The organism is Mycobacterium sp. ENV421 (genome assembly GCF_002887815.1).
Taxonomy (GTDB): domain Bacteria; phylum Actinomycetota; class Actinomycetes; order Mycobacteriales; family Mycobacteriaceae; genus Mycobacterium.
In genome coordinates this window covers 1-56,215 of record NZ_PDHO01000026.1, presented here as the reverse complement: position 1 = coordinate 56,215, position 56,215 = coordinate 1, and the positions used below count along the sequence as shown (strand labels likewise).

Genomic DNA, 56,215 nt, shown 5'->3' with positions numbered 1-56,215 from the left:
CACGGCAATGGTGTGCGGGTCGACCATCAGCTCGTTGAGCATCTTCTGGTAGATGAAATCGGTGTCGGTGTCCTCGAAATCGGGCGCAGACAGCCCTGCCGCCAGCACATCCATATCGCTGATGTCGAGGTGCTCGTCGCGCGTCTCCTCGGCGCGGGCACGAGCCGCGAAGAACCCTGAGGTGTCCGACGCGTGCGCGTTCTCGACAGCCGACTGCTCCGCCCCCGCGAACCACAGCGACGGCTCGGGCTCGGGCTCGGGCTCCGGCTGAGGCTTGGTCTGGGGCTGGGGCGGCGGCGCTCCGGTGATGCCGCTGGTGCCCGGGGATCGTCGCGGCAACCCACTCGGATCGACCGCGTCCGGCTCGGCCGTAGCCGGGGCCGGCGCTTCGTGAATGTCTTGCCCGGCAGGCTTTTCGGAGGGAGCGTCATACCGCTGCTCGTCGGTGCCGACCGGCTCGCCGTGCTCCAGGAGTTTGGCCGGGATGTAGAGCTCGGCAGTCGTTCCCGACGACGGCTCCCCCTCGACGGCGTTGCGCAGCCGCACCTGCATGCCGTGCATGTGCGCCAGCCGCCCGACCACGAACAACCCCATGTGCCGGGTGTTGTCCGGGCTGACCTCGCCACCGGCGTGCAGGCGCATGTTGGCGATCCGCAGGTCGCTGTCCGTCATGCCGATGCCGTCGTCGTGCACCTCGATCACGACCCCGGCATTGTCTGCGTGCACCGCGGTGACCCGCACCGGCGAGATCGGCGGCGAATACCGCAGCGCGTTGTCGATCAGCTCGGCGAGCATGTGCACCGCGTCGGCGGAGACGCGCCCGATCAGGGCCGAGTCGGACACCTCGCCGATCTCCACCCGCTTGTAGTCCTCGACCTCGGAGACCGCGCCGTTGACCGCGCTGGCCAACGGCAACGACTCGCGGTGGTCGCGCGACACCTGCGCGCCGGCGAGCACCAGCAGGTTGGAGCCGATGCGACGCATCCTGGTCGCCAGATGGTCGAGCCGGAAGAGGTTGTCGAGCCGTTCGGGGTCTTTCTCGTTGCGTTCCAGCTGGTCGATGAGCGAGAGCTGCTGATCGACGAGCGTTCGGTTGCGCCGCGACATCGTTTCGAACATCTCGTTGATGACCAGCCGCAGCCGCGCCTCGTCGCCGGCCAGCAGCAGCGCCTGGGTGTGCAACTCGTCGACCGCGTGGGCGACCTGGCCGATCTCCTCGGTGGTGTAGACCGGCAGCGGCTCGGGTTCGCGTTCGTCGCCGGCCCGGACCCGGGCGATGCCCTGCTCCAGATCGGTGTGCGCGACGCGCAGGGCGCCGTCGCGCAGGATGCGCAGCGGTCGGACCAGGGACCGGGCGACCAGGAACACCACGACCAGCGCGACGATGAAGGCAGCCAGCGCCAGCAATCCGTCGCGGATGACGGCGTGACGGCGGTCGGCGGCCAGCCGCTGCACCGAGGTGGTGACCTCGTCGGTGGTGCTCGCGACGACCTTCTCCGCGATGGCGTCGGTGGCCTGCAACGATTGGCGCAGGTCGGCGTTACCCGCCAGCGTGGCGTCCGGGCTGGACATGATGCCCATCCGGCGAACCATCTCGTTCTGCAGCGTCTTGGCCTCGGGCGAGCCGACGCCGAGGACCTGGCTCATGCCGAACAACGTCGACGGCTCGGTGCCGGCCAGCGTGATCATCGACGTGCGCAGTTCCGGCTCGGGTAGGTCGCCGCCCTGCTCGACGAGCAGCTCCTGCATCAGCATCTGGCCGCGGGCGCCGATCGCGCGACTCAATCCCTGGGTCTGGACGCGCAGTTTCTCGTCGTCGAGGCGCACCGAGCCGTTGATGGCGTCTTCAGCGGTCAACAGGATCGGCGCGTAGGTGGTGATGCGGTCGCGCAGCCCAATCGTGTTCGCCGACACCGCCGCCACCAGTTCCTGGCCACCGGTGAGCAGGTTGGTCACCCCGGTACGGACGTCGGGCGCGACGTCGGTGGAATTGAGCTTGTTCTGCAGGGTGGCTTTGCTCTTGTCGAATGTGTTAGCCGCTGACTGGGTGTCCCCGTTCGACGAATAGGCCAGCAGCACTCCCTGCAGGGCGCCGACATAGCCCTCGATCACCGGAATCATCTGGGCGCGATCGGCGGCGACCTGCAGCTCCCGCGCCGACTCGACGCCGTCCCAGATGCGGGCTCCGGCGAAGGCGAGCGCGAGCGCGAGTGGAACAGCCACGATCGCAAACACTTTGCCGCGCACCGGCCAGTTGCGTAGCGACCACCGCGACGGCCGCTTCGGCGGCACGGCTGTCGGCTGTTGAATCTGATTCATCCGGAGACTTCCTGGTCATCGCTGCCCGTGTTGACCACAACGGAGCTGCGCATAACCCCTGGCAATTCGTCGAGTATGACAGCGATTGCCCAGCACTTCCAGAGTCGTTACTGAACAGAGAGATACCGGTGACGCCCACCCATTACGCCTATGGGGGTGTCGAGCAAATTGCGCTGCGGCACAACTGAGATCATGAACTCAGACGAATTACCTACGCTGGTTTGAGCAGCGCGACGAGAAAGTCGGAGTCATCGGAAAAGGGCCGCACATCCCAGGTGGACAGCAGCAGATCGGGCGCGAGCCCGGCGTGAGCGGCGTCGTCGAGGAACTGGCTGTACTCATAGTCGCGCCCCGCGCCGAAACCGATCACCGCGCGGCCATCGGCTTTGAGGTGGGCGCGCAGCCGGCTCAGCACCTGCACGCGGGTGCTGGGCGCGACGAACGTCATGACGTTGCCTGCCGAGACGATGATGTCGAACGGTTCGGTGATACCGCGCGCAGGCAGGTCGAGTTCGGCGAGATCGCCGACCAGCCAGCGCGGGCCGGGATGGTCCTCTTCGGCCGCCTCGATCAGCGCCGGGTCGACGTCGACGCCGACAACGTCATGACCGACCGACGCCAGATATCCGCCCACCCGGCCGGGACCGCAGCCGGCGTCGAGGATGTGGGAGCCGCGGGCAGCCATCGCATCCACGAAGCGGGCCTCGCCGACCAGGTCGTCACCGGCGCGGGCCATCGCACGGAACCGCTCGATGTACCACCGCGAATGCCCGGGATCGGCCGCGACTTTCTGCATCCAGATACTGGTCTCGACCATGCCGCCATTATCCCCGTGTCCGGAGGGTGGCTGTGTTCAGGCTGATGTTCTACTCACCGCGGATCGCACCGAACACCGGTAACGCCATCCGCATGGTTGCCGCGACCGGATGCGAATTGCATCTGGTGGAGCCGTTGGGCTTCGACCTGTCCGAACCGAAGCTGCGCCGGGCCGGATTGGACTACCACGACCTGGCGTCGGTGACGGTGCACGCCAGCCTGGATCAGGCGTGGGCGGCGGTGGCCGGCGCGCGGGTATTCGCGTTCACAGCGCACGCCACCCGGTCGTCGTTCGATATCGCCTACCAGCCGGGCGACGTGATGCTCTTCGGCCCGGAACCGACCGGTCTGGACGCCGCCACGCTGGCCGACCCGCACATCACCGAGCAGGTGCGGATCCCGATGCTGTCCGGGCGGCGGTCACTGAATCTGTCCAACGCTGCCGCGGTGGTGGCCTATGAGGCGTGGCGGCAGCACGGCTTCGAAGGTGGGGTTTAGACCCGCCGGGTCACCAGGTGTCCCAATGGGTGAGCTGCTCGGCGGGCAGCCGCTTGGCGGGCTTGAAGTCGGTGCCCTTGGTGTAGGCGATCGGCCACAGGCCGCCCTGGGTGTAGCGATCGAACGGGATGCCGAGCAGCTCGGCGGCCTGCTTTTCGCCGTCCCCGATCAGGTGCAGCGTCGTGTACGCCGAGCCCAGCCCGCGGGACCGCAGGGCCAGCATGAAACTCCAGACGGCCGGAATGAGGGAACCCCAGTAGGACGCCTGCATGCCGGCGGGGGCGCCGTCGGGGCGGCCCTCCAGGCACGGGATCAGGAACACCGGAGCCTTCTCGAGGTTCTCGTTGAGGTATTTGGCCGAGCTGAGCACCGAGTCCATCTGCGCATCGCGCATATCGCCGCGAACCGGGGCGGGCATGTCGAGGTAGGGCGTGCCGGTGGCCCGGTAGATATCGGCCAGCGCCTTCTTCTTGGCGGGATCCTCGACGAACAGGAATTGCCAGCCTTGGGCATTGGAACCCGTCGGCGCCTGCAGGGCCAGATCCAGACACTCCATCAGCACCTCGCGCGGCACGGGCTTGTCGAAGTCGAGCCGCTTGCGCACCGATCGGGTGGAAGTGAGGAGTTCATCAACGGTCAGATCGAGTGTCATGAGGCGAGACTACATTCGGCGATATGGCAACTGAACTGGATCAAGAGGTGCGCGATCGGCTTGTCGGCGACAACTTCGGCTGGTTGACAACAGTCGCCAAATCCGGCCAGCCGGTGCCCAAGCTGGTGTGGTTCTTCTTCGACGGCACCGACGTCATCATCTACACCGCACCCGGCTCGGCCAAGGTACGTCACATCGGGTCGCATCCGCGGGTCAGCCTGAATCTGGACTCCAGCGGCGACGGCGGCGGCATCATCGTCGTCGGCGGTCCCGCCACCGTCGACAGCGAGGACGCCGACCCGCGTGACGACCCGGCGTTCTGGGCGAAATACGGTGCACTGTCCGATCAAGCCGGGTTGACCGACTCGATGGGCGGGTACAACCTGCGGCTGCGGATCAGCATCGACAAGGTGTGGACGACGCCGACGGAGTAGCGCTCGACTGTGCGTGCTCATACGGCAATCGCGGCGTGTCGCGGATGAAATCGCACACTGGAGGTTTCGACTACCTGAAATCCCGGGAGCGCGAACTCACTTTCAACGTGATGCGGCCCATCCGCTCAGCCATCACGGTCACCGCGCCGGTGGCGTTCTGCACCTGCCCGCGGATCAGCAGCGCCGATGCGGTCTGGGCAAGCTTGCGATGCCGATTCCACACCCCCGGCGTGCACAGCACATTGACCATGCCGGTCTCGTCCTCGATGTTCATGAACGTCACGCCCTGGGCGGTGGCCGGCCGTTGCCGGTGTGTCACCGCACCGGCGATCAGCACCCGGCTGCCGTCCGGCACGTCCAACAGCCGGTCGGCAGTGACCACACCTATCGCGTCGAGGTCCTCGCGCAGGAACTGGGTGGGATAGCTGTCCGGTGAGATGCCGGTGGCCCACACATCGGAGGCGGCCAACTCCACCTCGGTCATACCGGGCAACGCCGGCACGTGTGATGACGAGCCGACGCCGGGCAGCCGGTCTGGCCGCTGAGACGCCGCCGCCCCGGCCGCCCACAGCCCCTCCCGCCGGGTGATCGCGAAACAGCCCAGCGCGCCGGCGGTGGCCAGCGCCTCGGTTTGTGGAACCGAAAGCTGCACCCGCCCAGTAAGATCCACCAGTGATGCGTAGGACCCACCGGCGTCACGCTCCTCGACGATCCGCTCAGCCAGCTCGTCACCGATATGCCGCACGGCGCCCAATCCCAGCCGCACCTCCATCCCGGAATTCTCCAGTGTGGGATGCGCCAAGCTGGCATTGACATCGGGCCCGTGCACCGTCACCCCGTGCCTGCGGGCGTCGGCGACCAGCGACTGCGGCGAATAGAAACCCATCGGCTGGGCGCGCAGCAGGGCGGCACAGAACGCCGCCGGGTGGTGCAGCTTGAACCACGAGGAGTAGTACACCAGCGAGGCGAAGCTCAGCGAATGGCTCTCCGGGAAACCGAAATTGGCGAAGGCTTCCAGCTTGTCGTAGATCCGGTCGGCAACCTCGCCGGTGATGCCGTGGCGCTGCGCCATCCCGGCATAAAACCGGTCCCGCAGCCGTCGCATCTTCTCGGTGGAACGTTTGGAACCCATGGCCCGGCGCAGTTGGTCGGCCTCGGCGGCCGAAAATCCGGCGCAATCCACCGCCAGCTGCATGAGCTGCTCCTGGAACAGCGGCACCCCCAACGTCTTTCGCAGCGCAGGTTCCATCGACGGGTGGTCGTAGGTGACCTCCTCGAGACCGTTGCGCCGTTTGATGTAGGGGTGCACCGAGCCGCCCTGGATGGGCCCTGGACGGATCAGTGCCACCTCCACCACCAGGTCGTAGAACACCCGCGGCTTCAACCGCGGAAGGGTGGCCATCTGGGCGCGCGACTCCACCTGGAACACCCCGACGGAATCCGCCTTCTGCAGCATCTCGTACACCGCGGGTTCGGACAGATCCAGGCGAGCCAGGTCGACCTCGATGCCTTTGTGTTCGGCCACCAGATCGATGCAGTAGTGCAGCGCCGAGAGCATGCCGAGGCCCAGCATGTCGAACTTCACCAATCCGATTGCCGCGCAGTCATCTTTGTCCCACTGCAGCACGCTGCGGTTCGCCATGCGTGCCCACTCCACCGGGCAGACGTCGGCGATCGGGCGGTCGCAGATCACCATACCGCCGGAGTGGATGCCCATGTGCCGGGGCAGGTTCTTGATCTGGACCGCCAGGTCGACCACCGGCTCGGGGATGCCCTCGAGGTCGGCCGAGTCGGCCTCGGAGTGCCAGTGACTGATCTGCTTACTCCAGGCATCCTGCTGCCCCTGCGAAAAGCCGAGAGCACGGGCCATATCGCGCACCGCACTCTTGCCCCGGTAGGTGATGACGTTGGCGACCTGCGCGGCATAGTCGCGGCCGTAGCGGTCGTAGACGTACTGGATGGCCTTCTCCCGAAGATCCGATTCGATGTCGATATCGATGTCGGGTGGACCGTCACGGGCCGGGGACAGGAAGCGCTCGAAGAGCAGCTCGTTGGCGATCGGGTCGACGGCGGTGACGCCCAGCGCGTAACACACCGCGGAGTTGGCTGCCGATCCCCTGCCCTGACAAAGGATTTTGTTCTCCCGGCAGAATCGGGTGATGTCGTGGACCACCAGGAAGTACCCCGGGAACTTCAAGGCGGCAATGACCTCGAGTTCGCGCTCGAGCTGGGCGTAGGCCTCCGGCGCACCGGCGCGCGGTCCATAGCGCCGGGCGGCGCCGACCATCACCAGCTCGCGCAACCAGCTGTCCTCGGTGTGCCCGTCGGGAACATCAAACGGTGGCAGCTGCGGGGCGATCAGCGCCAGCCCGAAAGCGCACTGCTCGCCGAGATCTGCTGCAGCGCTGACGGCTTCGGGGTACTGGGAAAATAGCCGAGCCATCTCGTCGCCGGACCGCAGGTGCGCACCGCCCACCGGGGCCAGCCAGCCGGCGGCCTCATCCAGCGACTGGCGTGCCCGAATCGCCCCCATCGCCATGGCGAGCCTGCCGCGGCTCGGTTCGGCGAAGTGCGCCCCGGTGGTGGCGACGACCCCCACCCCGAACCGGGGAGCCAGCGCGGCCAGCACGGCATTGCGCTCGTCGTCGAACGGATCACCGTGATGACTGAGTTCGATACTGACCCGGTCGCTGCCGAAGCGGTCCACCAGGTCGGCCAGCGCTGCGGCCGCCGCCTCCGGGCCACCTTGTGAAAGCGCCTGCCGGACATGACCTTTGCGACAACCGGTGAGAATGTGCCAATGTCCGCCTGCCGCCTCGGTGAGCGAGTCGTAGTCGTAGCGCGGTTTGCCCTTCTCGCCACCGGCCAGGTGCGCGGCAGACAACTGACGAGACAGCCGACGGTAGCCTTCCGGCCCGCGGGCCAGCACCAGCAGATGCGGACCCGGCGGGTCGGGCACCTCGGTGCGGGCGGTATTGCCCAGCGACAGTTCGGCACCGAAGACGGTGCGCATGTCGAGTTCCTTCGCGGCCTCGGCGAATCGCACCACGCCATAGAGACCGTCGTGGTCGGTCAGCGCGATGGCCCGCAGATCCAGGCGCGCAGCCTCCTCCACGAGTTCCTCGGGGGTGCTGGCCCCGTCGAGAAAGCTGTAGGCCGAATGCGCATGCAACTCGGCGTAGGGCACCGTCGAGCGCAGCGGGCGGTCACCGATCGGTTCGTAGGGTTCCCGTCGACGTGACCACGCCGGACTGTCTCCACCGTCGGCGTGCGGTTCACCCAGGGACAGGCCGGGGCGGCGGGGCTTGCCGTTGAGCACCCGCTCCATCTCGCCCCAACTCGGCGGCCCGTTGAACCAACGCACCCGCCCAGCCTAATCGAACATGTGTTCTAAGTCCGAACTGCCGGGGAAAACTAGACGAAGATGGTTGTCGAACCAAAGAGATGAGGGGCATGACGACGCAGGCACACGACCATGAGCTGGAGTCGGAGCGCGATTACCTGGCCGATCTCTATGACCGGCTCGACGCCAGGCGCAGATGGGTCAAGGCCCAGTACCGCGCCGCACTCTCCGGCCCGATCGACATCCAGGACGGCGGCACCCTGGTTGCCCGCGATGCCGAGGTGCGGACCCTGGCGCAATCCGCGGCGCGGTTGGACATCGCCGACCAGGGGCTGTGTTTCGGACGACTGGACGCCATTACGGGCGAGCGTCTCTACGTCGGCCGAATCGGCATCTTCGACGAGGACAACGAGCTACTCCTGCTCGACTGGCGGGCGCCGGCCGCCCGCGCGTTCTACATCGCCACCGCCGCCAACCCCGAGGGCATGCGTCGGCGTCGCCAGTTCCACTCTCTCGGGCGGCGGCTGGTCGACTTCACCGACGAGGTCTTCGGCCGCCCCGACCCGAACGCCGGTGACGACAGCCCGTACAGCAGTGACGCGGCACTGCTCGCGGCCGTCAACGCGCCCCGCGGCCCGGGCATGCGCGACATCGTGGCGACCATCCAGGCCGAGCAGGACGAGATCATCCGGCTCGACCACCCGGGCGTGCTGGTGATCGAGGGCGGCCCCGGCACCGGCAAGACCGTGGTGGCTCTGCATCGGGTGGCGTACCTGCTCTACACCCAGCGGGCGCGGATCGAACGCCACGGGGTACTCGTCGTCGGGCCCAACCAGGCGTTCATGAACCACATCGGGCGCGTGCTGCCGTCGCTGGGCGAGTCGGAAGTGGTGTTCGCCACCGTCGGCGATCTCCTGCCCGGTTTGCACGTCACCGCCGAGGACACCCCGGATGTCGCCCGCATCAAGGGTTCTCGCGCGATGCTGGATGTCCTCGCGGCGGCGATCGCCGACCGCCAACGTGTGCCCGAGCAGCCGTTGGAGATCCCGCTGGGCGATGTCACGATGCAGATCGCCGCCGACACCGCGCAATGGGCCATCGACGAGGCGCGCGCAAGCCGACTGCCGCACAACGCGGCTCGTGCGGTGTTCCGCGACATCGTCACCTACGTACTGACCGAGCGCGGGATCGCCCGGATCGGTCGTGGTTGGCTGACCCGCGACAATCGCGACGCCTGGGAGAAGGTGCGCGCGGATCTGCTCGCCGACCTCGAAGACAACGAGCGGTTCCTGTCGGCCCTCGATCAACTCTGGCCGGTCCTCGAGCCGCATGAGCTGCTGGCCGAGCTGTATACCTCGCCGGAGCGGCTACGCGCCGCCGGCGCCGACCCGGCGCTACTGCGGGAAGTCGGTGACGCCTGGACAACCTCGGATGTGCCGCTGCTCGACGAATTGGTCGATCTGCTGGGCCGCGACAAGGCGGCCGACGATGCCGCCGCACAGGCGCTCAAGGAAGAAACCGACTACGCCAGAGGCGTTTTGGAGAACATGGTCGCCCACGAGGATCTGATGGACGACGAGGACCATCTGCTCGCGCAGGACCTCATCGACGCCGCTGGCCTGGCCGAACGCTTCACCGAGCGCGACTACCGGGATCTCGCCGAACGCGCGTCCGCCGACCGGGACTGGACCTACCGGCACGTGGTGGTCGATGAGGCCCAGGAGCTCTCCGAGATGGACTGGCGGGTGCTGATGCGGCGCTGCCCGAGTCGGTCGTTCACGGTCGTCGGCGATCTCGCGCAGCGCCGCTCGATGGCCGGTGCGACGTCGTGGGCGGACATGCTGGAGCCGTACGTGCCCGGCCGGTGGGTGTACCGGTCGCTGTCGGTGAACTACCGCACCCCCGCCGAGATCATGACCGTCGCCGCCGCGGTATTGGCCGACTTCGCGCCGGACGTCCGGCCCCCGGAATCAGTACGCGCATGCGGTGTGCGCCCCTGGTCCCGGCAGGTCACCGCGGAGCAGATGCCGCGCGCCATCGACGAATTCGTGGCGGCGGAGGCCGATCACGACGGGACCAGCATCGTGATCGGACCGCCGGGCATGCCGGGTGTGGTCGCGCCGTCGGAAACCAAGGGCCTCGAGTTCGACGCGGTGCTGGTCGTCGAGCCGGAACTCATCCTCGCCGACGGTCCGCGCGGTGCGGCCGAGCTCTACGTCGCGCTCACCCGTGCCACCCAGCGGTTGGGTGTGCTGCATCAGCACCCGCTGCCGCCGGCGCTGGCCGGGCTTGTCGAACACAACCGATGACTTTCGGGGGTGGGGCGAGTCCATCCTTGTGACGGAACCCGACACAAAGGAGTCCCCATGTCCGCCCTGCCTCCGGTGGTCGATCAGCAGACCTGGCGCGCCGCACTCGACGAACTTCGCGCGCGCGAGAAGGCCGCCACCCGTGAACTCGACGCGATCGCAGCGCAACGCCGGCGGCTGCCCATGGTCGAGATGCCGAACTATGTCCTGACCGGACCCGACGGACCCGTCGCGCTGGCCGAGGTGTTCGACGGACGTTCGCAATTGATCGTCTACAACCACATGTGGAACGACGGCGCGGACTGGCAGTGCCCGGGCTGCACCGGTTTCACCTCCCAGTTCACCCGGCTGGAATTCCTGGACAACTACGACGCCCGCTTCGTGATCGTCACCAACGGACCGATCGACGAAGCCCTGGCCTACAAGGCCAAGGTCGGCAACAGAATGGATTGGTACTCGTCGGCGGGCAGCACGTTCGGCGCCGACGTCGACGCAGCCCCCGGTGGGGGCTTCGGGGTCAACGTCTTCCTGCGCGACGGCGAGACCGTCTACCGCACCTGGCACACCAACGGTCGCGGCACCGAGCAACTCAGCCACTCGTTCGCCCTCATCGACCTGCTGCCGTGGGGTCGGCAGGAAGAGTGGCAGGACTCCCCGGCCGGCTGGCCGCAGCGCCCGACATACTCCGGTTGGGCCGGCTCCGAGGACATCGCGCGCGCGTACGGCGAAAGTCCTACGCTGCACAGGTGACCAGCCCGCAGCTTCATCCGTCCGAGCCGCATCACGACGCCTTCGGCAGTCGACTGAACTGGTTGCGCGCCGGGGTCCTCGGCGCCAACGACGGCATCGTCTCGACCGCCGGCATCGTGGTCGGCGTCGCCGCGGCAACCGTCGAGCGGGGCCCGATCTTCACCGCAGGCATCGCGGCCCTGGCAGCCGGCGCACTGTCGATGGCGGTCGGTGAATACGTGTCGGTCAGCACGCAGCGCGATTCCGAGAAAGCGATGCTGTCCAAGGAACGCAACGAACTGGACACCGAGCCCGCCGCCGAGCTCGACGAGCTGGCCGCGCTCTACGAAGCCAAGGGCCTGTCCCCCGCCACCGCGCGCACGGTGGCCGAGGAGCTCACCGATCACGACGCGTTCGCCGCCCACGTCGACATCGAACTGCGTATCGATCCCGATGAACTGACCAACCCGTGGCAGGCCGCGTTCTCCTCGGCAGTGTCGTTCACGGTCGGCGCGGTGTTGCCGCTGCTGGCAATCCTGTTGCCACCGGCGTCGATTCGCGTGCCGATCACCTTCGTCGCCGTGCTGATCGCGCTGGGTGTCACCGGCTGGGTCAGCGCGCGCCTCGGCGGCGCCAATCCGCGGCGGGCGATCTACCGGGTGGTCATCGGAGGTGCGCTGGCGATGGCCGTCACGTTCGGCATCGGCCACCTCGTCGGCGGCGCGGTCGGCTGACCGTCGGCGCGACGGCCGCCGCGATCAGTCGCGGTATTCGGCTGAGCCGTCGTCGAGTACGACTCGCGTGTTGGAACCGTCCAGCCCGCCGGCCTCGGTGCGATACACCGCCCGGCCCGCTTCGGTGCGCCAGATCGAGGTCGTCAGCGTCTCTCCCGGGAAGACCGGCGAGGTGAATCGTGCGCTGACCGCGGTCAGCTTCGCCGCGTCGTTGCCTGCGAGTTCGGCCAGCAGCGCCCGGCCGGCGAACCCATACGTGCACAGCCCGTGCAGGATCGGCCTGTCGAAGCCGGCCATCTCACGGGCGAACCAGGGGTCGCTGTGCAGCGGATTGCGGTCGCCGGAAAGCCGGTAGATCAACGCCTGGTCGCCGCGGGTCGGCATCGCGATGCGCGCGTCCGGTTCGCGGTCGGGGAATTCGGGGGCCTGTGGACGTTGCCCGGGCTGGCCGCCGAACCCGCCCTCACCGCGGATGACCGCGGTCGACAAGGTCTCGGCGATCAGCTCGCCGGTGGCCGGATCAGTGCCCTTGCCCCGCATCACGATGATGGCGTTCTTGCCCTCGCCCTTGTCCTGGATGTCGGCCACCTCGGAGACCACCGAGAGCTGACCGGAGGCGGGCAGCGGGGCGTGCAAGCGGATCTCCTGCGAGCCGTGCAGCAGCATGCCCCAGTTGAACGACCCGACCTTGGTGGCAGCTCCGAACGCCGGGCAGCAGATGACCGCGAACGTCGGCAAGACCTGCTGGGTGATGTCGTGGCTGTTGTCGGTGGTGAAGGCCAGATCATCGGTACCCGCACCGACGCCGAGCGCATAAAGCATCGTGTCGCGATCGGTCCACTGGTAGGGCTGAGGGTCGGTGACCGCTCCGATTGCCGTGGGGTCGATGGCCATTGCCGCACTCCTGAGGTCGTGGATGGAGAAACTCCATAGTCGCACTGGCCAGAATCGCGCCCACCACAGCGTTCGACAAGGCACGCTAGGAGCATGCATCTTCCGCGCGCCCGGACCCTCGTCTCGCTGATCGCTGCATTCCTGGCGGCCGTCCTCCTCGCCAGCTGCAGTTCCGATACCCCGCACGATCGCACGATCACCCTGACGTTCATCCGGCACGCCGAGTCGGAAGCCAACGCGGCCGGGGTGATCGACACGTCCGTGCCAGGACCGTCGCTGACAGAAGCCGGCGAGCAGCAGGCGACCGCAACGGCCAACCGGCTGAAGAGCAATGGGTACGACGGTGTCTACGCCTCGGACATGGTGCGCACCCAGCAGACCGCGGCGCCGATGGCCAAGGCCCTGGGCAAGCAGGTCACCGTGCTGCCGGGCCTCAACGAAATCTCGGCCGGCTGGTTCGACGGCCGCAGCGTGAAGAACGCCGCCGCGACGTACATGGTCGCCCCGGCCGACTGGCTGCGCGGGGATACCGACTTCAGCATCCCCGGTTCGGTCAGCGGCGCCGAGTTCAACGGCAAGTTCACCGGGGCGGTGCAGCGCATCTACGAGAGCGGCAACAACAAGCCCGTCGCGTTTTCCAGCGCCGCCTCAATCATGTTGTGGACGTTAATGAATGCGCGTAACGCCAAGGACAGCCTGGCGACCGATCATCCGCTGCCCAACACCGGCCGGGTGGTGGTGACCGGCAATCCGGTGATCGGCTGGAGGCTGGTGGACTGGGACGGGATCACCTCGTTCTGAGATGACGCAGATGAGCTTCGGCATGCCGCTGCGCGTGCGGTACGTCGAATGCGACATGCAGGGCCGGGTTTTCAACGGCCACTATCTGACCTGGTTCGACATGGCCATCAACGAGGCCGTCCGCGACATCTTCGGCGACTACCAGGTTCTGCTCGACGGGGGCATCGACTTCGTGGTGGCCGCGGCAGAGTTGCAGTTCCGCCAGCCTGCGCGGTTCGACGACGACCTGGTGGTCGGCGTCGGCTTCGAACCCGTCGGCCGGACCTCGCTGAGCAGCCGCTTCGCCATCCGCCGCGGTGAGGAGCTGATCGCCGAGGCGACGATGATCCACGTCTGCGTCGACGCGGTGACGTTCGAGAAGCGGCCGTGGCCGGACTGGTTCCGGGAGCGGATGTCCTCAGCCTGTTGACCGCGGCGTGATCGGCGATCAATGATGGCCCATGCGCTATGTCGTTACCGGCGGTACCGGGTTCATCGGACGTCGGGTCGTAGCCCGGCTGCTCGACAGTCACGATGACGCACAGGTGTGGACGTCGACCGACGACCGGCCGGAGCGAGCCGACCATGTCATCAACTGCCGGATTGCCGAGACTGAGTCGGCCGTGGCGGTCGCCCGCGAACTCGGCGCGACGCTGCATCAACTGTCCTCGGTCGCGGTGGCCGGCGACTTCCGGGGCGAGTTCACCGAGGACGATTTCGACGTCGGCCAGCAGCTGCCCACCCGCCGTCACAGGGCGGCATTCGAGGCGGAGCAGCGGGTACGGTCCTCGAATACACCATTCCGCATCTACCGAGCGGGGGTGGTCGTCGGCGACTCACGCACCGGCGAAACCGACCGGATCAGCGGGCCGTATCACCTCTTCGGGCCGCTGGCTCGACTGGCCGCACTGCCGTCGTTCACGCCGATACTTCTGCCGGACCTCGGTCGGATCAACGTCGTCCCGGTCGACTATGTCGCCGCCGCGATGGTGGAACTCATCCATGCCGAGGGCCGCGACGGGCAGACGTTCCACCTGACCGCCGCCGAGTCGGTGAGCCTGCGCCAGATCTACCGGAGCGTGGCCCGCGGCGCCGGACTGCCGCCATTGCGCGGCAGCCTGCCCCGCCAGGTGGCCCAGCCGCTGCTCGCCGCGCGCGGACGGGCGAAAGTGTTGCGGGACATGGCGGCAACGCAACTCGGCGTGCCGCCCGAGGCCATCGACACTCTGCAGACCACCGCCGTGTTCGGTTCGGACGCCACACGAAAGGCATTGCTCCCCAGCGGGATCGAACCGCCGGCGTTCTCCGCCTACGCCCCGGTGTTGTGGCGGTACTGGGCCCAGCGCCTCGACCCCGAGCGCACCGGCTCCGACTCCGGGACACCGCTGGCCGGCAGACACGTGATCATCACCGGCGCGTCCAGTGGCATCGGCCGCGCCTCTGCCGTGGCGGTGGCGGCCCGCGGTGCCACCGTGTTCGCGTTGGCGCGCAACGGTGAAGCGCTGCACGAGTTGGTCGACGAGATCACCGCCGACGGCGGGCGGGCTTTCGCCTTCAGCTGCGATGTCACCGACACTGAATCGGTCAACACGACGATCGCCGAGATACTCGGCCGGTTCGGCCACGTCGACTACCTGGTGAACAACGCGGGCCGCTCGATCCGCCGATCGGTGACCGCCTCGACCGACCGGCTGCACGACTACGAACGGGTGATGGCGGTCAACTATTTCGGCGCGGTGCGAATGGTGCTGGCGCTGCTGCCGCACTGGCAGGCGCGCCGGTTCGGCCACGTGGTCAACGTGTCCAGCGCCGGTGTGCAGGCCCGCAACCCCAAGTACAGCTCGTACCTGCCGACCAAAGCGGCGCTCGATGCTTTCACCGATGTAGTGGCCTCGGAAACGTTGTCGGACAACATCACCTTCACCACGATCCACATGCCGCTGGTGAAGACGCCGATGATCGCGCCCTCGGGCCGGCTGAACCCGGTGCCGCCGATCAGCGCCGAACACGCGGCCGCGATGGTGGTCCGCGGACTGGTGGACAAGCCGGTCCGGATCGACACCCCGCTGGGGACGCTGGCCGACGCCGGCCAGTATTTCACCCCGAAACTGGCCCGCCGGGTCCTGCACCAGCTTTATCTGGGCTACCCCGACTCGCCCGCCGCCCGCGGCGAGGGTCGGCGCCCGGCTGCCAACGGTCCGCGCCTGCCGGTGATCCGGCTTCGCGCACCGCGCCCGGTCAAACAAGTCGTGCGCCTGGTACCCGGCGTGCATTGGTGAACTCAGTCAGTTCATAGCGACAATCCAACGGCGGACCCGGTGGGCACTTAGGCTGACCGCATGGGGACGGGCTGGCAGCTATTGGAGCGGCCGGCCAAGCACGAGGTCATCAGGGCCGCGCTGGCAGACAGCGAAGCTTCCGGGGTGGTGATCACCGGCGCGGCCGGGGTCGGCAAGACGACGTTGGCCCGGTCGGTCACCTCCGCCCTGCCGGGCCGCGCCCGATGGGCCGCCTGCACCACATCGTCGAGCAGCATCCCGCTGGGCGCGTTCGCGCAGTGGGTCACGCCCACCGAAGCGCGGGATCCGATCGAGCTCCTGGTCTCGGCACGCCAGTCCCTGCTGGCCGACGGTCCAACGGTGATTGGTGTGGACGACGCGCACCTACTCGACCAGCTGTCGGCCACGCTGCTGCACCAGATCGCCGTCGAACGCACCGGGTCGATCGTCGCGACGGTCCGCAGCGGGGAACCCGTCCCCGATTCGGTGATGACGCTGTGGAAAGACGGCTACCTGCACCGTATCGACCTGGAGCCGTTCAGCCGGGAGGAGTGCATCGCCCTGGTCGAGTCGGTGCTCGGCGGCACCCTGGAGGAGCTCAGCGCCAACGTCATCTGGTCACAGTCGGGCGGTAACCCGCTGTTCCTGCGGCACATGGTGGAGGCGGCGCTGGAGGCCGGCACCCTGAGCGAGGTCAAGGGCGTCTGGCAGCTGCGCGGGGCGACGACGGTGTCGTCCGGTCTCGCGACCCTGTTGGAAAGGCGCTTCGACCATGCCGACCCCGATGCGGTGACCGCGCTGCGACTGCTGTCGCTGTGCGAGCCGCTGGACCTCGACGCCCTGGTGGAACTGGCCGGGGAGCAGGCGATCGACGCCGCCGAAAAGGCCCAGCTGATCCGGATCGACCGGGACGGCCCGACGCTGGCCGCACGCATCAGCCATCCGCTCTACGGAGATGTCATACGGCGGCAGATCGGAACGGCATCGGCGCGGATACTGCGCGGCCGGATCGTCACCGCGCTCAACCGGCGGAAGCCGACATCGGTGGCCGGGCGGATCAGGCTCGCGGAGCTCTATCTGGACAGCGACCAGACCGCCGACACCGGGCTGTTGGTCGCCGCGGCCAAGGACGCTGTGTCGCTGGCCAACGCACCGCTGGGAGAACGGTTGGCCCGCACCGCATTCGAACGCGAAGGTGGGATGCGACCGGCGCACCTGCTGTCACGGGCGCTGATGTGGCAGGGCCGGCCGGCCGAGGCCGACGAGATCTTGGCCCGGTTCGACCCCGACGACCTCGACGAGGGTCAGCTGCTGCTGTGGGGCGTTCCGCGGGCCTCGATCGTGTTCTGGTCACTCGGTGAGGTCGCGCGCGCCTACGAGGTGATGGAGTTGCTGCGGAGCCGGGTCACCCATCCGGTCCTGCGGCCGATGGTCGACGCGGCCGACGCCGCGTTCACGATCTTCGAGAACAAGCTGCCCGAAGGTCTGGCCAAAGCCGAGGCGGTGCTATCCGATCCGGTGGCTCCCGAACAGGCGGTCGAGACCGCCGCCTTCGCGGCCGGGATGGCGATGCCGCTGGCCGGACGCGGCGATGAGTTCACCGCGATCATGGCGCGCTGCTTCGACACCCAGAAGTCGACCGATGGTCTGATCCGGATGCTCGCCCGATATGGCGAGGTGCTGGCGCTGGTGCACACCGGCGAACTCGACAAAGCCGAAACACAGGCCGCGAACTACGCCGAGTTCTCCTCGTCAGGAGAGTTTCTCGGCTGGGCGATCGCCAAGACGATGTCCGGTTTGGTGGCGACCTACCGGGGTCGGTTCGCCGACGCGATTCCGACGCTCGAGCAGGCGATGGCGGCGTTCAACGCGGAGAACTCGCTGCCGTGGCGGTTGCCCGGCCGGCTGTTGCTGGCCCGCGCCTATGCCGGCCTGGGCAGCGCCGATGACGCCGAGCGGGTGCTGGCCGAGGCCGCCGAGCACGTCGGCCCCTCGGTCGCACTGTTCGACCCTCAGGTGATGGTCACCAAGGCGTGGATCGCCGCGGCCCGGGGCGGGGGGCGGCGCGCCATCGAACTGGCCCGCGCGGCCGCCGACGCCGCACACCGCAGCGGGCAGCTGGCGGTGGAGGCCGAGGCATTGCACGACGCGGCCCGTTTCGGCGACCGCAGGCTCGCGAATCGGCTGCAGTCGCTGGTGGCGGGTGTCGATGGTCCACTGCCGCAGCTGTATGCCCGTCACGCCGCAGCGGTGGCGGACTCCGACGGCGACGCGCTGGACGCGGTGAGCGTCGAGTTCGAACGCGCCGGACTGCTGCTGTCGGCCGCCGACGCCGCCGCGCAGGCGGCCGCGAGCCATAAGCAGCGCCATGACCGCCGCAGGGAGATCGAATCTGTAACGCGGGCAATGCGTTTGGTCGCCCTGTGCGGTGGCGCCTCATCCCCCGCGATTCGGGCCGCGGCGCGGCCGCTGCCGGTGACCGCGCGTGAACTCGAGGTCGCCGAGTTGGTTGCGGCCGGGCTGTCGAACCGCGAAATCGCCAAGCGGCTGTCAGTTTCGGTACGCACCGTGGAGGGACACGTGTACCGGGCATGCCTGAAACTCGGTGTGTCCGATCGTGATGGGCTGGCCGCCATCATCCGACCACGCGGTACGCGCGATCCGCTGAGTTGATGCCCGGGCAGGTATCGTTACCGCGGTGAGCGTCGGGGATGACCAGCCTACGGCCCTGCCCGTTTTCGCCGATGTGGACACCGGCGTCGACGACGCGATGGCACTGGTGTACCTGCTGGCAAGCGCCGATGCCGACCTCGTCGGGATCGCCTCCACCGGTGGCAATGTCGACGTGGATCAGGTGTGCCGCAACAACCTCGGGTTACTCGAGCTGTGCGGAGCACCCGAGATCCCGGTGTCCCGGGGCGCGGACCAACCGCTGAGCACCGCGCTGCGCACCGCCGAGGACACTCATGGCCCAGCCGGGTTGGGCTATGCCGAACTGCCCCTGCATCAACGCGAACTCACCAGCTATGACTCGGCCGAAGCCTGGGTCCGCGCCGCCCATGCCCTACCCGGGGAGCTCATCGGTCTGGTCACCGGGCCGATGACAAACCTCGCACTGGCGGTGCGTGATGAACCGAACCTTCCGTCGCTGTTGCGCCGGCTGGTGATCATGGGCGGGTCGTTCGACTACCGCGGCAACACCACGCCGGTTGCCGAGTGGAACATCAGCGTCGACCCGGAGGCCGCGGCCGAGGTGTTCGATGCGTGGGGGCGGGCCGCGGATGCCGATACGATTGCCCCGCATCAGCTTCCGATCGTGTGCGGGTTGAACCTGACCGAGAACATCGCGCTGACACCGAAGATCCTGAGCCGCCTTGCCGCCGCGGCGGACACCGCCACCACCGCGATGAGTGTGCTTGACGCGCGGGGCACCCGGTCGACGGCCGAGAACCACGTGATCCGCGCGCTCGAGGATGCGATGCGGTTCTATTTCGAGTTCCACTTCGACCAGGGCGAGGGCTATCTGGCGCATCTGCACGACCCACTGGCGGCGGCGGTGGCACTCGATCCCGGGCTGATCCAAACCCGCGCGACGACCGTGGATGTAGAGCTCACCGGAACGCTGACCCGCGGCATGACGATCGCGGACTGGAGCCGGCGGTGGGGCAGGGAACCCAACGCGCACGTCGGCGTCGGGGTCGATCCCGAGGCGTTCTTCGACCGGTTCATCGAGCGGGTGGGCCCGTTCGCGCGGCGGCTGACTCATTCGTAGACCCCCTCCAGATACCACCGGCGCTGCCGGTAACACAGCAGCAGCGCGACACCGGGTTGGCCGTCCACCAGCACCTGAGCGCGTGCCGTGCGGCCGGCCCTGGACTGGTGGCTGTTGTCCCACCACCGTTCGTCCACCGACCACGGCCCGGCCCACCAGCTCAGTGCACCCTGGTAGTGGTGGCCCGCACCGTCCAATCGCGCGGGCTCGGCCGTGAACATCCCGCGGCCGGTGACCCGGACCGGATTGCCCTGGGCATCAAGCAATTCCACCGGATCATCCAGGATCACCACCGGCGCGGGCTCAGGGAGCCGGCCGGGCCACGGCCGGTCGGGGGCGGCCCTGGGCACCAGCTCGTCACCGAGCGGGGTCAACGTGATGCGCTCGGCGGGACCACGGCCACCGGACAACACCGGGAGTTGAACGGCTTCCTGCCCCAGTAAGCCCTGCACCCGCACCAGCGCCCGGCGTGCCCGCAGCCGATCCTCTTCTCCAACGCCGCCCCACAGCGGCAACTGAAGCGCTTCCGCGGAAACAACTTCCACCGGCTGCAGCCGCAGCATCGTCACCGGCGAGTTCGGGCGATCGTCGGGTCTGCGCTTGTTGAGCCAGCCGTCGAGCTGCCAGCGCACCCGATCGGCGGTGGCATCCTCGGTCAGCGGTTCGGCGCAGCGCCATACCCGGGTCAGCTCACCGCCATTCGCCGTGACGGCATGGATGGCCAGCCTGGTGCATCCCACACCGGCCGCCTCCAGGCTGCGATGCAGAGCGCCGGCCAGCGTCCGCCCGGCGAATGCCGCTGCGTCAACCCGGTCGACCGGCGGGTCGCAATTCAGTACCGCATCCAGGTCGGCAGCCGGCTCACGGCCGGACGGCCCGCGTACCGGTTCTCCGCGGGCGAAGCGGTGCGCGGCCACCCCGTCGGCCCCGAACCGGGAAGCGACATCGCTGCGCGACAATTCCGCGAACTGACCGAGGTTGCGAATACCCATGCGCCACAACAGGTCAGCCAGTTCCTCCCGGCCGGGACCGGACAGGCTGGGCTCGCCGGACAGCTGACGGATGGACAGCGCCGAGAGGAATCTGGCATCCCCGCCGGGCTCGAGCACCCTACCTGCGCGGGCCGCGAAGACCGCCGTCGGAAGCTGATCGGCGATCCCCACCTGACATTCGGCACCGGCCGCGGCAACGGCGTCGACCAAGCGCTCAGCGGCAGCGGGTTCGGAGCCGAAGTAGCGGGCCGCGCCGCGAACTCCCAACACCAGCAGTCCCGGCCGCAGCACCTCGGCGCGGGGTACCACCTCGTCGACCGCCGCCGTCACCCCTTCGAAGTAGCGGGCGTCGCGGGCCGGGTCGGCGGTGACCACGTGCAGCTGCGGGCAGCGGGCTTGCGCCTCGCGCCGGCGCAAGGTGCGACGCACCCCGGCGGCGCGGGCGGCGGCCGAGCAGGCGATGACCCGGTTGGCCAGGGTGACCGCGACCGGGGCCGTCGCCGGCAGTCCGGCCGCCGCGGCCGCGGCGACCGCCGGCCAATCCATGCACCAGATCGCCAGCACCCGGCCGGTCATGTCAGCTCACCCTGGACCGGGCGGCGCGACCGTGCGCCCTGACCGACAGCCGTACCCGACTGATACGGCCACAGCCTGACACCGGGGCATCGCCACGACCCGCGGTGATCTCATAACCGCGCACCCGCGCGTCAAGACGCATCGTCGCGCCTTGCCAGTCCCCCCGGGCAACCAGCAGAGTGCAACCTTTCTGGCGAGCCCGGGCCACCACCGCCCGCGCCCGGGTGGCGGTCACCGTCCGGCCGGCCAGCCCGAGCACAACCAGATCCATCCCGTCCATCAACACCGCGGCAACCTCGACGGGGTCGGTGCCGGGGTCCGGGATCATCGCCAGCCTGCTCAGATCCGCACCCATCTCCACCGCGGCCAGCAGACCGAAATCCGGCAGTCCGACGACGGCCACATGTCCCCCGCCTGCCGTGACCGCCGCCGCCACACTCACCGGAAGCGAGAGCGCTCCCGACGCCACTGCGACAGCGCCGCGCGGCAACCCCGCCGGCAGCTGTTCGGCCAGCGATTCGGGGACCGGCAGCAAACTTTCAGAGGTAGGAATGACCTCATCCGCCACATCCGTAACAGGTCGGGTGACGCCCACCTTCCCGGATACCGCCGCCATCTTGCGTCGCAGTTGTTCTAGCTGCTCAGCACGGTTGAGCTGACGTTTATCCAGGGCAATCGCCGCCGTCATCGGCCACCTCCAACCGCAATCCCGATTCACTGTGTTCGAATGTATGTTCGATAGTCCGAGTAAACACCTACCCACCGACAGCGTCAAGGCGGAAATCTCCCGGCTGTGCACCCAAGCCGACGGTGGTGACGCGGCCGAAATCGCACCTGGCACGATGCAGGGCATGACGATCAACCGCGAACAAGCCGACAAGGTGGCCAACGGAGCCGGCTTCATCGCCGCGCTCGACCAGAGCGGCGGTAGCACCCCCAAGGCGCTCAAGCTCTATGGCATCGCCGAAGACGCCTACTCCGGTGACGAGCAGATGTTCGACCTCGTGCACGAGATGCGCACCCGGATCATCACCAGCCCGAGCTTCAACGGCGACCGGATCATCGCGGCCATCCTGTTCGAGATGACGATGGACCGCGAGGTCGACGGCCGCCCCACCGCCGACTATCTGTGGAACGTCAAAAACGTCGTGCCGATCCTCAAGGTCGACAAGGGTCTGGCCGCCGAAGAAGACGGTGCTCAGGTGATGAAGCCCATCGACGGCCTGGACGCGCTGCTCTCCCGCGCGAAGGACAAGGGCATCTTCGGCACCAAGATGCGCTCGGTCATCAAGCTGCCCGGCGGTGGCCTGGACGCGGTGGTCGAGCAGCAGTTCGCGATCGCTCACCAGATCCTCGGCGCCGGACTCGTGCCGATCATCGAACCCGAGGTCGACATCCACAGCCCGGAAAAGGCTGCGGCCGAAAAGCAGCTCAAGTCCGCGATCATCAGCCACCTCGGTGCCCTCGGTGACGATCAGCAGGTGATGCTCAAGCTCACCCTGCCCGACACCGACGATCTCTACCACGAGCTGGTCGAGCACCCCAAGGTGATGCGGGTTGTCGCACTGTCCGGCGGCTACAACCGCACCGATGCCTGCGAGCGCCTGGCCCGCAACCACGGTGTCATCGCCAGCTTCTCCCGGGCACTGACCGAGGGGCTGACCGCACAGCAGAGCGACGACGAATTCGACAAGACCCTGGATGAGGCGATCGCCGAAATCGCCGCCGCCTCAGCGACTTAGATTTCACGTTGAGATAGCGCTGAGAGCGACGGCCCCGGCCGAAGATCGCACTCGGCGCTATTTCACTGTCGGGTCATGAAATGCGGCGATGCCGAGGCTGAATCACTCCCATTCGATGGTGCCGGGAGGCTTGCTCGTCACATCGAGCACCACCCGGTTCACCTCAGGCACCTCGTTGGTGATGCGCGTCGAGATGCGTTCCAGCACCTCATAGGGCACCCGCGTCCAGTCCGCGGTCATCGCGTCCTCGCTGGACACCGGCCGCAGCACGATCGGATGACCGTAGGTACGTCCGTCGCCCTGCACGCCGACCGAGTGGACATCGGCCAGCAGCACCACCGGACACTGCCAGATCTGGCGGTCCAGACCGGCCGACGTCAGCTCCTCGCGGGCGATCAGGTCGGCCCGGCGCAGGGTGTCCAGCCGGGCCGCCGTCACCTCACCGACGATCCGGATACCCAGCCCGGGACCCGGGAAGGGTTGGCGGCCAACGATGTCCTCCGGCAGGCCGAGCTCGCGCCCCACCGCCCGCACCTCGTCCTTGAACAGCAGCCGCAACGGCTCGACGAGCTTGAACTTCAGGTCGGCGGGCAGGCCGCCAACATTGTGGTGGCTCTTGATGTTTGCCGTTCCCGTTCCGCCACCGGACTCGACGACGTCGGGATACAGCGTGCCCTGCACCAGGAATTCCACCGGATGACCGTCGGAGTCGTTCTCGGCGAGCAGGTCTCGCACCGAACCCTCGAACGCTCGGATGAACTCCCGGCCGATGATCTTGCGCTTGCCTTCCGGGTCATGCACACCCGCCAACGCCTGCAGGAACCGTCCCTCGGCATCCACGGTCACCAGGCGGGCGCCGGTGGCGGCCACGAAATCCCTTTGCACCTGCTCGCGTTCACCGGAACGCAGCAATCCATGGTCGACGAACACGCACGTCAGCCGGTCGCCGATGGCGCGTTGCACCAGTGCGGCGGCCACCGCGGAATCGACACCGCCGGACAGCCCGCAGATGGCCTTGCCGTCGCCGATCTGCTCGCGCACCTGCTCGATCAGGCTCTCGGCGATGTTGGCCGGAGTCCAGCTCGCACCGATGCCGGCGAACTCGTGCAGGAACCGGCTGAGCACCTGCTGCCCGTGCGGAGTGTGCATGACTTCCGGGTGGTATTGCACCCCGGCCAGCCGACGGGCACGGTCCTCGAAGGCGGCGACGGGGGCACCGGAGCTGGCGGCCACCACCTCGAACCCCTCCGGCGCCGAGGTGACGGCGTCGCCGTGGCTCATCCACACCGGCTGTGAACCGGGCAGACCCGAATGCAGCTCCCCGCCAAGCACTTCCATTTCGGTGCGACCGTACTCACTGGTGCCGGTGTGAGCGACGGTGCCGCCGAGCACCTGGGCCATGGCCTGAAAGCCGTAGCAGATCCCGAACACCGGCACATCGAGGTCGAAGACAGCCGGATCGAGTTGCGGGGCGCCGTCGGCATACACGCTGGCCGGTCCGCCGGAGAGCACGATGGCCTGTGGATCCTTGGCCTTGATCTCTTCGACGGTCGTGGTGTGCGGGATGACCTCGGAGAAGACCCGGGCTTCCCGGACCCGACGGGCGATCAGCTGGGCGTACTGCGCGCCGAAATCGATCACCAACACAGGACGAGGCGAGGGGGATGTCACGCATAGAGTCTAGTGCGCCGGACGGCCCGACCCCCCGGCAGGCGCAGGTGGCGTTCGGCCGGCGAGGGCCCAGGTCACAGGACCACTGGGGCCGCCCGGCCGGGTCGGCGCCGCGGCAACCGGGCCCAGCACCGGCGGCGCCACTTCTAGCAGCTTTGCGCCGGACCAGGAATGTTCTCGGGTAAGAACGGGAATGGACAGCGGGGGGATCGACAAAGGAGACCGCGGGTGCTGGGACTGCCAGACGAGGTACATGCTTGCTTGTTCGACCTCGACGGCGTCTTGACCGACACAGCCCGGGTGCACACCCGCGCCTGGAAGTCGATGTTCGACAGCTACCTCGAACGACGCGCGCAACGCGCGCACACCGCGTTCGTGCCATTCGACCCTGCGCAGGACTACCGCACCTACATCGACGGCAAGAAACGCCAGGACGGTGTGCGCTCATTCTTGGCGAGTCGCAACATCGATCTGCCCGACGGCGACGAGTCCGACCCGTCCACCGCCGAGACGGTCAACGGGCTGGGCAACCGCAAGAACGCGTTGTTCCAGCAGATCCTGCAGAAGCAGGGTGTGGAGGTGTTCGACGGCTCGCGGCGCTACCTCGAGGCCGTGCATGCCGCGGGAATTCCCGCGGCGGTGGTGTCCTCCAGCGCCAACACCGAACAGGTCCTCCGGATCACCGGCCTGGACCGTTTTGTCCAGCAGCGGGTCGACGGAGTCACGATCCGTGACGAGAACCTGCGCGGCAAGCCCGCGCCCGATTCGTTCCTGCGCGGCGCCGAGCTTCTCGACGTCAAGCCGGCGAACGCTGCGGTGTTCGAGGACGCCCAGGCCGGTGTCGCGGCCGGCCGGGCCGGGAACTTCGGGTTCGTCGTCGGCGTCGATCGTTTGGGACAGGCTGATGCGTTGCGGCGCAACGGCGCCGACATCGTCGTCACCGATCTCGCAGAGTTGCTCGACTCCAAATGATCAGTGGCGAAGCGTTTCCCATCGAGCCCTGGCAGGTGCGGGAAACCCATCTGGATCTCGATCAATTGGCACAATCGGAGTCACTGTTCGCATTGTCGAACGGGCACATCGGCTTTCGCGGCAATCTCGACGAAGGTGAACCATTCGGGATCCCGGGGACCTATCTGAACTCCTTCTACGAGACCCGGCCGCTGCCTTACGCCGAATCCGGCTTCGGTTACCCCGAGGATGGCCAGACGATCGTCGACGTCACCAACGGCAAGATTCTGCGACTCCTCGTCGACGACGAGCCCCTCGATGTGCGATACGGCGACCTCGACGAGCACGAGCGAATCCTCGATCTGCGCGCGGGAACGCTGACTCGCCGCGTGCTGTGGCGATCACCGGCGGGCAAGCAGATCCGAATCGTGTCGACGCGACTGGTGTCGCTGGTCCAGCGCTCGGTGGCGGCGATCGAGTACGTGGTCGAGGCGCTCGACGAATTCACCCGTGTCACTGTGCAATCCGAGCTGGTGGCCAACGAGGACCAACCGGAGCAATCCGGCGATCCGCGGGTGTCGGCGGTACTGAAGCATCCGTTGGAGGCGATCCAGCACGAGGTCTCCGAAGAGGGGTCGCTGCTGGTGCACCGCACCAAAGCGAGCAAGCTGATGATGGCTGCCGCGATGGATCATCTGGTCGAGGTCCCCGGCCGGGTGGAGATCGACGCCATCGCGCACCAGGACATCGCCCGCACCACCGTCATCTGCGGGCTCCGACCCGGCCAGAAGCTGCGGATCGTGAAGTTCCTGGCCTACGGCTGGTCGAGTCTGCGGTCTCGCCCCGCGCTGCGCGACCAGGTGGCCGGCGCACTGGCCGGAGCGCGCTATACCGGCTGGGAGGGTCTGGTGCAGACGCAGCGGGACTATCTCGACGAGTTCTGGGACTGCGCCGACGTCGAGGTCGAGGGCGATCCGGACGTTCAGCAGGCGGTGCGGTTCGGTCTGTTCCATGTGATCCAGGCCAGCGCCCGTGCCGAACGACGGGCGATCCCCGGCAAGGGTCTGACCGGACCGGGCTACGACGGCCACGCGTTCTGGGACACGGAAGGTTTCGTGCTCCCCGTACTGACCTACACCAAGCCGGAGGCGGCCGCCGACGCGCTGCGCTGGCGTTCCTCGATCCTGGGTCTGGCCAAGAAGCGTGCCGAGCAGCTCGACCTTCGGGGCGCGGCGTTCCCGTGGCGGACGATTCGCGGGGAGGAGTGTTCGGCCTACTGGCCGGCGGGTACCGCAGCGTGGCACGTGAACGCCGACATCGCCATGGCGTTCGAACGGTATCGGACGGTCACCGGGGACCACTCCCTGGAAAAGGATTGTGGACTGGCGGTTCTCGTCGAGACCGCCCGCTTGTGGATGTCGCTGGGACACCACGATCGCGACGGTGTCTGGCATCTCGACGGCGTGACCGGACCCGATGAGTACACCGCCGTGGTGCGCGACAACGTGTTCACCAATCTCATGGCCGCACATAACCTTCGGACCGCCGCCGACGCCTGCAACCGCAATGCCGAAACCGCATACGAAATGGGCGTCAGCACCGAGGAGACGGCGGCATGGCGCAATGCCGCCGACAACGCCCATATCCCGTACGACGACCAGCTCGGCGTACACCAGCAATGCGAGGGTTTCACCCGGCTGCGGGAATGGAACTTCACCGACGACACCGTCTATCCGCTGCTGCTGCATCAACCGTACGTCCGGCTCTACCCCTCCCAGGTGATCAAGCAGGCCGACCTCGTGCTGGCCATGCAGTGGCAGAGCCATGCGTTCACCGATGCGCAGAAGGCCCGCAATGTCGACTATTACGAGCGGCGCACGGTGCGCGACTCGTCACTGTCGGCCAGCACCCAAGCCGTCATGTGCGCCGATGTCGGGCACCTGGAGCTGGCCCACGATTACACGCAGGAAGCGGCGCTGATCGATCTTCGCGATCTGCACCGCAACACCCGCGACGGTCTGCACATGGCCTCACTGGCCGGAACCTGGACGGCGCTGGTCGCCGGATTCGGCGGTCTTCGCGACGACGAACACATCTTGTCGCTGGATCCTGCACTGCCCGAGGAGATCTCCCGACTGAAGTTCGGGTTGCACTGGCGCAAGTACCGGCTCACCGCCGATATCAGCCACGACGAGGTCACCTACACGCTGCGCGACGGGCCCGACGGGCAGCTCACCATCCGGCACGCCGGCGACGAGCTGACGTTGAACACCCGCAACACGACCACCGTGCCGCTGCGGACCCGTCGCGCCCTGCTTCCCACTCCCGAGCAACCGCCGGGCCGGGCGCCGCGCCGGCACATTGCGGAGTGAGCCGCTACGCCCCGGTGTTGATCGGCTCGATCGGCAGGTTGCGCAGACCGCCGGGCGCGTGGGTCGGCACCACCGGATTCTTGGGCGCGATCGGCGCGAGGCGCCGATAGGGCTGTCCCTGCGCGGGGCGCAGATCCTCTTCACCCTTGTTGGGCCACAACGACGTTGCCCGCTCGGCCTGGGCGGTGATGGACAGCGACGGATTGACGCCGAGGTTGGCCGACACCGAGGCGCCGTCCATGACGTGCAGCGTCGGGTAGTTGTACACCCGCTGATAGGGGTCGATGACGCCGTTCTCGGGGCTCTCGCTGATTGCCGCACCGCCGAGGAAGTGTGCAGTCAGCGGAATGTTGAACAATTCGCCCCAGGTGCCGCCGGCCACTCCGTCGATCTTCTCCGCGACACGGCGAGTCACCTTGTTGCCCACCGGAATCCAGGTCGGGTTGGGTTCGCCGTGACCCTGCTTGCTGGTCATCCGCCGTCTGCCGAACGCACCGCGCTTGGTGTAGGTGGTGATCGAATTGTCCAGGTGCTGCATGACCAACGAGATCATGGTGCGCTCACTCCAGCGGCGCGGGCTGAGCATCCGGATCATGCCCTTCGGGTCCTCGGCGGCGTTGTCGAGCAACTGCTTCCAGCGCGGCACGTCGCTGCCCTCGGGTCCCGGCCCGTCGGTCATCAAGGTCTGCAGCAGGCCCATCGCATTGGAGCCCTTGCCGTACCGGCACGGCTCGACGTGGGTGTCCGGGCTGGGATGTATCGAGGACGTGATCGCCACCCCGTGGGTGAGGTCGAGGTCGGGCCGGGCCTCCAAACGTCCTGCGCCGACGATCGATTCGGAGTTGGTCCGGGTCAGCACCCCGAGCTTGTCCGACAGCTTGGGCAGCGTGCCGGTGTCGCGCATCTTGAACAGCAGCTTCTGGGTCCCCCAGGTGCCAGCCGCCAGGATGACCTGGTTGGCGGTGAACGTGCGGCGGCCCTTGCGCGCCACCCGCCCGGTACGCACGGTCTTGATCTCCCAAACCCCGTCGGGCCGCTGAGCGAATCCGGTGACGGTGGTCATCGGGAAGACCTGGGCGCCAGCCTTTTCCGCCAACCCGAGGTAATTCTTGACCAGAGTGTTCTTGGCGCCGTGGCGGCAGCCGGTCATGCATTCGCCGCATTCGATGCACCCGGTGCGCGCCGGCCCGACACCACCGAAGTACGGGTCGGGCACGGTCTTACCGGGGGTCTTCTCGCCGTCGACCCCGAAGAACACCCCGACCGGGGTGGGGGTGAACGTGTCGCCGACCCCCATCTCGTCGGCCACTTCCTTCATGATGCGGTCGGCGTCGGTGAAGGTCGGGTTCTTGACGACGCCCAGCATCCGCTGGGCCTGGTCGTAGTGCGGCATCAATTCGGCGCGCCAGTCGGTGATGTGCTTCCACTGCGGGTCGTTGAAGAACGGGTCCGGCGGCACGTACAGGGTGTTGGCGTAGTTGAGCGATCCGCCGCCGACGCCCGCGCCGGCCAGGATCATCACGTTGCGCAACAGGTGGATGCGTTGGATGCCGTAGCAACCGAGCCGCGGCGCCCACAGGAATTCCCGCAGTCGCCAGGAGGTCTTGGCGAACTCATGGTCGGCGTAGCGGCGGCCCGCTTCCAGAACGCCGACCTTGTAGCCCTTCTCGGTGAGGCGCAGCGCGCTGACGCTGCCGCCAAAACCCGAGCCGATGATGAGAATGTCGAAATCCGGCGCCATACAAACCAGTATGAACTTACCGGCGGGTAACAAGCTAGCGAGGTGCGCCTAAGTCAGCGAACAGACACAAACTCGGGCGATTTCGAGGCGAGATGCCAGAGTTTGTGTCTGCTCGCGCGTACAGGGGCGGGTTATCCCCAGGCCAACGAACGCGTGACTGCCTCAGCTGCGCTTCGCGCACCACGATGCCGACCATGCCCGACGTCCGCCATATGGTTCCACCTGCCAGCCTGGCTACAACGGCGCAGTTGCTCAGCGTGATGAGCAGGCAGCAACTCGACACGCAGATACAGCGGGGCAAGCTCATCCGCGTGTGGTCAGGCGTCTATGCGACCCACAAACCGACGACCAGGGATCGGCTCGCTGCCCTGGATCTCCTGATGAGGCACGAGGCCGTCGCATGCCTGGGCACCGCCGCGGCACTGTACGGCTTCGATACGGAAGCGACCAGCGCGGTGCACATACTCGACGACGGCACCAGGATGCGTCCAACCGTCGGCCTCATGGTGCATCAGCGCACCGGAGCACCCATCCGGAGGATCGCGGGTCGGCTGGCGACCACGCCAGCATGGACAGCTGTCGAGGTCGCGAGGCAGCTGTCACGACCTCGCGCTTTGGCGACGCTTGACGCGGCCTTGCATTCGTCGTGGTGCACCCCGACCGACCTGGCTCGCGTCGTAGATGAACAACGAGGCCGGCGCGGAATCGTGAAGGTACGCGAGCTTTTCGAAGTCGCCGACGGCCGGGCCGAGTCGGCAATGGAAAGCGAAGCGCGCTTGGTGATGCTTGACCACGGATTGCCTGCGCCAGAACTGCAGTACGAGATAGAGGGCCGCGATAGCCAACGCTGGCGAGTTGACTTCGCGTGGCCGGACGCACGGGTGGCGGCCGAATACGACAGCGTTGAATGGCATGCGGGGCGTGATGAAATGCTCAGAGACAGAGCGCGATTCGCTGGGATTCAGGAACTCGGCTGGGTCATGATCCCGATCGTCAGTGCCGACGTTCGCCAGCAACCTGCCCGGCTCGCCAATCGCATCGCGTTCCACCTCGGCGCGTAACGGCCAGCAGACACAAACTCAGGCGATTGTGCGCGAAAAAGTACAAGTTTGTGTCTGCTCGCGAGAGAACAAGCCTCAGCGGCCGACGGTCAGGCCGACCTTCTGGAATTCCTTGAGATCGCAATACCCGGCCTTGGCCATCGACCGGCGCAGGCCACCGACCAGGTTGAGCGAACCGAACGGGTCGTCGGAGGGTCCGTTGAGCACCCGGTCCAGCGACGGCCGCTCCCCCGCGGCGATCTGCAGCAGGGCGCCGCGCGGCAGCGACGGGTGCGCCGCCGCCACCGGCCAGAACCAGCCGTCGCCGAGGGCCTCGGCGGATTCGGCCAACGGGGTGCCGAGCACGACCGCGTCGGCGCCGCAGGCGATGGCCTTGGCGAGGTCACCCGAGGTGTGGATGTCGCCGTCGGCCAGGACGTGGACGTAGCGCCCGCCGGTTTCGTCGAGGTACTCCCGCCGAGCCGCGGCCGCGTCGGCGATGGCCGTCGCCATCGGCACGCTGATGCCCAGCACCTCGTCGCTGGTGGTCACCCCGAACGTCGAGCCGTAGCCCACGATCACGCCGGCGGCGCCGGTACGCATCAGGTGCAACGCGGTGCGGTGATCCAGTACCCCGCCGGCGACGACGGGAATGTCGAGCTCGGAGATGAAGGTCTTCAGGTTCAGCGGTTCGCCGTCGGAGGCCACCCGCTCGGCGGAAATGATCGTGCCCTGGATCACCAGGAGGTCGATGCCGGCCTGCACGAGTGCGGGCGTCAGTGCTTGTGCGTTCTGCGGGCTCACCCGGACCGCGGTGGTGACGCCGGCGTCGCGGATCCGGGACACCGCCGCACCGAGCAGCTCGGGGTCCAGCGGCGCGGCGTGCAACTGCTGCAGCAGGCGGATCGCCGCGGACGGCTCGGGCTCCTTATCGGCGGCCTCGATAACCTCCCTGATCTTGGCCTCGACGTCGGCATGGCGGCCGATCAGGCCTTCACCGTTGAGCACCCCGAGCCCGCCGAGGCGGCCGAGTTCGATGGCGAATTCCACCGACACCAGCGCATCGGTGGGATGGGCCACCACGGGTATCTCGAACCGGTAGGCATCCAGCTGCCACGCCGTGGAGACATCCTTCGACGACCGGGTGCGCCGGGACGGAACGATGTTGATCTCGTCGAGTTCGTACGTGCGGCGGGCAGTTCTGCCCATGCCGATTTCAACCATGTCGCGCACAGCTTGACCCCTAGCGGGCGTAGTAGTTGGGGGCTTCGACCGTCATGGTGACGTCGTGCGGGTGGCTCTCCTTGAGACCCGCGGCGGTGATCCGGACGAACTGCGCCTGCTGCAGTCCCTCGATGCCGGAGGCGCCGGTGTAACCCATGGCGGCGCGCAGGCCGCCGGTGAGCTGGTGGATGACGGTGGCCAGCGGACCGCGGAACGGCACCCGCCCCTCGATGCCCTCCGGCACCAGCTTGTCCTCGCTCAACACGTCGTCCTGGAAGTAGCGGTCCTTGGAGTAGCTCCGCCCGGTGGATCCGGCCGCACCCCGGCCCTGCATCGCGCCCAGCGACCCCATGCCGCGGTAGCTCTTGAACTGCTTGCCGTTGACGAAGATCAGATCGCCGGGGGCCTCGGCGGTGCCGGCCAGCAGCGAGCCCAGCATCGCCGTCGACGCGCCCGCCGCCAGCGCTTTGGCGATGTCACCCGAATACTGCAGACCACCGTCGGCGATCACCGGCACACCGGCCGGCCTGCACACCGCGGTGGCCTCCAGAATCGCCGTGATCTGTGGTGCCCCGACGCCGGCCACCACCCGGGTGGTGCAGATCGATCCCGGACCCACACCGACCTTGACCGCGTCGGCGCCGGCCTCGACCAGAGCCGCGGCGCCGCTGCGGGTCGCGACGTTGCCACCGACGATCTCGACCCGATGCCCCACCTCGGCCTTGAGCTTGCCGACGGTGTCGAGCACCCGGCGGTTATGGGCGTGCGCGGTGTCGACGATCAGCACGTCCACACCGGCGTCGACCAGGGCCATCGCCCGGTCCCACGCGTCGTCACCGACGCCGACGGCCGCGCCGACCAGCAGTCGGCCATCGCTGTCCTTGGTGGCCAGCGGGTGCTGCTCGGTCTTGACGAAGTCCTTGACGGTGATCAGACCGGTGAGCCGCCCATGCCCGTCGACAATGGGCAGCTTCTCAATCTTGTTGCGCCGCAACAGACCCAGTGCGGCGTCGGCGGTCACGCCCTCTTGGGCGGTGATCAGCGGAGCCTTGGTCATCACTTCGGCGACCGGCTTGTTCATGTCGACTTCGAAGCGCATGTCGCGGTTGGTGATGATGCCAACAAGTGAGCCCTTCGAGTCAACGACAGGCAGACCCGAGATACGGAACCGGGCGCACATCGCATCGACTTCGGCCAGCGTGTTGTCCGGCGAGCACGTCACCGGGTCGGTCACCATGCCGGCCTCGGACCGCTTGACCATCTCCACCTGTCCGGCCTGCTCGGTGATGGACAGGTTGCGGTGCAGTACGCCCATGCCGCCCTGGCGGGCCATCGCGATCGCCATCCGGGCCTCGGTCACGGTGTCCATCGCGGAGCTGACCAGCGGCACCTTGAGCCGAATCTTCTTGGTCAGCTGGCTCGACGTGTCGGCGGTGGCCGGCACCACGTCGGAGGCGGCGGGCAGCAGCAGCACATCGTCGAACGTCAGACCCAGCATCGCGATCTTGTTGGGGTCGTCGCCGCCGGTGGGAACCGATTCCCCCAGCAGGGCATTCAGATGCGCGGTCAAGCCGTCGATGCGGCCGGTGCTGCCTTCGGCAATGGTCATCGGTGAGGCCCCCATCAGTGGCGGAATGTGGACACCATCCTATCGGCTCACGGTCACGTTCCCTGGCGCGATACCCGCCGCGTTACGTAGTGTGGAGCCGTGCGCGACCACCTCCCACCAGGCCTGCCACCAGATCCGTTCGCCGACGACCCCGCCGACCCGTCGGCCGCGTTGGATGCGCTGGAACCGGGTCAACCCCTGGATCCCCAGGAGCGCGCCGCGGTCGAGGCCGATCTGGCAGATCTGGCTGTCTACGAGGCCCTGCTGGCGCACCGCGGCATCCGCGGCCTGGTCGTCTGCTGCGACGAATGCCAGCAAGACCACTACCACGACTGGGATATGTTGCGCGCCAACCTACTTCAGTTGCTGGTCGACGGAACGGTCCGGCCGCACGAGCCCGCATACGATCCCGAGCCGGACGCCTACGTCACGTGGGATTACTGCCGCGGATATGCCGACGCCTCACTCAACGAAGCGACGTCGGACTACGACGGCTTCCGCTGAGCTACCCGCCGAAGCTGGGCAGCTTCGGCAATTGCGGTAACGCAGGCGCCTGCGGCATCGGGAACATCATCGTGGTGGTCATCACACCACCCGGCGACTGCATCCGCGGGGCCTGAATGGCCGTCGACGGAATCGACGCAATGGTCTGAGGCACCGTCGCCGTGGCCGTCGCGGTCGCCGCTACGGACGGTGCGACCGACGCCGAGGACTGCTCCACCACGGCCGACGATGTCGCCGCCGCGGCCGGGGATTGCGGGGCCGCCGGGGTCGTTGTCGCCGCGGCCGGCGACTGGGCAGCCGAACTGGGGCTCGACGTCGTACCGGCCAGCGTGGTGGTGGTTGTGGTCGTCGTCGGCAACCTGGTCGTGGTCGTGGTCGTCGTCGCGCTCGTCGGCGTAGTGGGTGCCGTCGTGGGTGCCGTTGTGGTCGGCTGTGTCGTCGTGGTCGGCGCGACGGTCGTCGTCGACGGAGCCGTCGTGGTGGTCGACGGATCAGTCTGCTCGACCGACGAGGTCGGGGTCTCCGACGTCGACGGGCCGAACGTGCCGGTCCCGTCGGGTGTCGTCGAGATCGTGATCGACGGCAGACCCGGAACGCTGGTCGGCGGCACCTCGGGCCCATCAGTCGGGGTGATCACGGCCGGGACGAGCTCGGGCGCCGACGCCGGAACGGTGTAGGTGATACCCGGCGGCACCGTCGCCTCCGGATCCTTCTGCACGACCTTCGCCGAGAGCTGATTCCACTGCTCGAGGACCTGCTGCTTCTCCGGCTGGTCAGCCACTGCGCTCACCTGGCTGTTGACCTCGACCAGCTTGGCCTGGGCCTGCTGCCAGTCGCCCTGGGCGACCAACTGCTGCACCTGCTGGAGCTGCTCCTTGGCCGAAGCCAGAGCCACCTGGTCGTCGCGCACCTGGGTGGGCGCACCGAACAGCCACGACCGCAGTCCGTACAGCGCGTCACCCGGTCCGGCACCGGCCACGACCGCGCCGAAACCGCCGAGGGCCAGCACACCGGCGGCTGCCGCACCGACGATGCTCAGCCCGCGCCGGCTGCGTCCGCTGCTCTGCTTCTCCGCCAGCCCGGCGCGCAGTGCCGTGACGGCGTCACGCTCGGTGATCAAGCCGGTCGCCGGCGGCCAGCGCATCTCGTCGCGCCACCCACCCAGCAGATCGGCGAGTTCGGCGTCGGCCCGATCTTGCGGCGCCACCGGATGCCCCGACGCCAAAGCGTCGATGAACCGCTCGCTGGCCAGAATGGCGTCCAGCGACGGGTCGTCGTTGCGGGAAGATCGTCCGAAGTCAGGCATAGCCGTTACCTGCCGCGGTGATCTCATTCTTGAGCTTGGCCAACGCGCGGTGCTGGGCGACGCGCACCGCCCCGGGTGTGCTGCCGACAGCGTCGGCGGTCTCCTCGGCGGACAACCCGACCACGATGCGCAGCATGAGGATTTCACGCTGCTTCTCGGGCAGGATCTCCAGCAACTTGGTCATCCGCGCGGCGGAATCCGACTGCATCGCCATCTGCTCGGGCCCTGCGTCGAGCGAGAACCGCTCCGGCACCACCTCGGTGGGATCGGATCGGTTACGGGCCGCGGCGCGATGCGCGTCGGCGACCTTATGGGCAGCGATGCCGTACACGAAGGCCAGGAAGGGGCGACCCTGATCCTGGTAGCGCGGCAGCGCCTGGATGGCGGCCAAGCAAACCTCCTGAGCGACGTCGTCGGCGGAGAGACCGACCCGCTCCGTGGCCCCGAGGCGAGCCCGGACATAACGAACCACGATGGGGCGGATGGTCTCCACAACTTCCCGGAGGGCATCCCGGCTGCCGGCCACTGCCTCAGCAACGGCGGCGTCGAGACGTTCTCCTGGAATTGTCATCGACGGCGATATCTCCAACGTTACGTTCGGGACGCTTCCCGGCAGCCATTCAGCTAGACAATATCGGCCCGGCCTGTCGATCGGGCGTTAGCCGCGGCTCCATCGGCCGCCGCGCCGCGTGATAAGGCCAGCACAGTCATCTCGGATGGCCGAGACCTGCTGTGACGTAAGCGATGCACTACCGATATCGATGAGCAGACACGCCAGCGCCCACCGCAGCGGAACCAGACCGTAGGTCTCGGTGTCGCGCAACGCCGCATCCGCCACCGTACGGGCGGGCTCCAGCGCCCCGGCACAGCACAGCGCCGCGGCGAGCACCACATCGCTTTTGACCCGATGCCGTCGCAGGGCGGGCGATGCCTGCTCGGCAATCTCGATCCCGCGCCGCGCGTGCCGCACAGCCTCCTCGCCACTTCCACCGGCCATCGCCAGTTCAGCGCGCACCCACTGCAGGCGAACAGCCAGCCGCGGCACCCCGGACCCACCCGTCAGCTCGCCGGCCCGCTCGAGTAGCCGTGCCGAGGTCGCAAGCCTGCCCACTCCCAGAGCGTCGGCGGCCAAACCGACGATCGCGTCGGCACAGGCCTGCGCGGCCATCGGATGATCCCCGGCGGTCTGCGCCAGCGCCAGCGCGCGGCCATCCCAGCCCGCCGCCGACCGGTGCCCGCCGAGTTGGCGCAGCAACGACGCCTCGGTACTCGACGCCAGCGATGCGAACGCCCCGGCGGCGTCCCGACGCCGCAGTTCGGCGAGATCCGCGCGCGCAGTGCTGTAGCGGCCCTGGCCGGCGGCGGCGACCGCCCGATGCCAGAGCTGTTCGGGTGTGTCCCCGGCGGGCAGCGGCCAGCAGTCGGGGTGGTCGCCGAAGGCGGCGGCGGTCAGTGCGGAGACGTCCATCTGACCCGGCACGCTATCAACCGCCGACGAAGAAGATCTCAGTTAACAGTTCATGGTCGCTGTGTTACAGCTGTGTTTACTGCCTATTGAGCGCCAGGAATTCAGCTGCCGATACGGAGGGCGCCGTACTGCGCAAATCACGAAACCATCACGATCGACGTGCATCGGATAGCACGCCGCCCGGCGACGGTGGGTCGCAATGATGAACGTGATGTAAATTCTCGAGCTGCGATTATGTGATTGCGCACATCGCATGGCTATTGACGCGCTTTGCAACGCGCCCCTAATTTGTGATCACGAGTAGTCACCGGCGACAGTGCTCAGATCGGTTCCACAACTCACGCATATTGAAAGATGTGCGGAGAGAGGGGTTTTCCAATGCCACAGCCGCAGCAGCTACCTGGCCCGAACGCAGACATCTGGGATTGGCAGATGCAGGGCGTCTGTCGAGGTGTCGATTCGTCGATGTTCTTCCACCCCGACGGGGAACGTGGCCGCGCCCGCGCCCAGCGTGAGATGCGCGCCAAGGAAATGTGCCGGAGTTGCCCGGTGATTGCCCAATGCCGTTCGCATGCGCTGGCTGTCGCCGAACCGTACGGCATCTGGGGAGGTTTGAGCGAAGCGGAACGCGAGTTGTTGCTCAAGCGCGGAATTCGCCGGACCGCCTGATTTCCAGCAAACGTGTGAAGAGGCCCACCCACTTCCGGGGTGGGCCTCTTTCTCACTGAGCGCCCGCCGCCAGCCACTGTTCGAACGTCGTCGGGGCGATCCGCGCGCCCTCGCCAGGCAGAAGGACATTGCCGGCGAACTCGACCCCCTGCGGACCCTCCCAGGTCGGAACCAGCTTCACCGACTTGCCGCGCACGGCATGGGTCCGTCGCGCCATATCCACCAGATCCTGAGTTTCCGGTCCCGCGACGTCGACATGTCGGCCCTGGGGCGCGCCGACCGCGATCTCGGCGAGCACTGCGGCGATATCGTCCGGTGCGATGGGCTGCACGAGCAGCGGCGGGATGAGCGCGACGCCGTCCTGCTCGCTCCAGCCGGCGACCATCGCCGCGAAGTCGTGGAACTGGGTCGCCGGGACGATCGTCCAGGGAACCGGGCCGGCCTCGACCAACTGTTCTTGCGCCACCTTGCCCACGTGATGGGCGGTTCCGGCTTCTTGCCGGTGGATCCCCACGATCGAGAGAAGCACGTGATGACGCACGCCCGCGCGTTGCTCGGCTGCGAGCAGGTTTGTCGTCGTGGTTGCGAAATACTCACGGGTCTCGTCCACGCCCATGGGTGGCGCGCTGATGGCGTCGACCACCGCGTCCACCCCGTTCAGCGCCGCGTCCAGGCCCGCGCCGGTGATCAGGTCGACACCTTCCGACCGGCTGATCCGCACGACCTCGTGCCCGTCGCGTTCGAGAGCCGCGGCGGTGCGAGCACCGATGTTGCCGGTTGCGCCTGCTACCGCGATACGCATGTAAGACCTCCAGTGTCGAGAACGGATACCTGTTGGGTCGAACGCCGCCGTGTTCGCATTCTCATCCCGGTATCACCGGGATCGTGAGCGCCGAGGCGCCCGGCCCCCAGTGCACGACCGCACTCCCCCGCCGGCTCGGTGCGTACCGCGCGGGCAGGTGGCCGAACAGAGGGTTGAACGGTTCGAGGTAGCGCCCGGCGATCAGCAACCGCAACTCGTCGCCGGCCCGAAACAACGTCGAGGAGGCGCTCAGCGCGATGTCGGCGTCGACAACCTCTCCCGGATGCAGCGGCGTGAGGGCGTCCAGGGAGTCTCGCAGCGCCAGCCGCAGCCGCCCGTCGGCGATCCGGTCCCGGCCGTAACCGTAGGACCCCTCGAACGGTACGTACTGCCCGTCGCTCCACTTTTCGACGCCGACGAACAGGTGTGCGTCGTCGGCGCCGTCCAGCGCGATCCGCAGCCGCAGGCGCATCGGGCCGGTGAGCTCGACATCGCGATCGAAGCGGTGCGAGAACGCGATCGCTTGCCTGCGCAGCCGAAACGTCGCGGTCCCGGCGGCCGCGGGTGCCAGCTCGGCCAGCGTTCCGTTGTCGCCGAGATGCAGTGCGGTCCAGCGTGTCCGGTCCAATGGCCACTCGTTCTCGGTGCGCACGCCGACCACGGCGTCCCGGCGCTCGCGGACTTCCAGCCGGACCCGCGGCGGCGCGGGCACGTCGAGGCTGCGCAGGTGACGGTCGAAGAAGGCCGTCTGCGCGCGCTGGGCCTCGTCGCTGTAGAACACGGCCCATTTCCCGCCGCGGTGCGTGTATGCGCTGCGTTCGGCCGAGCCCGCCTGTTCGATCAGTCGCCAGGAACCCTGGCTGTGCAGGTTGTGGTCGGAGAAGCTGGCGCAGGCCAAGATTGGCACCTCGATGTGCGCGAGGTCGGGCGTGATGGACTGCCACCACTCGTCACGCAGCGGATGCCGGCGCCGCTGTTCGCCGATGTCGACCGACAGGCGGGCGACCCGGCGGGTCAGGGCCTGCCAGATCACCGAGAAACCGCGCTCGGGGACGCCGCCCGGTGTCATGAAATCGCGGTAGGCGTCGGTGAACCCTTCCCATGGACAGATCGCCGCGAGATGCGGCGGCTGCAAGGCTGCCGACTTATATTGTGAGAGAGCAAGATACGAGACACCAAGCATTCCCACCCGGCCGTTGGACCAGGGCTGCGTTCCGGCCCACTCGATCAGGTCGTAGGTGTCGCGGGCCTCGTCGTCGGACAGCAGCGTGCCGGTCCCGTCGGAGGTGCCCGCGCCCCGCGCATCGGAGTTGATCACGACATAGCCCCGCGCGACCCATGCCACCGGGTCCGGCGCCTCCCACCCGGTTTCACTCGAAATCTGAAAGGGCGACGGCTGATTCATGATCCGGAATTGGAAGTTGAGCCGCCACCCCCGGCGCGTTCGGCGCGGCAGGGCATCCTTGCCATAGGGGTGCACCGAGAGGATGACCGGGAAGGGGCCCCGGCCGGGTGGGCGATAGACGTTGACGCGCAACGTGACTCCGTCGCGCATCCGAACAGCCACGTCGTGGTCCTTCAGCAGGTCGTCCGGCGCGGGCAGGACGGTCACCGGAGGATGCAGGAAGGTCCGGATCCGACGGCGGGCGTAAGCCGCTGCGCCGGGGCGTCGCCAGGGCCGGTCGTATCGGGGTGCCATGTCAGCTGGGGGGCGCCTCATCCTCATCGGGAGCGCCGACCGTGGCGGGTAGCGGAGGTTGCCCGGGTTGCGGCGCGGGCTGGCGGGCCTTCGTGAGGCGCACGATGAGGTAGACGATCGCACCGGCGACCGCCAGCACCGCCAGCCAGGGCAGCAGCAGACCGAACAGCAGGATCAGGTTTCCGGCGACGGAAACCAGTGTGTCCCAACCCCGTTCGACCTGATCGAAGAATCCTCGATACTCGGTGGGGGCAGGCCCGCCGATCTCCTGGGCGACGAAGGTGACGTCGACGGTGCTGTAGTCGATCTGGTCACCGAGCGCCTGCCGCTGGGCCCGCAGGCTGTCGAGGTCGGCCTGACGTTCCGACAACGCGCTTTCGGCTTTGATCAGTGCGTCAGGGTCCTTGGCGTCGCGCATGATGCCGAGCAGCCGGTCGACCGAGGTCTGCAATGCCGTGATCCGGGCGTCGAGGTCGACGCGCTGGGCGGTGACGTCGTCGGCGCTCACCTGAACGTGCTCGACGGTGCCCAGCGTCTTGAGTTCACGCAGCGTCTCGTCGAGCTTGGCGGCAGGTACCCGTAAGACCACCGTCGAGCGGGCCCGTCCGGTACCGGATCCCGCGTCCTCGGAACGGCTGTCGACGCGACCCTTCGCGTTCTCGACGATGACCGCGGCTTTGTCCGCGGCCTCCGCCGGGTCTGCCACCGAGATGGACATCGATGCCGTCTTGACCACATCTCGCTTGGCCATCGGGGGTTGGCCCGGTGCGTCCTGCGGCATCGGCGCGCCGGCACCCTCGGCCGAACTGACCGACGGAGCGGGCGCGGTCGGTTGGCGCGGATTGGGCCCGGCACACGCTGCGACCGGGCTCAGCGCGGCGATGCCCACGACGGCCAGCGCCGCCACCCGAGCTTTCGCGGTAAGCACCTGCTAGGCCGGCTCTGATTGCATCGATCCGAGGAAGTACGTCTCACGCCCGGTCGGGTAGCCGCCGCCGTCGGTGGCGATGTGAACGTGGTCGAAGTGGTTGGCGGTTTCATTGCCGTAGTCGGCGGTCCAGCTGGGCGCCCCGATCCCCGGGTAGAAGCCTTGCCGCCAGATCACGTGCAGCACACCCCATCGTTTGGCGTTCGCCAGGGCGAAGCCGGCGATCTGGTTGCCGAGTTCGATCCCTTCCGGGGTGTGATAGTTCGGAATCATGACGTCAATGGCCAATCCGTTGGGATGCCACTTCAACGGGTCCTGCCGGTAGCCCCCGATGGTCTTGATCTCCAGGAACATCATGCTGATCGCGCGGGCCACCCAGATGGTGTGGATCTGCAGACCCTGTTCGGGGGCGATGCCGCGCGGCATCGCCATTTGGAAGTTGCCTGCGGCGAGGGGTGCGCTGGCGGCCAGCAGCTCCGCCTCGGTGGGCTGCGCGATGCGCGGCACGTCGGCTGCGACGGCGGTCTGGGCGGCGGGCGAAACCGTCGGCGCCGCAACACAACACTTGGTTTCGTTGCTTTGGGCATAGAACATCGCCCCGGCAACGGTCACCGAAGCCGCGACCGCCAGCCAGCGACCCCCTGCACCGGCGAACACGTTGACCACGAGCAGCACTTTACTGCGGCGGGTGTTGGGATGGGGCAACCTTCGCCGAGCCGTTATGTCAGGGCGAGATCAGCACCTTGAGCGCTTCGCGGTCGGCCATCGCGCGATAGCCGTCGGGCGTCTCGTCCAGCCCGATCATCCGGTCGAAAACCCGGCCGGGCTCGATGACGCCCTCGAGGATGTCGGGCATGAGTTCCTCGATGTAGGCGCGGGCGGGTGCGGCACCACCGGTGAGGGTGATGTTGCGCATCATGGTGTCGAATCCCAGTGGAACGTTGCGGTATTGGGAGACGCCGAGCCTGCTGACCGCGCCGCCGGCCCGGACGGCGCCGAGCGCGGTGACGAGTGACTGCTCGGTGCCGACGCATTCGATGACGGCGTGGGTACCGTCGCCACCGGTCAGTTCCCGAATCTTCTCGGCGGCTTCGTCACCGCGTTCGGCCACGACATTGGTGGCACCGAAATCGCGGCCCAGATCGGTTCGGCTGGTGTGACGGCCGTTGAGGATGATCTGCTCGGCGCCGAGGCGCTTGGCGGCTAGCACCGCGCACAGTCCGACCGCACCGTCGCCGATGACGGTCACCGACGAGCCGGGCCGCACACGAGCGGTGACCACGCCGTGGTGGCCGGTGCAGAACACGTCGGACAACGTCAGCAGCGACGGCATCAGTGCTGAGTCTTCGGCGACGGGAAGCTTCACGAGAGTGCCTTGCGCCTGGGGAACGCGCACCGCCTCGCCCTGCCCGGCGTCGACTCCGCGAGCGCCCCAACCACCGCCGTGGCGACATGACGTCTGCAAACCCTCGCGGCAGAAGTCGCAGGTGTTGTCCGCCCAGACGAACGGCGCGACGACCAGATCACCGCGCTGAAGACCCCCGACGTCGGCGCCGACGTCCTCGACGATCCCGATGAATTCGTGGCCCATCCGGCGGCCGCCGTCCTTGTGCGGCATGGATTGGTACGGCCAGAGGTCGCTGCCGCAGATGCAGGAGCGGGTGACCCGCACGATGGCGTCGGTGGGATCTTTCAGGACGGGATCCGGTACGTCCTCGACGCGAACGTCGCCGGCCTCGTACATCAGGGTTGCGCGCATGGTTCGACAGTAGATCGCCGGTGATCGCCACCGCCTGGCGCATCCTCGGTCACTGCCGGAGGTTGTAGGCGAATGACTTCTGTTGACGCTGCTTCATTTTCTCGAGGCACTTGTGGTGCTTGCGGGCGTGGTAGGCCAACGGGAAGTAGGTGAGTCGCTCGGGCAGCACTCGGTAGGCGATGCGGATAGCTGTGTACCGGCGGGCGAGCTGACGTTCCTCGTCGGCACTCCAGGTGACGCCGAGTTTGTCGCGTAGCCGCGGATCGAGCAGTCCGACGATCGAGAGGTAGTTCAGCCGCAGCGCCGGCTTGAGCGACGCACGCACGATCGCCGCCACGGGCTTCGGAATCGTCGGCGGTACTTCGGCTTTGCCGTTCTTCAAATCCTCGATCAATGACAGCGCCTGCGGGGTCCCCTGCAGCGTGTCGATCATCGCCTCGTAGTAGTCGGCCATCTCCTGCTGCGTCTCGGGGTAACCACGCATCGGCACGTGCAGCAGGCGAGCCAGTCGCCGATTGTCCCGCAGCAGCTCATCCTTTTCCGCGTCGGTGAACTCACGCCCGATCATCAGCCGGCCGGCCTGCGCATTGACGATGTAGCCGGTGGCGATCACCCATTGGTAGGCCTCGGGATTCAGCGCGCTGATCTGCTTACCGGTTTCGGCGCTCTTCATCGTGATCGGCTTGTGCAGGTCGCGCACCCGGTCGCCTTCGGCGGCGGCCTCGGCACCGCCGTAGGTCCAGCGCAGGACGGAGTCGACGGAACGGATCGCGCGACCGCCCGGGTCGCCGTGGAATGCAGCCGAGTACTTCCCGGTGACCTCGGCGATCACCGGGTGCATGGCCTGCATCATGAACGCCGCGCCTTCGAGGACGAGAAACGTCCAGTGGCCGGTGTGTTCGGCGGTCAGCGAGTCCGGTGGAACGAGTTCGACGGGCCCGGAGTCAGCGAATGCCTGGTGGACATCAAGGTCTGGTGTGGCGGTCATCGGTGACCCTCCTGTCGGTTGGCCAGACGCTAACCTGACTATCAGGTCGCATTCAAGTCGCGTCAGGAGCATTTGGTGAGCCCAGCTAAGCCCAGGTCAGGGCGTCGCAAGTCGCCGCAACAGGCACGCTCCCGGGAGATGGTCGCAAAAATTATCTCGACCACGGCGATGTTGCTGCACCGGCATGCGCCGGAGGAGATCACCACCAACCTGATCGCGGAGAAGGCCGGCATCAGCAAGGGGTCGATCTACCAGTACTTCGAGAACAAGGATCAGATGATCAACGCGGCTGTCGAGCAACTCGCCACCGAACAGGCCCCTGCGATCGAGGAGATGTTGCGGGCGAACACGCTCGACGAGCCGGAATCCGCGATGGAGTCCGCGATCGACATGCTCATCGACTTCACGATCGCCAACCGTCGGCTGATCCGCTACCTCAACGAACGCCCCGAGCACGTCCGGACTTTCGAGAACGTCTCCGGCCTCAACGCCACCCTGCTGGCGATGACCAGACTGCACATGACGCATTACCGCAGCCACTACCGCGACGAACTGCGCACCAGCGCCTTGGCGTGGTTGTTCTTCAACATGGCCGTCGCAACGACCATGCGCTACATCGAATCTGACGATCCCATCTCGCTGGACGAACTGCGGGCCGGGCTCAAGTTCGCCTCCGCGGGCCTACTGGTCGGCGGCCGCGACTAGGCCCCGACAGACTCATCAGCACTCACACGCGAGCCCGTCGCTGTCGCGGTCTTGGCTCGGCGTGTACAGCGGGCTGTCGGTGGGGATATCGCAGTACCCGGCGGCTTTCGCGGCTGTGCAGTTCTTGAACGGTGCGCTTGGTTGCGCGTGGGCGGGTGCCGAGACCCCGACTGCGATGACGCTGAACGCCGACGCCGCGAGCAGTGCGACAGGTTTGATCACGGTGAGGAGGATATTCACAATTGCCGGACGATTGACTGGAACGTCAAAATTGTGACCTGGACTTTTACCCAATCATGTAATTGCGGCGACCGATGGGCCGACTACATCAGTGACGCCAGGAGGATCGACATGACGACCGAGTGCCACCGTGCAGCAATCACCACCGGTGCAGCGCTGGCCGCGTTGGCATTGTCGGCTGCACCCGCGCACGCAGACCCACTGCCCGATTTCTGCACCCCGGCCCGCGTCGTCGGCAACGAGTGCACCGCGCGGCTGACGTCAGTCACAGCCGACGCCGTCAACGGCACCATCACCGGCGCGCCGGTCGGTGGCGGTGCGGCGATAACCCTTGCGGGACAAGGCGATGCGTATCTGAAATCGACCGGGTTCGGCGATTCGGCACCCGAGCCTGTGCAACGCTGGGACTCCACCATCGACAGCGTCAGCCAGCTCAGCGTCGATCAGTTCGATCCCAGTTGGTACGCCAATGCGAAGACCAAAGTGTTCATGCCCAGGACGCTGAATGACCTCGCCACGCAGTTCCCGCCGGATGTGCTGGTGGTCCGGTTCACGCCTGACGACGCCCAGCCGGGCGTCTTACGCCTGGTGTCGATTCAGCCGACACCGCCGGGCAATCCGCTCAGCTGAGTCTGCCCGACACCGCGAGTGCGGTGTGGTGTTCTATTGCAGCCATGACGGCACAGAACACCAATGGCGACGCCGCGTCATCCGAGGGCACCGTGACGGTGACAGAAACGGGCACCGGCACCTACACCCAGACCATCACCGCCGGTAAGCATCAGCTTTTCGCAGACGAACCGCTGCCGATTGGCGACGATGCCGGGCCGACGCCGTATGACCTGTTGTTGGCAGGCCTGGGGGCATGCACGTCGATGACGGTGCGGATGTACGCCAACAAGAAGGGCTGGCCACTTGAACGGGTAGAGGTGTCCTTGCAGCACAAGAGGATTCACGCCGAAGACTGCGCCGACTGCGAAACCAAGAAAGGCTGGGTCAGCCACATCGACCGGACCATCACCTTGGTCGGCGACCTCGACGACACCCAGCGCGAGCGGCTCTTGATGATCGCCGAGCGTTGCCCGGTGCACCAGACACTGACGTCCGAAGTCGACATCGCGACGTCACTCGTCGTCTAGCTCACCCGAGTCCATGGCTGACAGTTGTGTGACTCGAAGGCCTTCACCGTCGAATTGATCGCCGCGTTCATGGGGCCGACGGACATGTTCGTGGCTACTACGTGATCTTTGTCTGTGTCCGGCGTGCTGTAGGTGAACCACACACACATCGAGTCCTGTGTCGGCACATCGTTGATGTAGATCGTCCAAGACGACGCCGACCCGCTGGTGTTGTAGACGCCAGGTGCAATGTCAGGGCCGACGAGGAAGAAACCCTCACCCGGTATCGGGTCTAACGGATCAGCAGTGGCTGGTGCGCCACCCGCGAGGGCGGCGGCAGCGGCGAGGACCCCAGCCCAGGGCAGAACCGTTCGGCGCATCGTTCCTCCTTCGACTGACATCTGCGGCGAAGCGCACGATCAGTGCACGGGCTCGGCGCCGCTACCGATCTCAACAATTGCGCTCGCCGTCGGATCAAGGCCGAACACTCGCGTGGGCGCCGATTTGCCTTTCAGCGCGTGGACGCCTCGGTCGGCCAGCCCTGCAGGGCGAGATACGAAGGCCCCGACGGTCTGTTGAGTGAGAAGAATCGCGTCAGCGGTGGTCTTGGTGAGCTGCTCGACGCGAGCCGCGACATTGGTGGTGCTCGCCACCGGCCGAAAATACATGCGCAACGATGCATACTTTGGTGATCTTGGGGTAGGCACCTGGCGAAGGGAGTGAGCGATGTTCGAATTCACTGAAGCGGTAGATGTTGCGACGCCGCCCACACACGCATGGGATGTCCTCCGCGACATCGATGACTGGTGGCTTCAATCTAATCCGGAACACCAATCCCTCGAACACCTCGACACCCGGTCGGTGACCGAAGTCGGTGCCGCGCTGCGGATTCGGGAAAAGATTGGCGGCATCCCCGGCGAGGCGGTCGGCACGATCACTGCTGTCGAGCCAGGGACGGCGGTCAGCTGGGAAGCGAAGGCCCGCTATCGATGGATCGGTGTCTCAGTGCATGTCCGGGAGGGTGTCACTTGGCGAGTCGAGCCGCGTGGGGCTCAGGCGTGCACGGTCAGCGCGACGGTGTGGGCACAGTTTCCCCGGACAACCATCGGTCGAGCAGCCTCCTTCGCCTTCGAGCGGCTGCTTGACGGCATCGAGAAGGACCGCGCCCACGCGCGAGCCGAACTGCTGTATCTGAAGAAGGCGATCGAAGTTCAGCCTCGGCCAGTCGAATACGAACAGGACGGGTAGGCGAACAGACGGAAAAGCCCCCAAACACTCGGAGTGTCGGGGGCGTTTCCGTCTGCTCGGCAGACAACTACTTAGTGCGCGTGCCCGTGATGACCATGGCCGGCATGCTCGTCGGCATCGACCGGCTTCTCCACGATCGCAGTCTCGGTGGTGAGCACCATGCGTGCCACCGATGCGGCGTTGAGCACCGCGGAGCGGGTCACCTTCACCGGGTCGATCACACCGTCGGCGATCAGATCGCCGTAGGTCAGCGTCGCAGCATTGAAGCCGTGCCCGGTGGGCAGCTCGCCGACCTTGTTGACCACGACCGCACCGTCGAAACCGGCGTTGGTGGCGATCCAGAACAGTGGGGCCGACAGCGACGAGGCGAACACCTCGACGCCGAGTGCCTCGTCGCCGGACACCGATGCCCGCAGCGAATCGAGCGCCTTGTTGGCCTGCACCAGAGCGCTGCCACCACCGGCGACAATGCCCTCCTCGACCGCGGCTTTGGCCGCCGACACGGCGTCCTCGACCCGGTGCTTGCGCTCCTTGAGCGAGGTCTCGGTGGCGGCACCGACCTTGATCACCGCAACGCCGCCGGCCAGCTTGGCCAGCCGCTCCTGCAGCTTCTCGCGGTCCCAGTCGGATTCGCTCGCCTCGATCTCACTCTTGAGCTGCTTGACGCGGGCCGCGATGTCGTCGGCAGATCCGCCGCCGTCGACGATGACGGTGGAGTCCTTGCTGACCACCACGCGGCGCGCGGTGCCCAGCACCTCAATGCCGACCTCACGCAACAGCAGGCCGACGTCGGGATTGACCACCTGGCCACCGGTCACGACCGCCAGGTCGTCGAGGAACGCCTTGCGGCGGTCACCGAAGAACGGCGCTTTGACCGCAACAGCCTTCAACGTCTTGCGGATTGCGTTGACGACCAGAGTCGACAGCGCCTCGCCCTCGACGTCCTCGGCCACGATCAGCAGCGGCTTGCCGTCCTGAGCGACCTTCTCCAGCAGCGGCAGCAGGTCGGGCAGGGAGCTGATCTTGTCACGGTGCAGCAGTACCAGCGCGTCCTCGAGGACGGCCTCCTGCGAATCGAAATCGGTGACGAAGTAGGCCGAGATGAAGCCCTTGTCGAACCCGACGCCGTCGGTGATCTCCAGCTCCGTGTTCATCGTCGAGGACTCCTCGACACTGACCACACCGTCGGTGCCGACCTTGGTCATCGCCTCGCCGACCAGCTCGCCAACTTCCTCGTCGCGCGAGGAGACGGTGGCAATCTGGGCGATGCCGGTCTTGCCGGCCACCGGCGTGGCCGACGCAAGCAGCGCCTCGGACACGGCATCGGCAGCCCGGCCGATGCCCGAGCCAAGGGCGATCGGGTTCGCGCCTGCGGCCACATTGCGCAGGCCGTTCTTGATGATGGCCTGGGCCAGAACGGTGGCCGTTGTCGTTCCGTCGCCGGCCACGTCGTTGGTCTTGGTGGCCACCGACTTCACCAGCTGCGCACCGAGATTCTCGAAGGGATCCTCCAGCTCGATCTCACGCGCGATGGTCACGCCGTCGTTGGTGACCGTGGGGCCGCCGAACGACTTGGCGAGCACCACATGGCGACCGCGCGGACCCAAGGTCACCTTCACGGCATCGGCGAGCTTGTCGACGCCGATCTCCATGGCCCGGCGTGCGGTCTCGTCGAACTCAATCAATTTGCTCATATGTCAGTCCTGATTTCGCTTAAGCGCGTTCCGCCCCGGACACCACCCGCATGAATACGGGGATCTCCGGGGCGGTTCACGGTTGCTACTTGTTGACGACCGCCAGCACGTCGCGGGCCGACAGGATCAGGTACTCCTCGCCGTTGTACTTGATCTCGGTGCCGCCGTACTTGCTGTAGATGACGGTGTCGCCCTCAGCGACGTCCAGCGGAATCCGCTTCTCGCCGTCCTCGTCCCAGCGGCCGGGGCCGACGGCAACGACGGTGCCTTCCTGCGGCTTCTCCTTGGCGGTGTCCGGGATGACCAGACCCGACGCGGTGGTCGTCTCGGCCTCATTGGCCTGTACGAGGATCTTGTCCTCGAGTGGCTTGATGTTCACGGCCACGATGGAGTCCTCCACTTAGTTAACTTGTTGCCGGGGCGAGTGCGCCCGGACCAGTCGGAATTACCAGGTGTTCGGCATACGTCCGTGCCCTCGCGTCGTCGTCGCGGGTGCCGGCGCAGGGGATGTCCGTAAGCCACCTAGCACTCTATACATGCGAGTGCTAGCACTCAAGGGTGGCATCCTGCCTATTCGCCCAGAGCGGACGCCGCGGCTCAGTCCGACAGCTCGTGACGGACGCGTAAGTCGCCGAAAAACGCGATGACCAGCGTATTGAACAGATCGGCTCGCTCCCACTGCAGGAAGTGCCCGGCGCCCGGCAGCACGACGGGTCCGGTCCGGTCGGTGAACGCGACCTCGCAGAAGTGCACGAACTCCGGGCCGACGACATGGTCGTCCATGCCGTAGAGGATCAGGGTCGGCACATCGACCTTGCGGTCCATGATCGGCGGCTCGCTGACCGGGCGGCCATGAGCTAACTGGTAGACGGCCCATCCGGCCCGCAGCCGCTCCTCACTGCCGAACGGCTCGGTCATGAAGTCGACGTCCTCCGAGCTGAACGTGCCCGGCGAGGCCCACAGCCGGTGGCCGTACATCTCGCCGATGTAGCGCCTACGCTTGTCTGCGGTGTCGAGCTCGGCGGCCAGTTCGTCCGGGGTGGCACCCTGCCGGTGGCGGTAGTCGCCGGTCGGACCGTCACTCAGGATGCTCATCGGGTCCAGGCCCACCGCGACATAGTCGTCGAACACCAGCGGCGGCACGGTGTCGAAGAACACCAGCTTGTCGACGAAGCCGGGATAGCGATGCAGCAGATCCACCGCGACCACCCCACCGACATCGCCGCCGACGACCCCGCACCGTTCGTGACCCAGGACGTCGTGCACCAGCAGGTAGACGTCTCGGCTGTAGGCCGCGATGTCATACACGTCGTCCTGCGAGACGTCGGAGTCACCGTGCCCACGAAGGTCCGGGGCGATCACCTCGTAGCCGGCGTCGGCGAGCGCGGCGATGTTGCGCCACCAGATCCGCTTGGTCTCGGGGTAGCCGTGCAACAACAGCAGCGGGTAACCACCTACCCCCTCACGGACAACGGCCAGCGACAGCCCGTCTCGGCCGGGGCTTGCCGGCACCTCGCATCGGTGGATGGTGAACGCATCGGCCGCCGGGGTGGCCGGTTGCGCGGGACGCAGCCGAAGGTCGTAGTGCATCAACGATCGGCTCGGCCGGCGGTGACCTGTCCCGCGACGACCGGCAGACCCGGGTCACTGCGCGCATCCAGCGGCGAGGGAGCCGCACCGGCGGCGATCAGGTGCGCGGCAAACGAGGCGATCATCGCCCCATTGTCGGTACACAGCCGCGGTCGCGGAATACGAAGCGTCAAACCTGCTGCGGCGCAGCGTTCTTCAGCAAGCTCGCGTAGCCGCGAGTTGGCCGCCACCCCACCCGCGATCAGCAATGTCGACACTCCGAGCTCGGTAGCGGCCCGCACCGCCTTGGCGGTGAGCACATCGGCGACGGCTTCCTGGAATCCGGCGGCGACATCGGCGGTCGGCGCGTCGGGATGGCGTTCGACGTAACGGGCCACGGCGGTCTTGAGCCCGGAGAACGAGAACGCGAACGGTTCGTCGCGTGGGCCGGTCATGCCGCGCGGGAAGGCGATTGCGGTGCGATCGCCGGAGCGCGCCAGCTCGTCGAGCGGTCGGCCACCGGGATAGCCCAGACCGAGCAGCCGAGCCACCTTGTCGTAGGCCTCCCCCGCCGCATCGTCGACGGTGCTGCCCAACTCGACGATCGGCTCACCGAGCGAGCGCACGTGCAGGAGGTGGGTGTGCCCACCGGATACCAGCAGCCCAACACATTCCGGTAGCGGGCCGTGGTCGTAGACGTCGGCTGCGAGATGGCCGCCGAGGTGGTTGACGGCATAGAACGGCACACCCCACGCAGCGGCGTACGCCTTCGCGGCAGCGACCCCGACCAGCAGGGCACCGGCCAGCCCGGGCCCGATCGTGGCCGCGACGACGTCGGGCTTGTCGATGCCGGCGGTCTGCATTGCCCGGCGCATGGTGGGCCCGAGCGCTTCGAGATGGGCCCGGGATGCGATCTCGGGGACGACTCCGCCGAACCGGACGTGCTCGTCGACACTGGAAGCCACCTCGTCGGCCAGCAGCGTGACGGTGCCGTCGTCATCGAGCCGCGCGATGCCGACTCCTGTTTCATCGCAGGAGCTTTCGATGGCGAGAACGACTTTCGGCGGGCAGGAGCGAAGCGACTCGGGGTTAGTCATGGGCCGGGTCCCGTCGCATGGTGTAAGCGTCGGCACCGCTGACCCGGTAGTAGCGTTTGCGCACACCCACACGTGCGAAGCCGAGGCTGGTGTACAGCGCGATCGCCGGCTCGTTGTCGGTGCGCACCTCCAGGAACACCGTCGACTCCGGGCCGACCTCACTGAGCAGCTCGACCATCATCTGCCGACCGATCCCCTGTCCCTGGTAGCCGGGATCCACACCCACGGTGTGGATCTCGTATTCGAACGGCGGGATGCGACCCAACCGGGAGATGCCGGCGTACCCGACCAACTTGTCGTCAACACGGGCCGCGATGTACCGATTGTGCGGGGCTGCCAGTTCACGCACGAACGCGAAATCCGGCCACGGATCGTCACCGTCGAAGAGCAGGTTCTCCAACTCGGCGCAGCGGGCGGCGTCGGTCTTCTGCAGTGGGCCGTAACGAACGTTCATCGCAGAACTCCACGTTCGGCGAGCGTCTTCGCGTCCGGGCGGCGCAGGTACAGCGGAACCAACGGCGCTGGCGCCTCATCCCAATCCGCAACGGCGGCAACCAGTCCCGTCGCTGTCGGGTAGGCGGGCCCGATCACCCGCAGGCCGAACAACGCGGCATGATCCGACGATCCCGCCACGCTCGCGGCATCACCGACCGGAACGTCGGCGGCAGCGGCCACGTCAGGGCCCTCGACCCGAACCCCGTCGACGTACTGCGCCCAGTACACCTCCCGGCGGCGGGCATCGGTGACCACCAGGGCCGCCCCGGTGGTCTGCGTGCCGATGCCGTCCAGGCTGCACACCCCGAACACCGGCCGATCCAGCGCATGCCCGTAGGCGGCGGCGGTGGCCATCCCGACCCGCAGACCGGTGAACGGGCCTGGGCCGCAACCCACCACGACGGCATCCAGATCGGACATGGCCAACCCGGCGTCCGACATCGCCGCGACCACATTGGGGGTCAGCGTCTCGGCGTGGGCGCGGGCGTCGAGGGTGATCCGCTCGGCGGCCACTGTCGGGCTGCCCGAGCCGTCGCGAATCACCACCGCGGCGGTGACGGCCGGCGTGGCGGTGTCGATGACCAGGATGGTGCGGATCATCAGTGGTTCCATCGCCATGTCGCGGTGCGCACGTCGTTCTCGGCGCTGCGCTCCAGCCTGACGTCGAGATGGTTCTCCGACAGCCGCTCGGCCAGACCTTCGCCCCATTCGACCACCACGACGGCGTCCTCGAGGTCAGCGTCGAGATCCAGCGAATCGAGTTCGGCCAGCAGATCGGCACCGGTGTGTTCGAGGAGCCGGTAGACGTCGACATGCACCAGTTCCGGGGTTCCCCGCCGGCGTGCCCGATGCACACGGGCCAGCACGAACGTCGGTGAGGTCACCGGACCCTCCACATCCATGCCGAGCGCGATTCCCTTGGTGAATGCGGTCTTTCCGGCGCCCAGCGGCCCGGACAGGACAACGACGTCACCGGCCCGCAGTTGCCGGCCGAACTGTTCACCGAGCGCGATGGTGTCCTCGACGGTGGGCAGTTCGCGGGTGCCGTCCTGCACCGTTGTGCTATCCACGGTTGCGGTCCTTGAGTCGTCGGGCGAAGGCCACCAGTTTCGACGGGGTCGCACGCTCGACCAGGCGCACCAGCGCGTCGTTGATCAGCTCCGGCTGCTCCAGCTGCACGAGGTGTCCGGCTCCGGGCACGATCAGCAATTCACTGTTGGGCAGCGCCGCTGCCATCTCCTCGGAATGAACCATCGGCGTGAGGACGTCGTGATCACCGCAGGCGATCAACGTCGGGATTCGGGCCAAAACGGGCAGCGCGGCGCTCTCGTCGTGGACTTCCAGGGCATGCAGGAACTCCACCAGGGTCGCGATCGGCGTGTCGTGAATCATCTTCTCGGAGAAGGCGACCACACTCGGGCTCATATGGTCGTCGCCGTAGGAGGCGGCACGCAGGATGGGGCGGATCACCGAGCGCGCCGCACCGCGGGTGCGGTGGACCAGTTTGGGCGCGTACCGGGCGGCGAAGCGCACCGCCTCCAGCGCCGGGTTTTGCAGAATCTCGCCCAGCGGCGAGCGGGACAGCCCCTCGGCGGCCGACGAGATCAGCGCCGCGCCGACGATCCGGCTGCCGTAATGCTTGGGGAACTGGCGGGCGTGCGACAGCACGGTCATGCCGCCCATCGAGTGCCCGACGAGTACCACCGGTCCGCGCGGAACCATCACTTGCAGAATGGTTTCCAGGTCCTTGCCCAGCTGTTCCACCGAATAGGTGTCGACGGGCGCGGCGCTGGACTGGCCGTGGCCGCGCTGGTCGTAGAAGACCATCCGGACCTGATCACCCCACCGGGACTCCAGTGCCGCGCGCTGGAAATGGAACGATCCCATCTGCAAGCAGAACCCGTGCGCGAACACCACGGTCACGGGAGCGGTGGTGGGTCCGACCTCGCGCACCACCAGCGGGATGCCGTCCGGGGTGGTCACCACACAACCGCGATCGGCGTCCAGCAGCCCGAAATCCTCACGCTGATAGACATCTTCGACACCGGACCGCTGTCCGAACGAACGAGCCGCCGAAACGCCGGCGACCGTGCCGACCGCACCGAGTCCGGCTACGCCGGCCAGCAGACCGGCGCGCTTGCCGACACCGCGACCCGGATGGTCTGCCTTGCGCGCCAACCGCTGCGCGCTCTTCTCGGCGCGGCGGGCCAGCCGCTGATCGATGCCGCGCGGCTTGGGATTCTTCTGGCCGTCACTGTCCATCGGCGCTGGGCTCCCGGTACGTGCGCACCACGCGTCCACGCGGGCTGGTGACCACCTCGTAATGGATGGTGCCGAGCAGATCGGCCCAATCCTGCGCGGTCTGTTCACCGGATGTGCCGGGGCCGAACAGGATCGCCTCGTCGCCGGCCGCGACCCCGGGATCGCCCGGACCGAGATCGACGACGAACTGATCCATGCAGACCCGCCCGACGCTGCGCCGCAGCCGCCCGTTGATCAGAATGTCGATACGGCCGCCGAGTGTGCGATACAGGCCGTCCGCGTAACCGATGGGCAGCAAGGCCAGATTCGTGTCCCGCTCGGCGATCCAGGTGTGGCCGTACGACACCCCGTCGCCGGCCTTGACCGGCTTGACCATCGCGACGGTGCAGCGAAGCGTCATCGCCGGGCGCAGGCCCATGTCGCCACGCTCGGGGATGGGGCTCAGCCCGTACACCGCGATGCCGGGGCGGACCATGTCGAAACCCAGATCCGGTCGGGTCATCGCCGAAGGCGAGTTGGATAGGTGTGCGACGTCGAATTCGATTCCACGCGAGCGTGCTTCGGCGATCATCGCGGTAAAGCGCTGTGCCTGAAGGTCGTTGAGCGGATCGTCGGGGGCATCGCCGTTGGCGAGATGCGACATGATGCCCCGCAGCCGGATCGCGTCGGCGGCCGCGGCGCGCTGGAGTTCGGCCAGCAGCGCCGGATAGTCGGCGGCGCTGACCCCGTTGCGGTTGAGCCCGGTGTCGACCTTGACGGTGACCTCCGCCGTGCGCCCGGTGCGTTCGACGGCGTCGAGCACCGCACCGACCTGATGGACCGATGACACGGCGACTCCGATGTCAGCGGTCAACGCCGGGGCGAAGTCGGTACCCGGCGGGTGCAGCCACGACAGAACCGGCGCCGTGATCCCACCCTGGCGCAGCGTCAGCGCCTCGTCGATGGTGGCCACTCCCAACTCGGCGGCACCGGCGTCCACCGCGGCGCGACCGGCCGCAACAGCGCCGTGGCCGTAGGCGTCGGCTTTGACCACGGCCATCACCTGAGCGGAGCCCGCATGCTCACGCAGAACGCGCACATTGTGGGCGATCGCCCCGAGATCGACGATCGCCTCGGCGCCGGGGCGCCAAACCTGGGTGTGCGTCGACGGGGTCAACGAAGTCGTGTGCATAGTCATGTCACCGTCGCCAATTGTCCCAGAAACCGACTCGGGAGCCCGCATAGGGCGCTGACCTGTCATTTCGTGCCGGTAGGAGCGGTAGAGTCGGCCCAATGCGGGTGCTGTCGATGGACGACGCCGTCCTGGCCGAACGTCCCGACCTGAGCGGGCCGTCCGAGCAGCCGGCCCACGCCCGGATCGCGATCTGGCTGGAGAAACTGATCGTTTCCGGTGCGCTGGCGCCCGGCGACAAGTTGCCGGCCGAGGTCGAGATCGCCGGGGCGCTCGGCGTGAGCCGGATGACGCTGCGCCAGGCGCTGGCAGCCATCGAAGCCAAGGGACTCATCCGGCGCAGCCGGGGACGCTTCGGGGGCAACTTCGTCGAGACGCCGCGGCTGGAGTTCGACCACATCGGCCTGCCCGGGTTCACCGAGCAGCTGCGCAGGCTGGATATGGCCGCCGGCGCGCGGGTGATCGGCGCGGCGACCCGCCCGGCGACCGCAGTGGTGCGCCAGGCCCTGCGCCTCAAACGGGGCGCCCAGGTGCACAAGATCGTCCGGATGCGCTCGGCCAACAACACGCCGGTATTGATCGAGGAGACGTACCTCCCTGCCGCCCGGTTCCCCGGACTGCTGTCCGCCGACCTGACCGGATCGGTGTACGCGCTGATGGCCGACGAATTCGACACCCCGCTGCGTTCGGCGGACGAGCACATCGAGGCGGTACCGGCCACCGAGTCATCGGCCGGGCTGCTGGGCGTTGCGGTCGGCGATCCATTGCTTCTGGTGACGCGAACGGCGTACGACCGCAACGATGTTCCGGTCGAATTCTCCTACGACTACTTCCGCTCCGACCGCACCCGGATCCGGGTCAAGTCCGGCGTCGACCGCGGACCCGACGCCGCAGTCGAGACCTCGCCCGCGTCCTGACGTCGCAGCCCGTTTTTGTCGGACCCTGCTGCCATGATCGGGTTATGTCCTCGACCGTCGCGCTCAGCCCGAAGGAGCGCCTCGAGGTGGTGTTCGAGG

The 56,215-nt window shown here is 67.5% G+C and carries 52 protein-coding genes and 1 pseudogene (1 of these 53 cut by a window edge); 21 read left to right on the top strand and 32 right to left on the bottom strand.

Annotated elements, in window-relative coordinates:
- Together CRM90_RS23415 and CRM90_RS23410 are read right to left on the bottom strand one after the other, a co-directional pair.
- On the bottom strand, positions 1-2,319 hold the 5' portion of the coding sequence (locus CRM90_RS23415) for a sensor histidine kinase (protein WP_102809322.1). Its footprint begins 273 nt before the window's first position; 2,319 of the gene's 2,592 nt are visible here — the first part of the coding sequence; its start codon is at positions 2,317-2,319; its stop codon lies beyond the left edge, outside the window.
- Positions 2,320-2,530: 211 nt separating this feature from the next.
- Complete coding sequence (locus CRM90_RS23410; RefSeq protein WP_102809321.1) at positions 2,531-3,136, bottom strand: class I SAM-dependent methyltransferase; 606 nt, start codon at positions 3,134-3,136, stop codon at positions 2,531-2,533.
- A 32-nt stretch (positions 3,137-3,168) separates the two neighbouring features.
- Here CRM90_RS23410 and CRM90_RS23405 point away from each other — a divergent pair, with 32 nt between their 5' ends.
- Positions 3,169-3,633 carry a tRNA (cytidine(34)-2'-O)-methyltransferase gene (locus CRM90_RS23405; RefSeq protein ID WP_102809344.1) on the top strand — a complete coding sequence of 155 codons (465 nt, stop codon included), beginning with the start codon at positions 3,169-3,171 and terminating at the stop codon, positions 3,631-3,633.
- A gap of 10 nt (positions 3,634-3,643) precedes the next feature.
- Here CRM90_RS23405 and CRM90_RS23400 read toward each other — a convergent pair whose 3' ends face one another.
- Positions 3,644-4,285 (bottom strand): nitroreductase family protein, encoded by a 642-nt coding sequence (locus CRM90_RS23400; RefSeq protein ID WP_036340623.1) that lies wholly within the window; start codon positions 4,283-4,285, stop codon positions 3,644-3,646.
- Between the two features lie 23 nt (positions 4,286-4,308).
- Between CRM90_RS23400 and CRM90_RS23395 the strand changes: the two genes are divergently transcribed.
- Positions 4,309-4,719: a TIGR03667 family PPOX class F420-dependent oxidoreductase gene (locus tag CRM90_RS23395; protein ID WP_102809320.1), complete on the top strand. Its 411-nt coding sequence runs from the start codon at positions 4,309-4,311 to the stop codon at positions 4,717-4,719.
- A gap of 70 nt (positions 4,720-4,789) precedes the next feature.
- Here the strand turns inward: CRM90_RS23395 and CRM90_RS23390 are convergent, their stop codons facing one another.
- The gene (locus CRM90_RS23390) at positions 4,790-8,083 is read right to left on the bottom strand and encodes an error-prone DNA polymerase (RefSeq protein ID WP_102809319.1); all 3,294 of its coding nucleotides are present in this window, start codon (positions 8,081-8,083) and stop codon (positions 4,790-4,792) included.
- 89 nt (positions 8,084-8,172) lie between these two features.
- On the opposite strand from CRM90_RS23390, the gene helR reads away from it, so the two are divergent.
- Genes helR through CRM90_RS23375 form a run of 3 tightly spaced genes read left to right on the top strand, consistent with a single transcriptional unit; the run spans position 8,173 to position 11,834 of the window.
- Entirely contained in the window at positions 8,173-10,371 is a 2,199-nt protein-coding gene (gene helR / locus CRM90_RS23385) for an RNA polymerase recycling motor ATPase HelR (RefSeq protein WP_199190015.1), read from the top strand.
- A gap of 57 nt (positions 10,372-10,428) precedes the next feature.
- The gene (locus CRM90_RS23380) at positions 10,429-11,121 is read left to right on the top strand and encodes a DUF899 domain-containing protein (protein WP_102809318.1); all 693 of its coding nucleotides are present in this window, start codon (positions 10,429-10,431) and stop codon (positions 11,119-11,121) included.
- On the top strand, positions 11,118-11,834 hold the full coding sequence (locus CRM90_RS23375; RefSeq protein WP_102809317.1) for a VIT1/CCC1 transporter family protein: 717 nt from the start codon (positions 11,118-11,120) through the stop codon (positions 11,832-11,834). Before CRM90_RS23380 ends, CRM90_RS23375 begins: the two co-directional genes overlap by 4 nt.
- Positions 11,835-11,858: 24 nt before the next feature.
- Here CRM90_RS23375 and CRM90_RS23370 read toward each other — a convergent pair whose 3' ends face one another.
- Positions 11,859-12,728 carry a MaoC family dehydratase gene (locus tag CRM90_RS23370; RefSeq protein WP_102809316.1) on the bottom strand — a complete coding sequence of 290 codons (870 nt, stop codon included), beginning with the start codon at positions 12,726-12,728 and terminating at the stop codon, positions 11,859-11,861.
- Positions 12,729-12,821: 93 nt separating this feature from the next.
- Between CRM90_RS23370 and CRM90_RS23365 the strand changes: the two genes are divergently transcribed.
- The 5 genes from CRM90_RS23365 to CRM90_RS23345 are packed head-to-tail and all read left to right on the top strand — an operon-like array spanning position 12,822 to position 19,559.
- Positions 12,822-13,529 carry a histidine phosphatase family protein gene (locus tag CRM90_RS23365; RefSeq protein ID WP_102809315.1) on the top strand — a complete coding sequence of 236 codons (708 nt, stop codon included), beginning with the start codon at positions 12,822-12,824 and terminating at the stop codon, positions 13,527-13,529.
- Between the two features lie 10 nt (positions 13,530-13,539).
- Entirely contained in the window at positions 13,540-13,938 is a 399-nt protein-coding gene (locus tag CRM90_RS23360; RefSeq protein WP_233209472.1) for an acyl-CoA thioesterase, read from the top strand.
- Between the two features lie 31 nt (positions 13,939-13,969).
- Complete coding sequence (locus CRM90_RS23355; protein WP_102809313.1) at positions 13,970-15,787, top strand: SDR family oxidoreductase; 1,818 nt, start codon at positions 13,970-13,972, stop codon at positions 15,785-15,787.
- Positions 15,788-15,847: 60 nt separating this feature from the next.
- Entirely contained in the window at positions 15,848-18,460 is a 2,613-nt protein-coding gene (locus tag CRM90_RS23350; protein WP_102809312.1) for a LuxR C-terminal-related transcriptional regulator, read from the top strand.
- Between the two features lie 25 nt (positions 18,461-18,485).
- Entirely contained in the window at positions 18,486-19,559 is a 1,074-nt protein-coding gene (locus CRM90_RS23345) for a nucleoside hydrolase (protein ID WP_286145656.1), read from the top strand.
- Here CRM90_RS23345 and CRM90_RS23340 read toward each other — a convergent pair.
- Positions 19,550-21,127: a DNA polymerase Y family protein gene (locus CRM90_RS23340; RefSeq protein ID WP_102809311.1), complete on the bottom strand. Its 1,578-nt coding sequence runs from the start codon at positions 21,125-21,127 to the stop codon at positions 19,550-19,552. The genes CRM90_RS23345 and CRM90_RS23340 overlap by 10 nt on opposite strands.
- Position 21,128: 1 nt before the next feature.
- Positions 21,129-21,815 carry a DnaE2-dependent mutagenesis accessory factor ImuA' gene (imuA', locus tag CRM90_RS23335; protein WP_102809310.1) on the bottom strand — a complete coding sequence of 229 codons (687 nt, stop codon included), beginning with the start codon at positions 21,813-21,815 and terminating at the stop codon, positions 21,129-21,131.
- Between the two features lie 154 nt (positions 21,816-21,969).
- On the opposite strand from imuA', the gene CRM90_RS23330 reads away from it, so the two are divergent.
- Positions 21,970-22,869 carry a fructose bisphosphate aldolase gene (locus tag CRM90_RS23330; protein ID WP_370508840.1) on the top strand — a complete coding sequence of 300 codons (900 nt, stop codon included), beginning with the start codon at positions 21,970-21,972 and terminating at the stop codon, positions 22,867-22,869.
- Positions 22,870-22,971: 102 nt separating this feature from the next.
- On the opposite strand, the gene guaA is transcribed toward CRM90_RS23330, so the two are convergent.
- Positions 22,972-24,540 (bottom strand): glutamine-hydrolyzing GMP synthase, encoded by a 1,569-nt coding sequence (gene guaA / locus CRM90_RS23325; RefSeq protein WP_102809309.1) that lies wholly within the window; start codon positions 24,538-24,540, stop codon positions 22,972-22,974.
- Positions 24,541-24,711: 171 nt separating this feature from the next.
- On the opposite strand from guaA, the gene CRM90_RS23320 reads away from it, so the two are divergent.
- The gene (locus CRM90_RS23320) at positions 24,712-25,512 is read left to right on the top strand and encodes a beta-phosphoglucomutase family hydrolase (RefSeq protein WP_102809308.1); all 801 of its coding nucleotides are present in this window, start codon (positions 24,712-24,714) and stop codon (positions 25,510-25,512) included.
- Entirely contained in the window at positions 25,509-27,863 is a 2,355-nt protein-coding gene (locus CRM90_RS23315) for a glycoside hydrolase family 65 protein (RefSeq protein WP_102809307.1), read from the top strand. Before CRM90_RS23320 ends, CRM90_RS23315 begins: the two co-directional genes overlap by 4 nt.
- A gap of 4 nt (positions 27,864-27,867) precedes the next feature.
- Here the strand turns inward: CRM90_RS23315 and CRM90_RS23310 are convergent, their stop codons facing one another.
- Entirely contained in the window at positions 27,868-29,604 is a 1,737-nt protein-coding gene (locus CRM90_RS23310; RefSeq protein WP_102809306.1) for a GMC family oxidoreductase, read from the bottom strand.
- Positions 29,605-29,798: 194 nt separating this feature from the next.
- Between CRM90_RS23310 and CRM90_RS23305 the strand changes: the two genes are divergently transcribed.
- On the top strand, positions 29,799-30,665 hold the full coding sequence (locus tag CRM90_RS23305; RefSeq protein WP_502693307.1) for a type IV toxin-antitoxin system AbiEi family antitoxin: 867 nt from the start codon (positions 29,799-29,801) through the stop codon (positions 30,663-30,665).
- Between the two features lie 75 nt (positions 30,666-30,740).
- Here CRM90_RS23305 and CRM90_RS23300 read toward each other — a convergent pair whose 3' ends face one another.
- Positions 30,741-31,868 (bottom strand): GuaB3 family IMP dehydrogenase-related protein, encoded by a 1,128-nt coding sequence (locus CRM90_RS23300; protein ID WP_102809340.1) that lies wholly within the window; start codon positions 31,866-31,868, stop codon positions 30,741-30,743.
- Positions 31,869-31,887: 19 nt separating this feature from the next.
- Complete coding sequence (guaB, locus tag CRM90_RS23295) at positions 31,888-33,477, bottom strand: IMP dehydrogenase (RefSeq protein WP_286145655.1); 1,590 nt, start codon at positions 33,475-33,477, stop codon at positions 31,888-31,890.
- A gap of 99 nt (positions 33,478-33,576) precedes the next feature.
- Between guaB and CRM90_RS23290 the strand changes: the two genes are divergently transcribed.
- Positions 33,577-33,981 (top strand): DUF5319 domain-containing protein, encoded by a 405-nt coding sequence (locus tag CRM90_RS23290; protein WP_036340680.1) that lies wholly within the window; start codon positions 33,577-33,579, stop codon positions 33,979-33,981.
- A 1-nt stretch (position 33,982) separates the two neighbouring features.
- Here CRM90_RS23290 and CRM90_RS23285 read toward each other — a convergent pair whose 3' ends face one another.
- The 3 genes from CRM90_RS23285 to CRM90_RS23275 all read right to left on the bottom strand — a co-directional run bounded on the left by CRM90_RS23285 (position 33,983) and on the right by CRM90_RS23275 (position 36,755).
- Positions 33,983-35,287, bottom strand: a complete 1,305-nt coding sequence (locus CRM90_RS23285) for an anti-sigma-D factor RsdA (RefSeq protein ID WP_158249047.1) — start codon at positions 35,285-35,287, stop codon at positions 33,983-33,985.
- Entirely contained in the window at positions 35,280-35,858 is a 579-nt protein-coding gene (locus tag CRM90_RS23280; RefSeq protein WP_102809303.1) for a sigma-70 family RNA polymerase sigma factor, read from the bottom strand. The genes CRM90_RS23285 and CRM90_RS23280 overlap by 8 nt, the downstream gene beginning before the upstream one ends.
- An 87-nt stretch (positions 35,859-35,945) precedes the next feature.
- Positions 35,946-36,755, bottom strand: a complete 810-nt coding sequence (locus CRM90_RS23275; protein WP_102809302.1) for a hypothetical protein — start codon at positions 36,753-36,755, stop codon at positions 35,946-35,948.
- A gap of 378 nt (positions 36,756-37,133) precedes the next feature.
- On the opposite strand from CRM90_RS23275, the gene CRM90_RS23270 reads away from it, so the two are divergent.
- Complete coding sequence (locus tag CRM90_RS23270; RefSeq protein ID WP_036340684.1) at positions 37,134-37,424, top strand: WhiB family transcriptional regulator; 291 nt, start codon at positions 37,134-37,136, stop codon at positions 37,422-37,424.
- 52 nt (positions 37,425-37,476) lie between these two features.
- On the opposite strand, the gene CRM90_RS23265 is transcribed toward CRM90_RS23270, so the two are convergent.
- The 6 genes from CRM90_RS23265 to CRM90_RS23240 all read right to left on the bottom strand — a co-directional run bounded on the left by CRM90_RS23265 (position 37,477) and on the right by CRM90_RS23240 (position 43,600).
- Positions 37,477-38,226: an SDR family oxidoreductase gene (locus CRM90_RS23265; RefSeq protein WP_102809301.1), complete on the bottom strand. Its 750-nt coding sequence runs from the start codon at positions 38,224-38,226 to the stop codon at positions 37,477-37,479.
- Positions 38,227-38,287: 61 nt separating this feature from the next.
- On the bottom strand, positions 38,288-39,925 hold the full coding sequence (locus CRM90_RS23260; RefSeq protein WP_233209471.1) for a CocE/NonD family hydrolase: 1,638 nt from the start codon (positions 39,923-39,925) through the stop codon (positions 38,288-38,290).
- A 1-nt stretch (position 39,926) separates the two neighbouring features.
- The gene (locus tag CRM90_RS23255; protein WP_502693308.1) at positions 39,927-40,823 is read right to left on the bottom strand and encodes a DUF4349 domain-containing protein; all 897 of its coding nucleotides are present in this window, start codon (positions 40,821-40,823) and stop codon (positions 39,927-39,929) included.
- Between the two features lie 33 nt (positions 40,824-40,856).
- The gene (locus CRM90_RS23250; RefSeq protein ID WP_502693306.1) at positions 40,857-41,558 is read right to left on the bottom strand and encodes a VldE C-terminal domain-containing protein; all 702 of its coding nucleotides are present in this window, start codon (positions 41,556-41,558) and stop codon (positions 40,857-40,859) included.
- Positions 41,559-41,577: 19 nt separating this feature from the next.
- The gene (locus CRM90_RS23245) at positions 41,578-42,612 is read right to left on the bottom strand and encodes a zinc-binding dehydrogenase (protein WP_102809297.1); all 1,035 of its coding nucleotides are present in this window, start codon (positions 42,610-42,612) and stop codon (positions 41,578-41,580) included.
- Positions 42,613-42,661: 49 nt separating this feature from the next.
- Positions 42,662-43,600, bottom strand: a complete 939-nt coding sequence (locus CRM90_RS23240) for an oxygenase MpaB family protein (protein WP_102809296.1) — start codon at positions 43,598-43,600, stop codon at positions 42,662-42,664.
- A 138-nt stretch (positions 43,601-43,738) separates the two neighbouring features.
- Between CRM90_RS23240 and CRM90_RS23235 the strand changes: the two genes are divergently transcribed.
- Positions 43,739-44,305, top strand: coding sequence for a TetR/AcrR family transcriptional regulator (locus CRM90_RS23235; RefSeq protein WP_102809295.1), 567 nt, complete (start codon positions 43,739-43,741; stop codon positions 44,303-44,305).
- 15 nt (positions 44,306-44,320) lie between these two features.
- On the opposite strand, the gene CRM90_RS23230 is transcribed toward CRM90_RS23235, so the two are convergent.
- Positions 44,321-44,527, bottom strand: coding sequence for an excalibur calcium-binding domain-containing protein (locus CRM90_RS23230; RefSeq protein ID WP_233209470.1), 207 nt, complete (start codon positions 44,525-44,527; stop codon positions 44,321-44,323).
- A gap of 129 nt (positions 44,528-44,656) precedes the next feature.
- On the opposite strand from CRM90_RS23230, the gene CRM90_RS23225 reads away from it, so the two are divergent.
- Positions 44,657-45,175: a hypothetical protein gene (locus CRM90_RS23225; protein WP_102809293.1), complete on the top strand. Its 519-nt coding sequence runs from the start codon at positions 44,657-44,659 to the stop codon at positions 45,173-45,175.
- A gap of 44 nt (positions 45,176-45,219) precedes the next feature.
- Positions 45,220-45,684 (top strand): OsmC family protein, encoded by a 465-nt coding sequence (locus tag CRM90_RS23220; RefSeq protein ID WP_102809292.1) that lies wholly within the window; start codon positions 45,220-45,222, stop codon positions 45,682-45,684.
- On the opposite strand, the gene CRM90_RS23215 is transcribed toward CRM90_RS23220, so the two are convergent.
- Together CRM90_RS23215 and CRM90_RS23210 are read right to left on the bottom strand one after the other, a co-directional pair.
- On the bottom strand, positions 45,681-46,043 hold the full coding sequence (locus tag CRM90_RS23215) for an Rv1352/Rv1906c domain-containing protein (protein WP_102809291.1): 363 nt from the start codon (positions 46,041-46,043) through the stop codon (positions 45,681-45,683). The genes CRM90_RS23220 and CRM90_RS23215 overlap by 4 nt on opposite strands.
- 39 nt (positions 46,044-46,082) lie before the next feature.
- Positions 46,083-46,304, bottom strand: a pseudogene (locus tag CRM90_RS23210) (hypothetical protein); the annotation flags it as partial.
- 85 nt (positions 46,305-46,389) lie between these two features.
- Here CRM90_RS23210 and CRM90_RS23205 point away from each other — a divergent pair.
- Positions 46,390-46,911, top strand: a complete 522-nt coding sequence (locus CRM90_RS23205; protein WP_102809290.1) for an SRPBCC family protein — start codon at positions 46,390-46,392, stop codon at positions 46,909-46,911.
- A 71-nt stretch (positions 46,912-46,982) separates the two neighbouring features.
- Here the strand turns inward: CRM90_RS23205 and groL are convergent, their stop codons facing one another.
- The 9 genes from groL to alr form a co-directional block, all read right to left on the bottom strand.
- Complete coding sequence (groL, locus tag CRM90_RS23200; RefSeq protein ID WP_102809289.1) at positions 46,983-48,605, bottom strand: chaperonin GroEL; 1,623 nt, start codon at positions 48,603-48,605, stop codon at positions 46,983-46,985.
- An 85-nt stretch (positions 48,606-48,690) separates the two neighbouring features.
- Positions 48,691-48,993: a co-chaperone GroES gene (gene groES / locus CRM90_RS23195; protein WP_036346100.1), complete on the bottom strand. Its 303-nt coding sequence runs from the start codon at positions 48,991-48,993 to the stop codon at positions 48,691-48,693.
- A gap of 209 nt (positions 48,994-49,202) precedes the next feature.
- A complete protein-coding gene (locus CRM90_RS23190; protein ID WP_102809288.1) occupies positions 49,203-50,195 on the bottom strand; it encodes an alpha/beta fold hydrolase in 993 nt (330 codons plus the stop codon).
- Positions 50,195-51,271: a tRNA (adenosine(37)-N6)-threonylcarbamoyltransferase complex transferase subunit TsaD gene (tsaD, locus tag CRM90_RS23185; RefSeq protein ID WP_102809287.1), complete on the bottom strand. Its 1,077-nt coding sequence runs from the start codon at positions 51,269-51,271 to the stop codon at positions 50,195-50,197. The genes CRM90_RS23190 and tsaD overlap by 1 nt, the downstream gene beginning before the upstream one ends.
- Complete coding sequence (gene rimI / locus CRM90_RS23180) at positions 51,264-51,725, bottom strand: ribosomal protein S18-alanine N-acetyltransferase (RefSeq protein ID WP_102809286.1); 462 nt, start codon at positions 51,723-51,725, stop codon at positions 51,264-51,266. The genes tsaD and rimI overlap by 8 nt, the downstream gene beginning before the upstream one ends.
- Positions 51,722-52,378 carry a tRNA (adenosine(37)-N6)-threonylcarbamoyltransferase complex dimerization subunit type 1 TsaB gene (gene tsaB / locus CRM90_RS23175; protein ID WP_199190016.1) on the bottom strand — a complete coding sequence of 219 codons (657 nt, stop codon included), beginning with the start codon at positions 52,376-52,378 and terminating at the stop codon, positions 51,722-51,724. The genes rimI and tsaB overlap by 4 nt, the downstream gene beginning before the upstream one ends.
- Positions 52,366-52,836, bottom strand: coding sequence for a tRNA (adenosine(37)-N6)-threonylcarbamoyltransferase complex ATPase subunit type 1 TsaE (tsaE, locus tag CRM90_RS23170; RefSeq protein ID WP_102809285.1), 471 nt, complete (start codon positions 52,834-52,836; stop codon positions 52,366-52,368). The genes tsaB and tsaE overlap by 13 nt, the downstream gene beginning before the upstream one ends.
- Positions 52,829-54,028 carry an alpha/beta fold hydrolase gene (locus CRM90_RS23165; protein ID WP_102809284.1) on the bottom strand — a complete coding sequence of 400 codons (1,200 nt, stop codon included), beginning with the start codon at positions 54,026-54,028 and terminating at the stop codon, positions 52,829-52,831. Before CRM90_RS23165 ends, tsaE begins: the two co-directional genes overlap by 8 nt.
- Entirely contained in the window at positions 54,018-55,205 is a 1,188-nt protein-coding gene (gene alr, locus CRM90_RS23160; protein WP_102809283.1) for an alanine racemase, read from the bottom strand. Before alr ends, CRM90_RS23165 begins: the two co-directional genes overlap by 11 nt.
- A 95-nt stretch (positions 55,206-55,300) precedes the next feature.
- Between alr and CRM90_RS23155 the strand changes: the two genes are divergently transcribed.
- Positions 55,301-56,116 carry a GntR family transcriptional regulator gene (locus CRM90_RS23155; RefSeq protein ID WP_102809282.1) on the top strand — a complete coding sequence of 272 codons (816 nt, stop codon included), beginning with the start codon at positions 55,301-55,303 and terminating at the stop codon, positions 56,114-56,116.
- The last annotated feature ends 99 nt before the right edge of the window (positions 56,117-56,215 follow it).

What these genes read in the sequence shown, in the direction of transcription:
- CRM90_RS23410 (WP_102809321.1), bottom strand. Translation starts at nt 3,136, where the DNA reads ATGGTCGAGACCAGTATCTGGATGCAGAAAGTCGCGGCCGATCCCGGG.
- CRM90_RS23400 (WP_036340623.1), bottom strand. Translation starts at nt 4,285, where the DNA reads ATGACACTCGATCTGACCGTTGATGAACTCCTCACTTCCACCCGATCG.
- CRM90_RS23395 (WP_102809320.1), top strand. Translation starts at nt 4,309, where the DNA reads ATGGCAACTGAACTGGATCAAGAGGTGCGCGATCGGCTTGTCGGCGAC.
- helR (WP_199190015.1), top strand. Translation starts at nt 8,173, where the DNA reads ATGACGACGCAGGCACACGACCATGAGCTGGAGTCGGAGCGCGATTAC.
- CRM90_RS23380 (WP_102809318.1), top strand. Translation starts at nt 10,429, where the DNA reads ATGTCCGCCCTGCCTCCGGTGGTCGATCAGCAGACCTGGCGCGCCGCA.
- CRM90_RS23370 (WP_102809316.1), bottom strand. Translation starts at nt 12,728, where the DNA reads ATGGCCATCGACCCCACGGCAATCGGAGCGGTCACCGACCCTCAGCCC.
- CRM90_RS23365 (WP_102809315.1), top strand. Translation starts at nt 12,822, where the DNA reads ATGCATCTTCCGCGCGCCCGGACCCTCGTCTCGCTGATCGCTGCATTC.
- CRM90_RS23360 (WP_233209472.1), top strand. Translation starts at nt 13,540, where the DNA reads ATGAGCTTCGGCATGCCGCTGCGCGTGCGGTACGTCGAATGCGACATG.
- CRM90_RS23355 (WP_102809313.1), top strand. Translation starts at nt 13,970, where the DNA reads ATGCGCTATGTCGTTACCGGCGGTACCGGGTTCATCGGACGTCGGGTC.
- CRM90_RS23350 (WP_102809312.1), top strand. Translation starts at nt 15,848, where the DNA reads ATGGGGACGGGCTGGCAGCTATTGGAGCGGCCGGCCAAGCACGAGGTC.
- CRM90_RS23340 (WP_102809311.1), bottom strand. Translation starts at nt 21,127, where the DNA reads ATGACCGGCCGGGTGCTGGCGATCTGGTGCATGGATTGGCCGGCGGTC.
- imuA' (WP_102809310.1), bottom strand. Translation starts at nt 21,815, where the DNA reads ATGACGGCGGCGATTGCCCTGGATAAACGTCAGCTCAACCGTGCTGAG.
- CRM90_RS23330 (WP_370508840.1), top strand. Translation starts at nt 21,970, where the DNA reads ATGCAGGGCATGACGATCAACCGCGAACAAGCCGACAAGGTGGCCAAC.
- CRM90_RS23320 (WP_102809308.1), top strand. Translation starts at nt 24,712, where the DNA reads ATGTTCTCGGGTAAGAACGGGAATGGACAGCGGGGGGATCGACAAAGG.
- CRM90_RS23315 (WP_102809307.1), top strand. Translation starts at nt 25,509, where the DNA reads ATGATCAGTGGCGAAGCGTTTCCCATCGAGCCCTGGCAGGTGCGGGAA.
- CRM90_RS23310 (WP_102809306.1), bottom strand. Translation starts at nt 29,604, where the DNA reads ATGGCGCCGGATTTCGACATTCTCATCATCGGCTCGGGTTTTGGCGGC.
- CRM90_RS23305 (WP_502693307.1), top strand. Translation starts at nt 29,799, where the DNA reads ATGCCCGACGTCCGCCATATGGTTCCACCTGCCAGCCTGGCTACAACG.
- CRM90_RS23300 (WP_102809340.1), bottom strand. Translation starts at nt 31,868, where the DNA reads ATGGTTGAAATCGGCATGGGCAGAACTGCCCGCCGCACGTACGAACTC.
- guaB (WP_286145655.1), bottom strand. Translation starts at nt 33,477, where the DNA reads ATGACCATTGCCGAAGGCAGCACCGGCCGCATCGACGGCTTGACCGCG.
- CRM90_RS23285 (WP_158249047.1), bottom strand. Translation starts at nt 35,287, where the DNA reads ATGCCTGACTTCGGACGATCTTCCCGCAACGACGACCCGTCGCTGGAC.
- CRM90_RS23280 (WP_102809303.1), bottom strand. Translation starts at nt 35,858, where the DNA reads ATGACAATTCCAGGAGAACGTCTCGACGCCGCCGTTGCTGAGGCAGTG.
- CRM90_RS23275 (WP_102809302.1), bottom strand. Translation starts at nt 36,755, where the DNA reads ATGGACGTCTCCGCACTGACCGCCGCCGCCTTCGGCGACCACCCCGAC.
- CRM90_RS23270 (WP_036340684.1), top strand. Translation starts at nt 37,134, where the DNA reads ATGCCACAGCCGCAGCAGCTACCTGGCCCGAACGCAGACATCTGGGAT.
- CRM90_RS23265 (WP_102809301.1), bottom strand. Translation starts at nt 38,226, where the DNA reads ATGCGTATCGCGGTAGCAGGCGCAACCGGCAACATCGGTGCTCGCACC.
- CRM90_RS23260 (WP_233209471.1), bottom strand. Translation starts at nt 39,925, where the DNA reads ATGGCACCCCGATACGACCGGCCCTGGCGACGCCCCGGCGCAGCGGCT.
- CRM90_RS23245 (WP_102809297.1), bottom strand. Translation starts at nt 42,612, where the DNA reads ATGCGCGCAACCCTGATGTACGAGGCCGGCGACGTTCGCGTCGAGGAC.
- CRM90_RS23240 (WP_102809296.1), bottom strand. Translation starts at nt 43,600, where the DNA reads ATGACCGCCACACCAGACCTTGATGTCCACCAGGCATTCGCTGACTCC.
- CRM90_RS23235 (WP_102809295.1), top strand. Translation starts at nt 43,739, where the DNA reads ATGGTCGCAAAAATTATCTCGACCACGGCGATGTTGCTGCACCGGCAT.
- CRM90_RS23225 (WP_102809293.1), top strand. Translation starts at nt 44,657, where the DNA reads ATGACGACCGAGTGCCACCGTGCAGCAATCACCACCGGTGCAGCGCTG.
- CRM90_RS23220 (WP_102809292.1), top strand. Translation starts at nt 45,220, where the DNA reads ATGACGGCACAGAACACCAATGGCGACGCCGCGTCATCCGAGGGCACC.
- CRM90_RS23215 (WP_102809291.1), bottom strand. Translation starts at nt 46,043, where the DNA reads ATGCGCCGAACGGTTCTGCCCTGGGCTGGGGTCCTCGCCGCTGCCGCC.
- CRM90_RS23205 (WP_102809290.1), top strand. Translation starts at nt 46,390, where the DNA reads ATGTTCGAATTCACTGAAGCGGTAGATGTTGCGACGCCGCCCACACAC.
- groL (WP_102809289.1), bottom strand. Translation starts at nt 48,605, where the DNA reads ATGAGCAAATTGATTGAGTTCGACGAGACCGCACGCCGGGCCATGGAG.
- CRM90_RS23190 (WP_102809288.1), bottom strand. Translation starts at nt 50,195, where the DNA reads ATGCACTACGACCTTCGGCTGCGTCCCGCGCAACCGGCCACCCCGGCG.
- tsaD (WP_102809287.1), bottom strand. Translation starts at nt 51,271, where the DNA reads ATGACTAACCCCGAGTCGCTTCGCTCCTGCCCGCCGAAAGTCGTTCTC.
- rimI (WP_102809286.1), bottom strand. Translation starts at nt 51,725, where the DNA reads ATGAACGTTCGTTACGGCCCACTGCAGAAGACCGACGCCGCCCGCTGC.
- tsaB (WP_199190016.1), bottom strand. Translation starts at nt 52,378, where the DNA reads ATGGAACCACTGATGATCCGCACCATCCTGGTCATCGACACCGCCACG.
- CRM90_RS23165 (WP_102809284.1), bottom strand. Translation starts at nt 54,028, where the DNA reads ATGGACAGTGACGGCCAGAAGAATCCCAAGCCGCGCGGCATCGATCAG.
- alr (WP_102809283.1), bottom strand. Translation starts at nt 55,205, where the DNA reads ATGACTATGCACACGACTTCGTTGACCCCGTCGACGCACACCCAGGTT.
- CRM90_RS23155 (WP_102809282.1), top strand. Translation starts at nt 55,301, where the DNA reads ATGCGGGTGCTGTCGATGGACGACGCCGTCCTGGCCGAACGTCCCGAC.